Here is a 53,657-nt window from a genome sequence, read left to right on the forward strand (position 1 = left end):
CGCGCCGGCCGGTGACGGTGGGGGGCGCCGGCCTGCTGCGCCAGCCCGCCGCCGCCGCCGGCGCTGCGACCGCCATGGCGCCGGCCGCGGCCCCGGTGGCCCAGGAACAGGCCTATGTCGAGGAAATGCCGCAGCCGGTGGCGGTGCAGCCCGCCCCCGTGCCGCAGCCCGTGGCCTACCAGGCGCCGATGCAGCAGCCCTCGCTCCCGGAAGTCGCCCCCGCGCCCCAGGGGCAGGTGGCCGGCCAGGGTGCCGGCTGGCGTGGCCTGTTCCGCAACGCGACCGGCCTGATGCGCCGCAACGTGGAGGAGGCGCCCGCCCCTGCCGCCGCGCCGCGGATGGAGCCCGTCGCCAGCCAGCAGCCGAAGCCGCCGCAGCCGATGCGCCCCGCCGCACAGGCACAGCCGGATGAGATGGGCCTGGACATCCCGACCTTCCTGCGCCGGCAGAGCAACTAGTTCACGCCCTCAGACGCGTCACGCCGGAGGCGTGCTGCACGCACGACGCGCGCGCTCCGCGCGCTTGGCTTCGGATCGCTGAAGCGATCCGGTTCGGCGCTTCGCCTCGCATGCTCCGTTGTCGCGCCATGACCGGGCGCGTGCTCCGGTCCCGTCTGGCGCTCAGGCGAGGCGCGTGACGCGCGCCGGCAGGCCCTGCCGGACCGCCGAGCCGGCGATCGGGTCCAGCCAGACCGAGAAGCCCTGCCGCGTCGGATCGGGAATGCCGAGGTCGTTCAGGTTGAGCCCCGCGCCCAGCCCCTTCTTCTCGGCCTGCAGCACGCCGCCGATCTCGTGCCGCCGCGCGCCCAGCTCCCGGTGGCCGAAGCCATGCTCCACCGCCATCACGCCCCGCGCCACGCCGCGCCGGAGGATGGCCGTGCCCTCCGCCGCGCCGCCCGGTGTCGCGATGCGGATGCGATCGCCGCTCGAAATGCCCAGCCGCGCCGCATCCTCGGGATGGATCGCCACCGGGTTGCTCGGGCGGATGCCGCGCAGGCGGTCGGCGCCGATGGAGTAGCTGTTGTGCAGCACGGATTTCTGGCTCACCAGCAGCAGGGGCCACTCGGCCTCGCCATGCACGGCGCGCATCGGCGTGCCATCGGCGAAGGCGGGCGGCAGCCAATGCGGCGTGCCACGGAACAGCGCGCCCGTTACCGCGCTGCGCGAGGTGCCCAGCGTCTCGTTGTAGAGATGCAGCATGCGGATGGGCCGGCCCGCGAATTTCTCGCCCTCATAGGCCTGGGCGAGCGGCTGGGTGCGGCCGCCGCGCGTCAGCACCTGGGCCACCTTGCGCCATTCCTCGGGCTTGAGCGTGGCCTCCAGCACCGGGCGCACACGGTCGAGGCCGGTCAGCGCCATGTCGTCATCGGTGGCGTCCGGCACCGGGCGCTGGCCGGCGAAGGCGATGTTGGCACCGCCGCGCAGATACCAATCCTCGGCGCGTTGCAGCGGGTGGAGGGCGCCGTCCTTGTCCTTGATGGCGCGCGCGCCGAAGCCCGGCCATTGGCAGGCCTCGGCCAGGCCCAGGAAGAAGCTCTCCATGCCGATGGGCTCGCCCGTCTCGGTCTTAGCGAGGCGCGGCTCGACCACCGGCCAGCGCGCCGTGCTGGCCCGCTGCGGCACGCCGGCCCAGGGCGCGGCCCAGCCCCAGCTCTCATAGAGCAGGCTGTCGGGCACGATGTAGTCCGCATAGGCGGTGGTTTCGTTGATGAAGGGATCGATCGCCACGATCAGCGGCAGGCGCCTGGGGTCGCGCAGCGCCGCATCCACCTGCGCGCGCAGGCCGGGAATCCCGTAGATCGGGTTGGTGTTCCACAGGAACAGCGCCTTCAGCGGATAGGGATAGCCATCCAGCGCGCTGCCCAGCCATTCGGTGGCGAGCTGCGGCGCGTTCCAGTACCAGGGCTTCTGCGCCGGATAGGGATTCTGCCCCGCCTCCCGCTTGCGGCGGAACTCGGCCGAGCGCTCATAGGGCAGGTTGTTGCGGCCGAGCGCGAGGCCGCGCGGCGTCTGCTTGCCCTCGAAATTCGCGAGGTCATAGCGCGGGCCCGCCCCGTCATCGGCGAAGCCGCCGCCGCCCTGGAAGGTGCCGCCCTTCCAGTGGAGATTGCCGATCAGCGCATTGAGCGTGACGAGCGAGAAGGCATTGACGAAGCCATTGCCCGCCATGGTGCCGCCATGGCTGCTGACGGCCGCCTTGCGCCCATGCGCGGTGAATTCCCGCGCGAGGCCGGCGATGGTCTCGGCCGGCACGCCGCAGAGCTCCGACCAACCGGCCAGCTCGCGCGAGAAGGCCTCCTGCCGCAGCAATTCGGCCGCCGAGCAGACGCGGATGGCGCGGTTCCCCAGCGTCACGCGCTGGTCCACCAGCAGGCGCGCCGGGCCTTCCATCGCCTCGGCCACGGCGAATTGGCCATTGGCGGCGGAGATCACCAGGGCGCCGTCGCGCGGCCCGTGCCGGTCCCCCGTGTAGGGCAGGCCGAGATCGGAGGCGCGCAGCAGGAAGCCCTCGCGCGGGTGGCCCGGCTCGGTGATGACGAGGTGCGTGGCATTGGTGAAGGAGGGCTCGCCCGCCGCGCGCGCCGCCTTCTCGGACGGCAAGGCGAGATAGGCGGCGTTCCAGCGATCCTGCTCGATCATCCAGCGCGTCATGCCGAGCGCGAGTGCGGCGTCGGAGGCGGGGCGGATCGGGATCCAGCGGCCATGATCGCGCGCCGCCTGCGCGTCGGAATGACCGAGCACGGGGTCCACGACCACATAGTTCAGCCGCCCGCCGCCGCTGCGCCCGGCGGCGAGCTGCCAGCCCTGCCGCTTGAACGGGTTGCCCGCATTGGCGGGCGCCGTGCCGCAGAAGATCACGAACTCGATATTCGCCATATCGGGCTTGGCGTGCGGCATCTGGCGGAAATCGCCGAAGGCGGCACCGGAGCCCGAGCGGTAGGAACCGCCGCAATAGCCGCCATGGCCCACGAAGTTGATGGTGCCGAAGGCGCCCTGCATCACGCGCCGCGCGAAGGCCTCGCGCCCGTCATTCACCGAGGAGAGCAGCGCCACCTGGTTCACCTTCGGCCCATATTCAGGATTGGCCGGGTCGATCGGCGCCATGTCGCGCAGCGCCTTCAGGCCCGTCACCGCGCCCTCGCCGAAGAGGTTCCCGCCTTCGGCGATCTCGCGGATGAGCTGGGCGAAGGGGATGGGTTCCCATTTCCCGGCGCCGCGCGGGCCCACGCGCTTCAGCGGCTGGGTGACGCGGAAGGGGCTGTCCATCTGCGTCAGCACGGCCGAGCCGCGCCCGCAGGCGGTGGCGCGCCCGGCGAGCCCCTTTTCCTCGAAGCGGGAGAGCGCGGCGAAGCTCTCGCGCACGCTGGCCTCCTGCGGCAGCACCGGATCGGCCGAGAGCGGCGAATAGGGGTTGCCCGCCACGCGCAGCACGCGGCCCGTCTCGCTCTCCACACGGACGCGCACGCCGCAGAGCGTGGTGCAGCCGAGGCAGAGCGTGTAGCTGACCTTCTGGCCCTCGGCGGGCGCGACCTCGCCCGTCGCGGGGTCCACGCGGAATTCCGGCGGCAGCGAGGCGCCGTGGATGTTGGGCGCGGCATTCGCCGGGCGCGGGCGCAGGCTCTCGGCCACGCCCTCCACCACCTTGCGCGCCGTCTCCTCATAGCCGAGCGCGAAGGCGCCGAGGCCGGCCGCGGCGGCGCCGGCCTTCAGGATGTCACGACGATCGGTCATGCTCAGGCCCTCCCGGGCAGGGCGTCGCCGGCGGGGCGCGCGGCGGGCGCGGCGCTGGCCTGGTTCCAGGGCAGCAGCGCGGTGATGGCGATGGCGAGGAAGAGGCAGAGCCCGCCCGTGCCGAGAATGCCGAGCAGCCCATCATGGCCCATCGGCAGATGCGTGGCGTAGAGGCCGGCGCCGGTCTTGGGCACGGCCTGGCCGCCGATGAAGACGGTCCAGCGGAACATCCAGCAGGCATGCAGCGCGAGCAGCCCGGCGAGCCAGCCGGCGCGCGGCACCATGGCGAGGCCGATGGTGGCCGCGGCGGCAAGGCCGGCCCAGATGGCGGTGAGGCGCCAGGCCTCATGCCCCACCACGCTCTGCAGCGCGGCCGCATGCGTCGCATTCCAGGGGATCAGCCCGGCGGCGAGCCAGGCGGCGCCGACCAGGCCGGTGGCCAGCACCAGCACCACCAGGAGGCGCGTCATCAGGCTCGCCGCCGCGGGCTGGTGGCCGGTCAGCATGCGCTCCAGCACCAGCGCCAGGCCTGTCGCGCCGACCAGGCCGGTCAGCGCGAATTGCACCGGCAGGAAAGGCGTGTTCCAGAGCGGGCGGGCGCGCACCACCATCACCTCCATGCCGGTGTAGAGCAGCACGAGCAGCGCGAAGCCCAGGGTGACAAAGGCGGCGAGGCGCAGCAACGCGCCGGTCGGCAGCCTGAGCCGGGGGAACGCAACCAGGCGCCAGAGACCCCGGAGCAGCACGCCGCGCCCCGCCCCCTCCGCCAGCGCGGGCCGCAGCGCCGCCCAGGCATAGAGGAAGAGCCCGAGCAGGTAGCCCGGGATGAAGAAGGCGCCCCAGGCCATCCAGGAATTCAGGTTGGGATGGGCGTAGAAGCGCCAGAAACGGCCGGGCTGGTGCAGATCCGCCAGCAGGGCCACGGGGGCCGCGATGCCGCAGACCAGGGCGCCCACCAGCGCCACGCGGGCGATGCGCAGCCAGGTGGGGTTGGTGCCGAGCAGCCCCGGCAGGCTGAGCAGGAAGCAGCCGACCGAGAGCGCGATGAGGAAGAAGTATTGCACCGCCCAGGGAAGCCAGGCGGCCTCGCGCGTCACGTTGATGACCTCGATGACGGGGCTCATGAGCGGACCTCCGCGCCATGCTGGGGTTGCCCATGCTGGGGTTGCCACAGCGTGGGCTCGGCCTCGACGCGGCCGAGGAAAAGGTCATCGAGGCCGAGGTAGAAGACATGCGGCGCCGTGTGCATCTCGGGCTTCAGCACCTTGGCGGGCGTCTCGGCCAGGATGCGGCTCACGCTGCTCGCGGGGTCGTTCAGGTCGCCGAAGATGCGCGCGCCGCCGACGCAGGTCTCGACGCAGGCGGGCAGCAGCCCGGCATCCACGCGATGGGCGCAGAAGGTGCATTTGTCGGCCTTCTGCGTGGTGTGGTTGATGAAGCGCGCATCATAGGGGCAGGCCTGGACGCAATAGGCGCAGCCCACGCAGGCATCGGCGTTGACGACGACGATGCCATCCGGCCGTTGATAGGTGGCGCCGACGGGGCAGACCGGGATGCAGGGCGCATCGGCGCAGTGGTTGCAGAGGCGCGGCAGCATGGCCATGCCGACGCCGCCGCCCGCCTCGCGCACCTCATAGGTGGAGACGATGGTGCGGAAGCTGTCCTCCGGCACCGCGTTTTCCATGATGCAGGAGACGGTGCAGGCCTGGCAGCCGATGCATTTCGCCGCGTCCACCACCATGGCCCAGCGCGGGCCGGGCGGCGGCGTGGGGGGTGGTGCGGCCGTGGCCTCGGTGATGCCGACAAGGCCGGCCACCGCGTTGGAGAGTCCGGCGAAGATCGAGCGGCGGGAGGAGTCCATGGGCGGCGGCCTGGTCGTGGTGCGGCTGGCTTAGGCCCGCCCGCGCGCCGCCGCCTTGATGTGCCGCAAGCCTGGCCATTTCGCCTCAGCCGGGCGCGGACACCTTGTCCTTGTAGTTGCAATGCTGGGCGGCCACGCAGCGCCAGCATTCGGGCGCGCGCGCCTTGCAGATGTAGCGGCCGTGCAGGATCAGCCAGTGATGCGCGTCCCGCAGCAATTCGGGCGGGATGCGCTTCACCAGGCCATCCTCCACCGCGCGCGTGGTCTTGCCGGGTGCCAGGCCGGTGCGGTTGCCGAGGCGGAAGATATGCGTGTCCACCGCCATGGTCGCTTCGCCGAACATCACATTCAGCACGACATTGGCGGTCTTGCGGCCGACGCCGGGCAGCGCCTCCAGCGCGGCACGCTCGCGCGGGACCTCGCCGCCATGGCGCTCGACCAGCATGGCCGAGAGGGCGGCCACGTTCTTCGCCTTGGCCTGCCACAGGCCGATGCGGCGGATGAGCTGGCCGATGCCCTCGGCCCCCAGCGCCGCCATGGCAGCCGGCGTGGGCGCGGCGGCGAAGAGGCCGGGGGTGACCTTGTTCACCATCGCATCCGTGGTCTGCGCGGACATGACCACGGCCACCAGCAGCGAGAAGGCGTCGGTATAGAGCAGCTCGGTCTCGGGGGCCGGATTGTCCTGCGCGATGGCGCGGATGAAGAGGCCGGCCTGCTCGCGCGACATGAGGCGGGCACGGCGGGGGGCGGTGGCCGTGCCATGCGGGGCGGCGGGCTTTCTGGGGGTTCTCACGCGCGGATTCATCCTATCTGATGCAGGCATGCCAGAAACCCCGGTGATTTTCGAGGCCCGCTCCGCGCCGCTGAACAGCATGGGCGAGCAGGGATTCCGCATCGTGGCGGGCATCCTGCTGGCCGGCTTCACCTTCACCGGCACAGTCTTCACCATACTCGGCGCCTGGCCCGTGCTGGTCTTCGCCGGCGCGGAGACCTTCATCGTGATCGGCATGCTGGCGCTGTATCGCCGCCATGCGCGGCGCAGCGCCGAGATCATCACCCTTTCCTCCGGCGAGCTCATGATCCGCCGGCGCGAGGGGCGGCGCAGCGAGGAGGCGCGCTTCGACCCGTTCTGGGCCAGGCTCTCCTGGGAGGAATCGCGGCTCTTCATCGGCCATCGCGGCACGGCCATGGAGATCGGCCGCTTCCTGACCCTGGAGGAGCGCGAGGACCTGGCCCGCAGCCTCGGCGAGAGCCTGCGCCGCTACCGCGAGCCGGTCTTCGACAATCCTCAGCTGCGCTAGCTTGGCCGCAGCTGCGCTAGTCGCCTGCCGCTCGGCGCGGTAAACCGCGAGGCATGACGACTGTGCCCCCCCCTTTGGCCCGCCCCGTGATGCTGGTGATCCTCGATGGCTGGGGGCACCGCGAAGACCCCGCCGACAATGCCGTGGCCCAGGCCCGCACGCCGCGCTTCGACGCGCTCTGGGCGAGCTGCCCGCACGCCTTCCTGCGCACCTCCGGCCTCGATGTCGGCCTGCCCGACGGGCAGATGGGCAATAGCGAGGTGGGGCATCTGAATATCGGCGCCGGGCGTGTGGTGATGCAGGACCTGCCGCGCATCGACGCCACCATCACCGATGGCTCCATGGCCGCGATGCCCGCGCTGCGCGACTTCGTGGCAAAGATGAAGGCCTCCGGCGGCACGGCGCATCTGGTGGGGCTCGTTTCGCCCGGCGGCGTGCACAGCCACCAGCGCCACGCGGCGGCCCTCGCGAAAATCCTGATGGCCGAGGGCATCCCCGTGGTGATCCACGCGCTGACCGATGGCCGCGACACGCCGCCGCGCTCGGCGGGTGAGGCGCTGGCCAGCCTGCCGCCCGAGGCCCCGATCGGCACCGTCATCGGCCGCTACTGGGCGATGGACCGCGACAATCGCTGGGAGCGCGTGCGCAAGGCCTGGGCCGCCATGGTCCTGGCCCAGGGCGAGGCGACCGCGCCCGATGCGCAAGCCGCCGTGGCCCAGGCCCATGCGCAGGACGTGACCGACGAGTTCATCCCCGCGACCGTCCTGCCCGGCTATGCGGGGATGAAGGATGGCGACGGGCTTCTCAGCTTCAACTTCCGCTCCGACCGCGCGCGCGAGATCCTGACGGCGCTGCTCGATCCGGCCTTCGCCGGGTTCGCGCGCGAGCGCAGCCCGCGCTTCGCGGCCGCCCTCGGCATGGTGGAGTACGCCGCCGAGCTGAACCCCTTCATCGCGACTTTGTTCGCGCCGCAATCCATGTCGGACATCCTGGCCGAGGTGGTGAGTGCCGCCGGCCGCACCCAGCTGCACATGGCCGAGACGGAGAAGTATCCGCATGTCACCTATTTCCTGAATGGCGGCGAGGAGAAGGCCTATCCGGGCGAGACGCGGATCATGGTCCCCTCCCCCAAGGTCGCGACCTATGATTTGCAGCCCGAGATGAGCGCACCGGAACTGACGGAGCGCGCGGTGGCGGCGATCCGCGAAGGGAAGCAGGACCTGATCGTGCTGAACTTCGCCAATGCCGACATGGTGGGCCACACCGGCAGCCTGGAAGCGGCCACCAAGGCCGTGGAGGCGGTGGATGCCGGCCTCGGCGCCATCGCCGATGCGGTGCGGGACGCGGGCGGCGCGCTGCTGGTGACGGCCGATCACGGCAATGCGGAACTGATGCGCGACCCCGCGACGGGCGGGCCGCACACCGCGCACACCACCAACCCGGTGCCGGTCTTCCTCATGGGCGGGCCGGCGGGCGCGCGCCTGCGCGATGGGCGGCTCGCCGACCTCGCCCCCACCTTGCTGGCGCTGATGGGCCTGCCGCAACCCGCGGCGATGACCGGCCAGAACCTGATCGAAGGAACCTGAACATGGCGCTGCGCGTCGCGGTCCAGATGGACCCCATGGAGAGCATCGGCATTGACGGCGACAGCAGCTTCGCCCTGATGCTGGAAGCCCAGGCGCGCGGCCATGCGCTCTGGCATTACCATGTGAAGCATCTCTCGATGCAGGCCGGGCGCGTCATCGCGCATGGGCATCCCGTGACGGTGCGGCGCGAGAAGGGCAATCACTTCACCTTCGGCGCGCCGGTGGAGCTCGACCTCGCGCGCGATGTGGATGTGGTGCTGATGCGCCAGGACCCGCCCTTCGACATGGCCTACATCACCGCCACCCATCTGCTGGAGCATATCCACCCGAAGACGCTGGTGGTGAATGACCCGGCCAGCGTGCGCAACGCGCCGGAAAAGCTCTTCGTGCTGAACTTCCCGGAGCTGATGCCGGAGACGCTCGTCTCCTCCGACACGCGGGAGATCAACAAGTTCCGCATGAAGCATGGCGACATCATCGTGAAGCCGCTCTTCGGCAATGGCGGCGCGGGCGTCTTCCACCTGCAGCCCAATGACCCGAATCTGAACTCGCTGATCGAGATGTTCACCGAACGCTCGCGCGAGCCCTTGATGGTGCAGCAATACCTGCCGGCGGTGCGCCAGGGCGACAAGCGCATCATCCTGGTGGATGGCGAGGCGATGGGCGGCATCAACCGCGTGCCGGCGGCGGGCGAGGCGCGCAGCAACATGCATGTGGGCGGCCGCCCCGAGCCGACGAAGCTCACCGATCGCGAGAAGGAAATCTGCGCCATCATCGGGCCGGAGCTGAAGAAGCGCGGGCTGATCTTCGTGGGCATCGACGTGATCGGCGGCTACCTCACCGAGATCAACGTCACCTCGCCCACCGGGCTGCAGGAGCTGGCGCGCTTCGATGGCATCCATCTCGAACGCGCGATCTGGGATGTGATCGAGGAAAAGCGGCGCGGCTGAGATGCAGGCCGCCTCGCCCGCGCTGCGCCTCACGCTCAGCGTCGCCGAGGCGATGGCGCCGCCGCCGCCGGCATTCCCGGCCGAGACGCCGCTCGGCGCCGTCCTCGACGGGCTGCGCGCGGCGCGCGATTCCGCGGCGCTGGCCCTCGACGAAGCCGGGCGGCCCATCGGCATCCTGACCGAGCAGGACATCGCGCGCCGCGTCGCCTTCCGCCTGCCTGAGGGCGCGCCGCTCTCGGCGGCGATGTCGGCGCCGCTCATCACCTGCGCGCCCGATGCCGGGCTCTGGCGCGCGGTGGCGCTGCTGCGCGCGCATCGGCTGCGGCACCTGCCGGTGGTGGATGGGACAGGGCGCTGCATCGGCATGCTGCATCGCGCGGCGGTGCTGGCCGCCGTCTCGGGCCGCATGCTGCACCACCTGGATGCGCTGGCCGGCGATGACGCGGCGGTGAAGGCGGCGCAGGCGGGGCTCGCCACCGCGTTGCTGGATGAGGGCATCCCCGCCCCCGCCCTGGTGCGGCTCGTCAGCGGGATCAATCTCGAACTGCATCGCCGCGTGCTGGACCGCGCCCTGGCGGACGGCCCACCGCCGCCGCTCGGCTTCACCCTGCTCGTCATGGGCAGCGCCGGCCGGGGCGAGAGCCTGCTGCGCCCCGACCAGGATAACGGCCTGATCCTGGAGCCCTATCCCGACGCCGCGCATGCGGAGGTGGATGCCTGGTTCCGCCCGATGACCGAGCGCTTCAATGCCGGGCTGGAAGCGGCGGGCTTCCCGCTCTGCCCGGGCGGGATCATGGCGCGCAACCCGCTCTGGCGGAAAACGCGGGCGCAATGGGAGGCGCAATTCGCGCTCTGGGCGCGGCGGCGCAGCGGGGCCGCGCTGCTCTTCGCCGACATCGCCTTCGACTTTCGTGGCATCGCCAGGACCGGGCCGGTCGCGGGCGACCCCGCGGCCGAGCTGCGCGCCGCCATCGCGCCCATCCTGGCCGCGAACCCGGCGCTGCTCGGCGCGCTGGCCGCGCAGGACCAGCGGCTGCGCGTGGGCCTCACCCTCTGGGGCGGCTTCTCGGATGACGAGCCGGGCCCGGGGGCGCGCACCGACCTCAAGCTGCATGGGCTGATGCCGCTGGTGGCGGCGACGCGCCTGCTCGCCCTCCAGCACGGCGTGGCGGAGACGGGCACGCCGGAGCGGCTGGAGGCCCTCTCCGCGCGCGGCGTCATCCGGGAGGGCGAGGCGCTGGGCACCGCCTTCGCCCTGCTTCTCGAGGCGCTGCTGCGCCAGCAGCTGGCCGATCACGCGGCGGGGCTGCCGCCCGGCAATCTGGTGGATACGGCGGCGCTGCCGAAGGCGGACCGCGCCGCGCTGCGCGAGGCGCTGCGCGCGATCCGCCGCTTTGCGAAGGCGAGCTTCGCGGGCTTCACCGGGGAACTCTGGTAGCGCTCAGAAATGCACGGCCGAGGCCGCCATCTCCGCCTCCATGCGTGTGCGGCGCGCGAGGTCGGCCAGGTCCGCCACGCCGCGCGCGCCGGCGCGGGCCAGCAGCCGCACCCAGAGCGCGGCCGTGGCGCGCGCATCGCCCAGGGCTTCGTGCCGGCCCGCGATGACGATCCCCTCCCGCCCGCAGAGGCCGTCCAGCGAATGATCCGCCTCCTGCGGGTCGAGCCAGCGTGAGACGATGAGGCTGCACAGGAAGGGCTGGGCGAGCGCGGGCGCGCCGCGATGCTCCTCCATGAAGAGCAGGCTGCGGTCGAAGGCGGCGCTGTGCGCGACCAGCACGGCGCCCGCGGCGAAGTCGCGGAAGCGGGCGATGGCCTCGGGCGCGCGGGGGGCGCCGGCCAGCATCTCGCGCGTCAGGCCGTGATAGCGGGTGGATTCGGGCGGGATGTCGCGGCCAGGTTCCACCAGGGTCTGGAACTCGGCCACCGGGGCGGCGTCGCGCAGACGCACCGCGCCGATGGAGAGCAGCGCATCGCCCCGGCTCGGCTTCAAGCCGGTCGATTCCAGGTCGAAGACGACATAGGACTGGGCGGCGATGGGGCCGGGCGGCCAGGGGGCGTGGAAATGGGCGCGGGCCTGAAGAAAGGCCTGGCCGCCCGGGGTCAGGGCGCGCCGCAGCCAATCCCCGACACGGCGCGCCATGGCCTGGCTCTCAGCCCCGCCGGAACACGCTCTTCACGCGCTCGATCTGCCGGTCGCCCCATTCCATCGCCTTCACCTCCCGCGCCTCGATGCCCGGGATGAGGTGCGGCCAGCGGCGATCGATCACGCTGACGCCGCGATAGGCCCAGACATACTGGTCCCGCAGGATGAAGGTGCCGAGGCCCACGAAGATGAAGCCGGGCAGGATGGGCAGGATCAGACCGACCGGGCCGAGGCACAGGCAGCCGATTCCAATGGCCTTCCGGCGGCGTGAGGGGCGCAGTTCGATCATCGGAACGCAATTGGCATTGCTCATCCCGCCAGACAAGCGGAAATGACACGAAGGACAGGTTAACCCACCCTGGAATCGCCGATCAGCGGGCCGGATGGATCGGCACGAAGACCGGGCGCAGCAGCCAGCGGCGCGCGATGTCGAAATAGCCCGGGAAGACGAAATGCCCGTTATGCGCCAGCAGCTTTTCGCGGTTGCGGCGCCAGAAGCCCGGGATCTCGAACCAGGACATGGTGGGGTAGAGGTGATGCACGATGTGCAGGTTGTTCCAGAGGAAGAGCAGCCCGAAGATCCAGTTGCTCTCGACCGAGGCGGTGCGCTCGCCCGGGCGGTCGCCCCAGCGATGCTCGATGAAGGCGCGCAACAGGCCGAGTGAAATCCCCGGCAGCACCCAGAGCAGGTAGTAGTGCCAGACCGACATGTGCGCGACCTGCGTCACGAACCAGAGCACGGCGGCGAGGCCGACGAAGAAGCCGAGCCAAGCCGGAACGTCGGAGAAATCACCGCGCCTGAGCTTGCCGCTCTCGACGATCACAAGCTTGCGCAGCCTGAGGATGGGCCCGACGGTCAGCCGCCCCAGCAGCGTCTGGTTGAAGAGCAGCACGGCGCGGAAGGCGGGGGTATAGCCGCTCCAGTCCTCGCGCTTGTGATACTGCGTCTCCGTATCCTCGCCGGGATAGGTGAGCCAGGTGTTGCGGTGGTGCTTGCTGTGGCTGCGCTTGTAGAGCTCGAAGGGCCACCAGCCGCCGATGGGGGGCCAGACGATGGCGGTGCGCAGCCAGGGGGGCAGGCTGCGCCAGCCATGGATCGCCTCATGCTGCAGCGAGAAATGCCAGGCGAGGATATAGGCCGCCAGCAGCGCCTCGACCGGCCAGGGCACATATTCGTGGTAGATCAGCAGCGTCGCCCAGCTCGCATAGATGGCGATGGCGACCCCCCAGGTCGGCAGTTCCCAGCGGCGCCAGAAGGCGCGCGGTTCGGTGGCATCGGGCAGGGTCGCGGGCTTGGCCATGGGCGGAATGCTGCCATATCGCGCCGCAGTGCAGCAATCGCGTTGCGCGCCCGCTCCACCCTGCCTAGGCTTCGCCCATGCCCGCACCCCGCACCCTTGCCGAACTCGAAGCCGATGTGGCGCGGGATCTGGACCTCACCGGCCATCCCCGCGCCCCCTGGCTGGAGGCGAAGCGGGTGGAGGGCACGCCGGCGCTGGATGTGCTCATCATCGGCGGCGGGCAATGCGGCGTGGCCGTGGCGCATGCGCTGAAGCGCGACAAGGTGGACAATATCCTGGTGCTGGACCGCGCAGGTTTCGGCGAGGAAGGCCCCTGGACCACCTATGGCCGCATGCGCACGCTGCGCAGCCTCAAGGACATGACGGGCCCGGACCTGCGCCTGCCCAGCCTCACCTACCAGGCCTGGCACGAGGCGAATTTCGGCACGGCCGATTGGGAAGCGATGCGCTTCATCCCGAAGGAATTGTGGAACGACTATCTGCTCTGGTTCCGGCGCGTGACCGGCGTGCCGGTCCGGAACGGCGTGGAGGCCGGGCTGATCTCTCCCGCCATGACGGAGGACGGGCTGCCCGCCTTCCGCGTCGAGACCAGCGAGGGTCCCATGCATGCGCGCAAGGTCGTGCTGGCGACGGGGCAGGAGGGAATCGGCGGCTGGTGGATGCCGGAGCACATCGCCGCCCTGCCCCGCCAGTTCCGCGCGCACACCAATGAGATGATCGATTTCGCCGCGCTGCGCGGCAAGGTGGTGGCGGTGCTCGGCGCCGGCGCCTCGGCCTTCGACAATGCGGCCGTCGCGCTCGAGCATGGGGCGGCGGAGGTGCATATCTTCTGCCGCCGGGCGGAGCTGATGGTGGTGCAGCCCTATCGCTGGCTCACCTTCGCGGGCTTCCTGCGCCACATGGGCGAGATGACCGATGAATGGCGCTGGCGCTTCATGTCCCATGTGCTGGGCATGCGCGAGGGCTTCGCGCAGGATCACTATGACCGCGTGAACCGCTTCGCGAATTTCCGCCTGCACACCGGTGCCGAATGGCAGGCGGCGCGTGTCGAAGGCGGCCGTGTGGTGCTGACCACGCCGCAGGGCGAGTTCACCGCGGATTACTGCATCACCGGGACGGGCGTGCGCATGGATGCGGGCCTGCGCCCCGAACTGGCCCTCTGCGCCGGGAACATCGCCACCTGGGGGGACCGCTACACGCCCCCGCCGCATGAGGCCAATGCGCGCCTTGCCCTCTATCCCTACCTGAACGCCGACAGCGCCTTCACCGAGAAGCGGCCGGGCGAGACGCCCTGGATTTCGGGCATCCACCTCTTCGGCATCGGCACGACGATGAGCTTCGGCCCGGCGGGCAGCTCGATCAACGCCATGGCCATCTCGGCGCCGCGCGTGGCCGCCGGCATCACGCGCAACCTCTTCGCCGAGGACATGCCGCGCCTTTACGCCGAGCTCTGCGCCTATGATGAGAAGCAGGTGCATGTGGACGCGGCCCGCCTGGCCGCGGAGTAGGCGCGCTGGCCCCCGACAACCGCAAAGGCCTGCTGCTGATGGTGGCGGCCATGTTCGTCTTCGGCTGCCAGGACGCGATCTCGCGCTACCTGGCCGAAGTCTATTCGGTGCTGGGCATCCTGCTCATCCGCTACTGGTTCTTCGCGGGCTTCGTGGTGCTGCGGGCGGTGCGGGCACCTGGCGGCCTGCCGCGCGTCATCCAGAGCCGGCGGCCCTTCGTGCAATGCCTGCGCGGCGTGATGCTGGTGGTGCAGGTCTGGATGATCGTGAACGCCTTCAAGCTGCTGGGCCTCGTTGAGACGCACGCCATCTTCGCCTGCTATCCGCTGATCATCACGGCCCTCGCGGGGCCGGTGCTGGGCGAACGCGTTTCGCTCATGCGCTGGCTGACGATCCTGGCGGGCGCGCTCGGCGTGCTGCTCATCCTCCGGCCGGGCCCGGGCATGTTCACGCCGGCCGCTTTGCTGGTGCTGGTGGCAGCGCTGAACTTCGCGGCCTATGGGCTGATCACGCGGCTCGTCGCGCGGGATGACCCGCCGGATACCAGCTTCTTCTACACGGGCCTCGCGGGGGCTGCGGCCATCACGCTGCTGACGCCCTGGATCTGGACGCCCATCGCCTTCGCCGATTGGGGTTGGATGGGGCTGCTCTGCGTCTCGGGCACGCTCGGCCATTACTTCCTGATCCGCGCGCTGGACCTGGCGGAGGCGAGCCGGCTGCAGCCGCTGGCCTATCTGCAGCTGGTCTTCGCGGCAGCCCTGGGCGTGCTGGTCTTCGCCGAGCCGCTGCCCTGGACCACGATCCTGGGCGGCGCGATGGTGGTCACCGCCGGGCTCGTGAACCTGCGGCTGACGCGGCTCGGGCGTTAGCCCTTCAGCAGCGCCGCGAGTTCCGGCGTCAGCCCGATGCTGTTCCGCCCGCGCGGGGCTGCGAAGCTGCCGGCACGCGGCTTGGGCAGCTTCAGCGTGACCAGCATCTCGGCGAGCTTCACGCCGCAGGCCATGCCATCCAGCAGCGGCACCGCCGCCTCCGCCTGCATCCGTGCCGCATAGCCGGCGAGTGCCGCACCGCCCAGGATCACGCTTTCCGCGCCTTCCGAGACGGCGCGCGCGATGCCCGCCATCACCTTGCGCTGCACGCCCTCTGGGTCACGCACGCTTTCCTGCGGCGTGGCGTCCACGCCCACCAGCGCGGCGCAGCGCGCGGCGAGGCCATGCTGCGCAATGCGCTCGCGATAGGTGTCCACGCCGCCAAAGGTGACCAGGCCGAAGCGCCCGCCGACCAGGCAGGCGGTGAAGCAGGCGGCTTCTGTCATGCCCACCACCGGGCAGGGCATGAGCTGGCGCGCCGCCTCCAGCGCCGTGTCATGGCTGACGGCCAGCACCACGCCATCCACGCTGCCCGCATGCTCGGCGAGCAGCGCCAGCAGCGCATGGCCCGCGATGATGTTCTCGGCGCGGCTGCTGATCACCTCGGGGCCGAAGCGCGGGGTTGCCGCGATGATCTCGGTGCCCGGGCTTGCGGCACCGCGCGCGGCGTCCGCGCACATCTGCGTGATGGCCTCGGTGGTGTTGGCATTGGCGACGAGCAGACGCATCCTTCATTCCTTCGCGGCGATCCCGCCATGCGACACGAAAAGAGGATTCCATGGAAGCCAAGCTCGACCTGCCCTTCGACAATGAAGCCATGCTCGCGGGGCTGAAAACCTGGGTCGAATGCGAAAGCCCGACGCATGACGCGGCCGCCGTGAACCGCATGATGGCGCTCGCCGCGCGGCACCTCGCGCTGATGGGCGCCACGGTCGAGACGATTCCCGGCCGCATGGGCTTCGGCGATTGCGTCCGCGCGCGCTTCCCGCATGCGAATGCTTCGTCCGCGCGCTCTCCGCACGCCGAGCCCGGCATCCTCGTGCTCGCGCATCTGGATACGGTGCATCCCGTCGGCACGCTGGCGGGCGGCCTGCCCTTCCGCCGCGAGGGCGACAAGGCCTATGGCCCCGGCATCCAGGACATGAAGGGCGGCACCTATCTCGCCATCGAGGCGATCCGCCAGCTCGCCATCGCCGGCATCGCCACCTCCAAGCCCGTGACCGTGCTGCTGACGCCCGATGAGGAAGTGGGCAGCCCCTCGACGCGGGACCTGATCGAAGCCGAGGCGGCGCGCCATTCCGTGGTGCTGGTGCCCGAGCCCGCGCGGCCCGATGGCGGCGTCGTCACCGGCCGCTATGCCATCGCGCGCTTCAACCTGCGCACCACGGGCCGCCCCTCCCATGCCGGCGCGCGCCTCGGCGAGGGGCGCAGCGCCATCCGCGAGATGTGCAAGCAGATCATCGCCATCGAGGAGATGACGACCGAGGCCTGCACCTTCTCCGTCGGCGTCATCCATGCCGGGCAGTGGGTGAATTGCGTGGCGACCTATTGCGACGCCGAGGCACTCTCCATGGCCAAGCGGCAGGAGGACCTGGATGCGGCGGTGGAACTGATGCTCAAGCGCAAGCCGACGGGCAATGACGTCTCGCTGGAGGTCACGCGCGGCGTGACGCGCCCGGTCTGGGAGCCGGATGCCAAGGTCATGGCGCTGCATGCCAAGGCCGAGGCCATCGCCAAGCGCCTGGGCTTCGCCCTGCCGCATCAATCCTCGGGCGGCGGTTCGGACGGCAATTTCACCGGCGCCATGGGCATCCCGACGCTGGACGGCCTCGGCATCATCGGCGCCCAGGCGCATACGCTGGAGGAGCATGTGATCGTCAGCAGCATGGCACCGCGGGCGAAGCTCTTTGCCGGGCTGCTGCAGAGCGTCTAGATCGGCGTTGCCTATCTTGAAGATCGGTTTTTCGGCCTCACGCCTATTGAGGCCATGGCGGTAATTCTTCTTTCACCGGCGGGGGACATCCTCCCGCCACCGAGAAAGAAGGACCACCGCCATGCGCCGCTTCGCCACCATCGCCGCCGCCGCCCTGATGATCGCCGGCTTCGCGGGTGCCGCCTCGGCGCAGGGGATCTCCTCCAACGGCGTGGTGTACGGCCAGTCCTGGAACCTGCCGCAGGACTTCTCCAGCCTGGAGCGCATGACCGCCGCCCAGGGCTCGGGCTCCGCCGCCGACCGTGCCGCCCGCGCCGCCCGCCAGGCCCAGTTCAACCGCCACTTCCCCGGCACCCCGATCCGCCGCTGATCGCTGAAACGGGGGCGACGCGGGCGCGGCGCCTGCGTTACCCTGGCCCGGAGGAGGAGACCCCGCCGCATGAGACCGCCCGCCGTCACCGCCATCCTGCTGCTCGCGCCCCTTCTGTTCACACCCGCGGCGACCCCGTTGGCCCAGGGGGTTTCGTCCAACGGGGTGGTTTTCGGGGATGGCCGTGACCCCAGCCAGGATTTCATCCGCCCCGGCGAAACGCCGGCCAGGCCCAGCGCCGGCACCACCGCCGCGGAGCGCGCCCGCCGGGCGGAACGGCAGCGGCAGATCAACCAGAATTTCTCGGGCACGGGGCGGCCGGTCGCCGCACCGCCCACACCGCCGGCACCGGCGCGGACCAGCGCAGCCCCGGTGGCACCGCCTGCCGCCCCCGCGCCGGTCGTGCCCGCCCAAAGTGCGGCGGCGCGGCCGCCGGTCGCCGCGGGCCCGGCCGAAACGCGCGCGGGCACGGCGGCGCCGCCGCCCGGCACGCGGGCCGCGCCCGTCGTGATCCAGCCAGGTCAGTCCACCGGGGCGGCCAGGGGCACGCCGGCCTCGCGGTAGAAGCGCAGCGCGCCGGGGTGGAAGGGCAGCACGCGGTTGTGCACCGCATTCGCCGCCCGCGTCGTCGCCGCGACGGCCCCGATGTCGCGCGCCGGGTCGGCCACCGTCAGCACCATCCGCGTGATGGCATAGGCCGTGGCCTCGCTCAGCGCGCGATTGGCCACGATGAAGTTCCAGGCGGCGAAGCTCTCGATCGGCGCCGTCTGGCCGGGATAGGTGCCGGGCGGCAGGGTGGTGGGCGCCAGCATGGGCAGGCGCTGGGTGACGCGCGCCACCACCTCCGCACCGGGGCCGAAGACCACGCCGGGCGCGCGCGCCAGCGCCGCCAGGATGGAGGGGATGGGCACGATGGCGCCCTGCCAGAGCGCATCCATGCGGCCGGCGAGCAGCCCCTCGGTCATCTCGGCGGGGCTGCCGCTGACGATCTGGATGCGGATGCCCGCGGCTTCCGCCGCCGCCTGGAGGAAGGTCTCGGCCGGGCCGCGCGCGGGGCCGGCGCCGACGCGCCTGCCGTCGAGCTGCTGGAAGCGCGTGAGGCCGCTGGTGGCCAGCGCCGCCACCTGGAAGCTCGTCTCATACATGGGCCAGAGGGCGCGCACGCGGGTGTGCCGCCGCCCGCCGGCCGCCGGCGTGCCCTGCACCGCATCCCAGGCGGAGCCCAGGAAGGCGGTGCCCAGCGCGTTCGGATTATCCTCGACGGCGGTGAGGTTCTGCAGCGAGCCGGTGCTGGCGGCGACCGTCGCGGTCACGCCGTTGCGCCCGAGCAGGGCCGCGATCGCCTCGCCATAGGTCACGAAGGGGCTGCCCTGCCCCGCCGTGTGGATGACCAGCGGGGGTGCGGCGTTCTGCGCCGAGGCGCCGCCCGCGAGAGCGAAGGCGGCGGGGGAGGCGAGCAGGGAGCGGCGCATCATCCAGGTTGATCCTCGGTCATTTCGGGGCGATGAAAGCATGATCCAGCCCATTGGAACCACTGGGCAAGACAGCGTTTCTTGAACATTTCCGGACGCCAAGGACACGATGCCTCAGATCGCCGCCGCCCGCCTCTGGTTCGAAGGCAACAGCTTCGCGCCCGAGCCCACGCCCCTCTCGGCCTTCCAGGGCCGCGAATGGCTCGCCGGGCCGGAGGCGCTCTCCCGCTACGCCGGCACGGCCACGGAACTGGGCGCGCTCGCCGCCTTCGTGGCCGAAAGGCCCGACTGGCAGCTCGCCATGCTGCGCTGCGCCGCCGCCCAGCCCGGCGGGCCGATGAGCGACCTCGCTTTCGAGGCCTGGATGAGCGAGGTGGAGGAAGGGCTCTCGCACGGCGCCTGGGACGGCGTCTATCTCTCGCTCCATGGGGCCTGCGTGACGGAGAGCGACCCGGAGGCGGACCTCACCATCATCCGCCGCGTGCGCGCGCTGATCGGGCCGCGCGTGAAGCTGGTCGCGAGCTTCGACTTCCACGGCAATGTCTCGCCGCAGATGGTGGGGCTGCTGGACGGCGCCTCGGTCTATCGGACCTATCCGCATGTGGACATGGCGGAGACGGCGCTGCGCGCGCTGCGCCTGCTGGAGCGGGCGTTGCAGGGCCACACGAATCACGGCGCGCTGATGAAGCTGCCGGCGGTGCTGCACAGCTTTCACATGCGCGACGCAGAGGGGCCGATGGCCGAGGTCTGGGCCGAGGCGCGGGCGGCGGAGCAGGCGCCCATCCTGGATGCCTCGCTCTTCGGCGGCTTCGCCTGGGGGGACAGCCCGCATGCCGGGCCATCCGCCATGGTCTGGGCGGAGGAGCATGGCGCGGCGCGCGCCTTGGCGAAGCGGCTGGTGGCGGAGATCGCGGCGCGGCGTGCGCGCTTCGCGGTGAGCCTGCCTTCGCCCGAGGAGGCGCTGCAGACCGCGCTGGCCGCGCCGCCCGGCCTCGTCGCGCTGCTCGATCCGGCGGACAACCCGCTCTCGGGCGGTGTCGCGGATACGCCCGGCCTGCTGCGGGTGCTGATGGAGGCAAAGCCCGAGGTGGAGACGCTCTTCTGCTTCCTGCATGACCCGCAGGGCGTGGCGGCGGCGCGCGCCGCGGGCATCGGCGGCGCCTTCGCGCGCGAACTGGGCGGGCGCACCACCGCGCAATTCGGCCCGCCCGTGCCGTTTGCGGGCGTGGTGGAGGCGCTGACCCATGGCCGCTTCCTCAACACCGGGCCCATGGAGCATGGCGCGCCGGTGGATCTTGGCCCCACCGCCATGCTGCGGGCGGGCAAGCTGCGCGTCATCCTGACCAGCCGGAAGGAGGCGGCGGTGGACCCGGCCTTCTTCGCGCTGCATGGGGTGGATCTGGGCGGCGTGCGGCTCCTGGTGAACAAGGCCAAGAACCATTTCCGCGCGGCCTTCGCGGCCCGCTGCAGCGCGATCGTGGAATGCGACGTGCCTGGGCCGGCGGCGCTCGATCTCGCTGCCCTGCCCTTCCGGCATGTGCCGCCCGGCTGGCGCCAGGGCTGAGGCGGCTCAGCCCTCGCTTTCGAGCCTGCGCTTGCGCAGCCTGAGCCAGACGATGGCGGCGACCAGCGGCACCAGCACCGCGATGATGGTCTCGACCTTGGTGCCGTAGCTCTCCCAGGGCAGCGGCTTCAGCAGATAGCCCACCACCGTCAGCAGGTAATAGGTGATGCCGGCGACGGAGAGGCCCTCCACCGTCTGCTGCAGGCGAAGCTGGGCGCGGCCGGTGCCGGCGAGGGTGGCGAGCTGCTGCTCGGCCTGGGCCTCCTGCGTCACGGCGACGCGGGCGCGCAGCAGATCCACCAGGCGCGCGGTGCGGACCGAGAGGGCGGAGATGCGCGCGCCGGTGGCGGAGACGGTCGCCATGGCGGGCTCCATCCGGCGGTCGAGGAAGCGGGTCAGCGTGGGCAGGCCGACCAGCGGCGCCTCGCCGAGTTCCGAGAGGCGGCGCAGCACCAGGCGGTGATAGGCGGCGCTGGCCGAGAAGCGCTCGGCCGTGGCGGCATTGGCGCGCTCGATCTCGCCGCCGATCTGGGTCAGCTCCTCGAGTGCCTCGCGCTCGGAATCCAGGGTTTCGAGCGAGGCGAGGCGCTCGGAGAGGCGGGTCAGCTGCTCGGAGGCGGAGGCGAGGCCGGGGCCCACGGCACGCGCCGCCGGCAGGGCCAGCAGGGCCAGCGCGCGATAGGTCTCGATCTCCCACAGCGTCTGGGCGAGGCGGCCGGCCACCATGGGCGAAGGGTGCTCGGCCACCAGGATATGCGTGGCGCCGTCGGCATGCAGGCGGAAGTCGGTGAAGACCATGGCCTCGCCGCCCGCGACGGCCGCACCCGAGAGGCTGTCGCCCACGAAGCCGCACAGCTCGGGCGCGGTGTCCACCAGGGTGATGTGCATGGCCGCGATGGCCTGGCCCGGCAGGGTCGCGAGCCATTCGGGCGGGAGCGCGGCCAGTGCGGGGTTCTCGAAGGGTCGGGCGGGGTCCGCGCCATCGGCCACGAAGTTCCAGCCGGTGAATTCCGTGTGCCGCTCGAAGCGCAGGCGGAAGGCGCCGAAATCGGCCAGGAACCAGGGGGCGCCCGGGGCCGGCGGCTGCACGCCATGGCGGGCGCAGAGGGCGGCCAGGTGCGCCTCCTCCGCCGCGCGGTCGGGGGCCAGCATGGCAAGGCGGGAGAGCCGCGCCGGACCCTGGATCGGGATGGCCGGGCGGGCGTGCAACTCGCCGACGAGGGATTCGCGGGCGGGATGGGTGGGGAAATTCATGCCGCCCCTACCTAGGGTGTGGCGGGGCCCGGTGTAACCCTCGTCAGCCCAGGAAACTCGTGCCAATCATGCGGGCATGGAGATCCGGAACATCACGGCAGCCGACATGCCGGCCCTGCTCGCCCTCAACAACGCCGAGGCGGAGCGGGTGAACGCGCTGACCGAGTCGGCGCTGGCCGGCCTGCTGAGCTTCGCCTTCGCCGCGCGGATGACGGTGGACGGCCAGGCCTTCCTCATCGCCTTCGACCATGCGACGCCGCCGCAGGGGCCGAACCATGCCTGGTTCACCGCGCGGGAGAGCTATTTCGCCTATATCGACCGCGTGGTGGTGGCACCCGCGGCGCGCGGCAAGGGCGTGGCACGCGCGCTGTATGACGACCTCGCGAAGATCGCCAAGGCCGAGATGACCAACCTGCTGGTCTGCGAGGTGAATCTCGACCCGCCCAATCCGGAGAGCCTGGCCTTCCATGAGAGGCTCGGCTTCACCGCCTGCGGCGAGGCGGTGGACCGGCGGAACGGCAAGCGCGTGCAATACATGCGCAAGCCGATCTGAGCCGAGCCCGGTCGCCCTTGGCGCAGCCGAGGGCGTGAATCGGCCTCGCGACTCCAAGCCCGATCGCCCTTGGCGCAGCCGAAGGCGTGAATCGGCCGCGCAGCAACGCGCCTCAGCAGATCAGCCGGTCGATCAGCGCCTCAGGCTCTTCGGCGCCGGGGATGGCGCGGTCGAGCATGAGGTGGGCGAGGCCATGCACCATGCCCCAGCTTCGGATCGCTGCATCGCGGTCGCCGGTATTGGCCTGCAGCGCGCCGAAGGCCCCCTTGGACGCGGCCAGCAGCGCGGGGTGATCGCCGGCGCGGGCCAGCAGCGGGCCGAACATCAGCCGGAACCGGCCGGGGCGGGCGAGCGCGAAGCGCAGATAGGCGCGGCCGCGTGCCACATAGGGTGAGACATCGCCGGCGGCGACGGCGGCCTGCATGGCGGCGCCGAAGGCCTCGAAACCCCGCAGCGCGAGGGCCGCCAGCAGCGCCTCCTTGTCGGCGAAGTGGCGATAGGCGGCGGTGGGCGAAACGCCCGCCATCCGCGCGGCTTCCCGCAGGCTGACGGCGCCGTCCCCCCCCTGGTCGAGCAGCGCATCGGCGGCGTCGAGCAGTGCGGCGCGCAGATCGCCATGGTGATAGGGCTTTTCTGATGTTGACATCGTTCACATTGGCCTTATGTTGACGATGCTAACATGACAAAGGCTCCCGTGCCATGCTCTTCCTTCATCTGGGTTTCTCCCTTCTCGCCCTGGTGGCCATCCTCGCCATCATGCTGCTGCCCAAGGGCCGGATGGCCCATCGCTGGCTCGGCCGGATCGCGGCCGGGGCGCTGGTGCTGAGCGCCCTCTCCTCCTTCGGCATCCAGGCGCGCGGGCATCTCTCCTGGCTGCACATCCTCTCGGTGGTGACGCTGGTGAACGTCGCCTGGGCGGTCTGGGCCATCCGGCACGGGCGGGTCAGCAGCCACAAGCGCGCGATGATGGGCAGCGCCGGCGCGCTCTTCATCGCCGGGCTCTTCGCCACCTTCGCGCCGGGGCGCTATCTCTATGGCGTGTTCTTCGGCTGAGCCTTGAGCGCGGCGATCTCGGCCCTGAGCGCGCGCACCTCCTGCACCAGCGCACGCAGATCGGCGCGGTCGGCGCTCTTCTCGGCCGCTTCGGCCGCGGCAGCCCCGGCGCCGCGGTCATCCCGCAGCGTCTGGATGCTCTCGACGATGACGCCGATGAAGAGGTTCAGCACGACGAAGGTGGAGACCACGATGAAGGGCAGGAAGAAGACCAGCGCCCAGGGCTTCGCCTCCATCGCCGGCTTCACGATATTGGCCCAGTCATCCAGCGTCATGAGCTGGAACAGGGTGAAGAGGCTGGCGCCGAGCGTGCCGAACTCCTCCTCCATCACGCCGCCGAAGAGCTTCGTCGCCATCACCGCGAAGACGTAAAAGAGCAGCGCCATGAGCAGGACGATGCTGCCCATGCCCGGCAGGGCGCCCAGCATCGCCTCCACCACGTTGCGCAGGCTCGGCACCACCGAGATCAACCGGAGCACACGCAGGACGCGCAGCGCCCGCAGCACGGCGAGCGGCCCGCTGGCCGGCATCCAGGCGATGGCGACGACGATGAAGTCGAAGATGCCCCAGGGGTCGCGGAAGAAGCGGCCGCGGAAGGCGTAGATGCGCAGCGCCAGCTCGGCCGTGAAAAGCCAGAGCAGGACGGCGTCCAGCGCGTAGAGCAGGCTGCCATAGCCCTCCATCACGCTCTCGCTGGTCTCGAGGCCGAGCGTCACCGCGTTCAGCAGGATCAGCCCGATCACCACCCGCTGGAAGAGCGGGGCGAGGACCAGCCGCGCCACGCGGGCGCGCAGGTCATCCCCGGCGTCGAGGGCGGTCAGGGCTTCCTGCATGTCCGAATCTCCATGTGCCGCGCCTGCAATGGCGGCGCGCGCGCCGGGGATCAAGCCCCTCCGGTATGGAGATCCCGGGTCAGAACGGCAGCGCCGGGTAACCGAAGAGCCAGGGATGCGCCACCAGCAGCCCGATCCAGGCGAGGCCGCCGATGATCCAGACCAGGCGCGGGATCTCCTCCAGCACCAGCCTGTTCCGCCCCACCAGGATGGCCAGGAAGGGCAGCTTGGAGGTGACGGGCGCGAGGCGCGCCCACATCTCGGGGTCCCGCGCCGCCAGCTTGCGATCAATCGAGGGCATGCCGACCAGCGCGGTCACCAGGAAGGCGCCGAAGAAGAGCACGCCCGAGAGGCTGCCCTTGGCGATCAGGTGCAAGGCCGCCCAGCCCGCGAAGGACCAGAGCATGGGGTGGCGGGTGATGCGCTGGATGCCGCGCGGCCCCTCCTCGCCCAGCTTGCCGGCGACGGCGGTGGGGTTGGGGGTCGCGACCGAGGCGACGAAGAGCAGCAGGACGGGCAGCATCAGCAGCGCCATGATCCAGCGCCAGGCGTCGGGCACGCGCCAGAGAGGCACATAGGGCGCCGCCTGCCAGGCCATGACGAGCAGCGTGATGCTCACCACCGAGAGGATCGAATAGGCGATGCGGAACCCCGCCTCGCCCAGCGATTGCGCGAGGCGCGCGCGCACCGTGGTGCCCGCGATGCCGACATGCACGCCGACCCAGAGGAGCGCCGCAGCGAGAAGAAGGAGCATCATGGCGGCGAGCATAGCGGGGCCGGCCCGGGCCCCGCCATGCGGAAATCGCCTCAGCCGTCCGAGAGGGCCGCGATGTCGGCGCGGACCATCTCGGCCACCATCGCCTGCAAGCTGGTTTCGGGCCGCCAGCCCAGCACCCGCGCCGCCTTGGCGGCATCGCCCACCAGCAGGTCCACCTCGGCCGGGCGGAAGAAGGCGGGGTCCACGCGCACCAGCACACGGCCGGAGGCACGGCAGCGCCCCACCTCCTCGACGCCCTGGCCCTGCCACTCCAGTTCCACGCCGATCTCGCGGAAGGCCAGCGTCGCGAAGTCGCGCACGCGGTGCGTCTGGCCGGTGGCGAGCACATAGTCATCGGCCACGGGCTGCTGGGCGATGCGCCACATGCCCTCGACATAGTCGCGCGCATGGCCCCAGTCGCGCTGCGCCTCGAGATTGCCGAGCGCCACGTCGCGCTGGCGGCCGAGATGGATGGCGGCCACGGCGCGGGTGATCTTCCGGCTGACGAAGCCCTCGCCGCGGCGGGGGCTCTCATGGTTGAAGAGGATGCCGTTGGAGGCGTGCATCCCGTAGCTCTCGCGGTAGTTCACCGTGATCCAGAAGCCGTAGAGCTTCGCGACCCCGTAGGGCGAGCGCGGGTGGAAGGGCGTCAGCTCGTTCTGCGGCACGGCGCGCACCTTGCCGTAGAGCTCGCTGGTCGAGGCCTGGTAGAAGCGCGTGGTCTTCTCCAGGCCGACGAGGCGGATCGCCTCCAGCAGGCGCAGCGTGCCCAGGCCATCCGCATCCGCCGTGTATTCCGGCACCTCGAAGCTGACGGCGACGTCGCTCTGGGCGGCGAGGTTGTAGAGCTCGTCCGGCTGGCAGTCATGGACGACGCGGATCAGGTTGCCGCCATCCGTCAGATCCCCCTCATGCAGGATGAGGCGGCCCTCATTCGCGGGCGTGATGAGGTGCGCGATGCGGGCCCGGGCGGCGGCCCCGCTCCGGCGCAGCAGGCCATGCACCGTGTAGCCTTTGTCCAGCAGGAGTTCGGCGAGGTAGGAGCCATCCTGTCCGGTGATGCCGGTGATGAGAGCCGAGGGCATGCGTCGCCTTGTTCCGGTGTGCGCGCCAGCCATACCGCAAGCGGGGCCGCGCACCAATCGCGCCGGGTGCATCAAGACAAAGCCGGCCCATAAAAAACGCCGGGGGTTGCCCCCCGGCGCCCGTCATCCCGAAGCGGGGATGTGAGGTCAGTGCTTGGCCGAGCCGTCCGCGTTCTCGGCGAAGATGTCCCGCTTGTAGGTCTCGGGCACCATGAAGATGCCGATGACGACCGTCGCGAGCGCGATCACGATCGGGTACCAGAGACCGGCATAGACGTCGCCGGTCTGGGCGATGATCGCAAACGCCGTGGCGGGCATCAGGCCACCGAACCAGCCATTGCCGATGTGATACGGCAGCGACATGGAGGTGTAGCGGATGCGGGTGGGGAAGAGTTCCACCAGCGCCGCCGCGATCGGGCCGTAGACCATGGTCACGTAGATCACCAGAAGGGTGAGCATCAGGATCAGAACGGCCGGCTGCTCGCGGAAGACGTCGAAGGGACCGGACATCTTCACGACGGAGGGATTGGCCGCCGTCGGATAGTTCACCGCATTGAGCGCTGCCGTCAGCTGCGCCTGGAATTGCGGGTTGATGCGCGTCTGGCCGCCCTCCGTGACGGTGGCATTCACCACCGGCTGGTTGGCGATCTGCACCGTCACCGCCTGCTGGCCCGGGGTGTTCTGGACGCGGTAGTTGACCGAGGCGCGGGCGAGCGCGGCCTTGGTCACGTCGCAGGGCTGGGTGAAGCGGGCCGTGCCCGTCGGGTTGAACTGGAAGGAACAGGCGGAGGTATCGGCCGAGACGACGACCGGGATGCTGGCATGGGCGGCCGAGAGGGCGGGGTTCGCCTCATGGCTGATCAGCTTGAACATCGGGAAGTAGGTCACGGCGGCGATGAGGCAGCCGCCCAGGATGATGGGCTTGCGGCCGATCTTGTCCGAGAGCCAGCCGAAGAAGACGAAGCCGCCCGAGCCCAGCACGAGCGACCAGGCGATCAGCATGTTCGTCGTGAAGCCGTCCACCTTCAGCACGGAGCCGATGAAGAACAGCGCGTAGAACTGGCCGGTGTACCAGACCACGGCCTGGCCCATGACGAGGCCGAGCAGGGCGAAGAGCGCGATCTTGGCGTTCTTCCACTGGCCGAAAGCCTCACCCAGCGGCGCCTTGGAGACCTTGCCCTCGTCCTTCATCTTCTGGAAGGCCGGGCTTTCCTGCATCTGCATGCGGATCCAGACCGAGATGGCCAGAAGGGCCAGCGAGAGCAGGAAGGGCACGCGCCAGCCCCATTCGGCGAAGGCGGCCTCGCCCAGGATGGAGCGTGTGCCCAGGATCACGAGCAGCGAGAGGAAGAGGCCCGCGGTCGCCGTGATCTGGATGAAGCTGGTGTAGAAGCCGCGCCGCCCGTTGGGGGCGTGCTCGGCCACGTAGGTCGCGGCACCGCCATATTCGCCACCCAGCGCCAGGCCCTGGAGCATGCGCAGGATGATGAGGCCGATCGGCGCCAGGATGCCGATCTGGTCCGAGGTGGGCATGATGCCGACGATGAAGGTCGAGGCACCCATGATCACGATCGTGACGAGGAAGGTGTATTTGCGGCCGACAAGGTCCCCCAGGCGGCCGAAGACCAGCGCGCCGAAGGGGCGGACGAGGAAGCCGGCGGCGAAGGCCAGCAGCGCGAAGACGTTGCGCGTCGTCTCGTCATACATGGAGAAGAACTTCAAGCCGATGACGGCGGCGAGCGAACCGTAAAGGTAGAAGTCATACCACTCGAACACGGTGCCGAGGGAGGAGGCCAGGATGACCTTCTTCTCCTCGGGCGTCATCGGCTGTGGACCCGATGCCGCGACTGCTGCTGATGCCATTCCCAACCCTTTCTTTTTTTCAGACGACAGCGTCCATGCGAACACGGGCTGGTGGCGCGCGGCGACCAGCGAGGCAGTGTCAGCAAAAAGACAGGATGGTTGTGGCTGAGACCTTGCGCTGGATCAAATTAAGCGTGCGTGCCGAAAGTGTAATTCATTGCATTGCTGCGCCGCAAAAATTACCGTGATTTCAGGAGATTGCGGGCTGTCTGCGCGGCATCGAAACGACGCTCGAACTCCTGTTGCGTGCTCACGATCTGGAAGCGCAGCGCGCCCTTGATCGCGAGGCTTTCGCCCTGCCGCTGCTCGGCATGGATGGGCAGGGTGGCGAAGAGGACCGGCTCGGCCAGCAGCGGCAGGCGGTGCGCAGGCAGGGCGGGTTCGGCCTGCAGCTTGGCCAGGTGGTGCGGCAGCGTGTCGCGCGCAGCCTCGGCACTCGGCGCCTCCTCCGCCGGCGGCGGCTCGGAGACCAGGGCGGCGGCGTGCAGCGGCGCCAGGGCGGCGGCAAGCTGGCCCTCGCGGCCCGGGGCATGCGGGCGCAGATGCGCCTCGATGAGCGCCGTGACATCGGTCAGCGCCGAGAAGAAGACCTGCCAGCGGCAATGCTGGAGTGCCGCCTGGAAATCCGGGTCGGCGAAGAGCTGTTTTTCGCTGCGGCCGGCCTTCACGCGGCAGTAGTCCAGCACCGTCTTCTGCGCGACATAGGCGGCCTGGCCATGCAGGAAGTGGCCGAGGGCCTCGGGCGAGGCCTCGGGGCGGCGGCGGAAAAAATCGAGAAGGGCCAAGGGCTGCACTCCGACTGGCCGGGGGTATGGCGCGAAAGCCACGGCCTTTCCATGGGATTAAACATTAACCATTCTTAACTCATCAGCCCTCTACCGTTTCGATAGATGACAAATTGGAGGGCGTGGGTCGGAAACCCGCGCCGGGAGGAGAGAGAGCATGCCCTTAGTTGAGTCCGGTCCCGAGCCGGAATCCGCAACCACCGCGGCCGTGGACCCGGCCACCGCGCAAGCCTATTGGAAGAAGACCTCCGCCCTCATGTGGACGGTCCTCGCCATCTGGTTCGCGGCTGGCTTCGGCGTGCATTTCTTCGCGCAGACGCTGAACCCCATCCATATCTTCGGCTTCCCGCTCGGCTTCTACATGGCCGCGCAGGGCAGCCTCATCGTCTTCGTCGTCGGCCTCTTCTGGTTCGCCAAGCGCCAGAACGAGATCGACGAGGAGTTCGGCGTGCAGGAGGACGCGTAAATGGCCGACGCCACCGGGGCGAAGGACCCCTTCATCTCCAATCTGAACAAGATCTATGTCGGCTACACGGGCGGCTTCGCCTTCTTCGTGGTGCTGCTGGGCATTCTTGAGCAGATGGGCGTGCCCGATCGCGTGATCGGCTACCTCTTCGTGTTCCTGACGATCGGCGTCTATGCCTATATCGGCATCATCAGCCGCACGCAGGTCGCTTCCGAATACTATGTGGCCGGGCGCCGCGTGCCCGCCATCTATAACGGCATGGCCACCGGCTCCGACTGGATGTCGGCGGCGAGCTTCATCGGCATGGCGGGCAGCCTCTATGCGCTCGGCTATGGCGGCCTCGCCTTCATCCTGGGCTGGACCGGCGGCTACATGCTCGTCGCGATCCTGCTGGCGCCCTACCTGCGCAAGTTCGGCCAGTACACCGTGCCGGACTTCCTGGGCGCCCGCTTCGGCGGCAACTGGGCGCGCTCCATCGGCGTCGTCGTCCTGATCACCGCCTCCTTCGTCTATGTCGTGGCGCAGATCGTGGGTGTCGGCATCATCACCCAGCGCTTCCTGGACGTCTCCTTCACGGTCGCCGTCTTCCTGGGCCTCGCCGGCATCCTGGTCTGCTCCATGCTGGGCGGCATGCGTGCGGTGACCTGGACGCAGGTGGCCCAGTACATCATCCTCATCATCGCCTACCTGATCCCGGCGATCCTGATGTCGGTGAAGATCTCGGGCGTGCCCATCCCGCAGCTGATGTACGGCCTCGCGCTGGAGCGCATCGAGGTGCTGGAGCAGGGCTTCCGCGCGGCCGGCATGACGCCGCCGCCGGGTGTGACCGGCTGGCACACCGCGCCCTTCATCGGGCCCAACGGCCAGTTCTCCATGAACGCGGCGGTCAACTTCTTCGCGCTGATCTTCTGCCTCATGGTCGGCACCGCGGCCCTGCCGCACGTGCTGATGCGCTACTTCACGACGCCGTCGGTGCGTGAAGCGCGTGCGTCCGTCGCCTGGTCGCTGTTCTTCATCTTCCTGCTGTACTTCACGGCGCCGGCCTATGCGGCCTTCGGCAAGCTGGAAATCTACCAGACCGTGATCGGCCAGCCGATCGCGAACCTGCCGGAGTGGATCAAGAACTGGCAGATCATCTCGCCCTACGGCACGCCCTGGATCAACATCGTGGACGTGAACCGCGACGGCATCGTGCAGTGGGGCGATTTCCGCATCCACCCCGACGTCGTCGTGCTCGCGACCCCCGAGATCGCGGGCCTGCCCTACGTCATCGCGGGCCTGGTGGCGGCCGGTGGCCTCGCCGCCGCGCTCTCCACCGCGGATGGCCTGCTGCTGGCGCTGGCCAACGCGCTCAGCCATGACGTGTACTACAAGATGATCAACCGCGATGCGCCGACGGCGAAGCGCCTGATCATCTCGCGCGTGCTGCTCCTGATCGTGGCGGTCGCCGCGGCCTGGACGGCGGGCTCCATGGGCGCCGACATCCTGTTCCTCGTCGCCTGGGCCTTCTCCATCGCCGCCGCCGGCCTCTTCGGCGCGCTGGTGATGGGCGTCTGGTACAAGAAGACCACCAATGCCGGCGCCTGCTGGGGCATGGCCGTGGGTTACCTCGTGACCTTCTTCTACCTGATCTGGTCCGAGTTCTTCGGCCTCAGCTTCATGCAGACCTTCGGCACGAAGGAGGCGATCCTGCGCGCCGCCACCGCGACCGCGGCGCTGCCGCAGGCCTCGGCCGAGCTGAAGGCCTATGCGGCCGGGCTCGTGGCGAATGCCTCCGCGATCCAGGACGGCTCGCTGGCCTGGTTCGGCTCGCTCTGGGCCGGCTCGGGCCTGCCGACGGACCATGTGGTGCTGCGTGGCCGCGTGGTCGGGCGCCTCTGGGGCCTGAACAACATCTCGGGCGGCGTGTTCGGCGTGCCGCTCTCCTTCCTGACCATCTACCTGGTCTCGAAGTTCACCACCGCCCCGTCTCAGGCGATGCAGAACTTCGTGGAGGATATCCGCATCCCGCGTGGCGGCGTTCGCCTCGCCGACCGTCGCGAGGCGGTGGAGTAAACAGAACCCGCGCTTTCGGGTAACAGGGGCGGCCACGGCAGCGTGGCCGCCCCATCTTTTTTTGAGAGCACCCAGCAGCAGGGCCCATGGATCAGCCGCATTTCGTCTTCGGGCACCTGCCCTTCTGGCTCATCACCTATACGCTGGCGCTGACGGCCTGGGCCTGCCTCGGCCGCTTCATGATGAGCTTCTTCCTGCCGCCCGAGAGCCCCAACTATATCTGGCGCGGCTTCCGCGCCCTCAGCGACTGGGCGGTCTGGTGCGCCGCACGGCTGGTGCCGAGCTATGTCGCCGGGCGCTACCTGCCGCTGGTCGCCATGTGCTGGCTCTTCGGGCTGCGCATGGTCTTCGGCATCTTCATGATTTCCGCCGGCTGGGCCCCGCGCCTTGCCCCGGCCGCGACGGGGGGCTGAGCGATGACACCGCAGGGCCTCTTCGTCACCATCGTCTCGGTCTGCCTGATCAACGGCTTCATCTCGCCCATGCTGGCCGTCGCCTGGCATCTCCATCCGGTCTGGATGCCGGAGATGCTGCCCGCGACGCGCGAGACCATCTTCTATGGCGCGAGCCTGATGGTCTCGACCGGCACGCTGCTGCTCTCGGCCGTGCCGGGCGCCATCGCGGAGCGGCTGGGCCTCTCGCTCACCAACGCCATGTGGGTCTGGCTGGGCAGCGCGGTGCTGCTCGTGATGTTCGGCTTGCGCTGACCGCAACCGCTGCGTGTAGGATGGCGCTCTCCCTGCCCGGAGAGCCGCATGGATCGCCTGGACGCCTATACCGACATCTCCATCCGCCGCGCCTGCGCCTTCGTCGGCCTGGGCGCGGTGACCGTCATGCTCTCCCTCTCCTTCGACCCGGTGCTGGCCTTCCGCACGGGCGCGGAGATCGCGGCGGTGCTGGCGGTGGGCCTGGCTTACGCTGCCTGGCGCGCGCCGCGCCGCAACATCCGCCACACCGAGGTCTATGCCATGCTGCGCGGGGCGGGCGTGCCGGCGAACTGGCTGAGCGCCGAGGTGAACCGGGTGCAGATCGTCTCCGTCCTGCGCGCGCGCCTCGCCTGGCATGCCGAGCGGGTGGCGGTGACGGCCGTCGCCCTCTGGGCGCTGGCGCTGATGTTCTGGCTGTTGCGCCCCGGCTGATCCGCCCCTGTTCCCCACCCCTGTTCCCCGCCCTTGGGGCATGGCAAGAACCGGGCATGACGCAGATCGGCATTGCCGGCATCGCCGGCCGCATGGGCAAGCTCCTGGCCGAGGAGGTGGCGGCCGCGGGCTGCACCCTCACCGGCGGCACCGGGCGGGCGGATGACCCGCGCGCGCTCTTCGAGCGGAGCGAGGTGGTGATCGATTTCACCCACGCGCATGCCGCGCCGCGCCACGCGGCGCTGGCGGCCGAGCTGGGGCGCGGGCTGGTGCTCGGCTCCTCCGGCCTTTCGGCGGAGGAGGAGGCGGCGGTGGCCGAGGCCGCCAAGCGCGCGCCCATCGTCTATGCGGCGAATTTCGCGACCGGCGTGAACCTCGTTCTCGCCATGGCGGAGAAGCTGGCCGCCGCCCTGCCCGGCAGCCAATACGATGCCGAGATCGTGGAGATGCATCACCGGCAGAAGGTGGATGCGCCCTCGGGCACCGCCATCGCGCTCGGCCGGGCCGTGGCCCGCGGGCGCGGCACCACGCTGGAGGAAGCAGGCCGCGAGTCGGGGCGCGATGGGCATACCGGTGCGCGCGGCACCGGCACCATCGGCTTCGCGGCGCTGCGCGGCGGGCAGGTGGTGGGCGAGCACACGCTGCTCTTCGCGGCGGGGTCCGAGCATATCGCGCTGACCCATCGCAGCTTCGACCGCCGCGCCTATGCGACGGGCGCGGTGCGTGCCGCGCAATGGCTGAAGGGCAAGCCGCCCGGCCTCTATTCGATGAATGACGTGCTCGGCCTCGGGTGAGCCGCTTCGTCTTCCCGTTGGCCGAAGCCATGGCGGCGCCGCCCGAACCCGGGCGGATCTCGGCGCGCATCTTCGGCCAGGGCAGCCTGGAGCTGCGCTGGTATGCGCCGCGGGGCGAGGACCCCCAGGGGCCGCATGAGCAGGATGAGGTCTATGTCGTCGTCACCGGCAGCGGCTGGTTCCGCCGCGGCGAGGAGCGGCTGCCCTTCGGGCCGGGGGATGCGATCTTCGTCCCCGCCCGCATGCCCCATCGCTTCGAGGATTTTTCGCCCGATCTCGGCGTCTGGGTGATGTTCTACGGGCCGCAGGGCGGCGAGTGAGGCTCAGGGCCGGACGATGCGCGGCGGGTGGTTGCCGAGCGTCGCCCAGTCTGGCCAGCCGATGAAGCGCTCCACCAGCACCAGCGCGACGCAGAAGACCAGCACCGCCACCAGGATCCGCACATGCTGGCGCGAGGGCGGGTGGCGGAACCATTGGGCGAGGCGGATGCCCCAGCGGATCATCGGGTCCATGACAGAGCCTCGCCGAGGGCTGATACCGACACCCACGGAGGACGACTCCTGGGGTGAGAGGGGCCTCCGGCGGCTGGGGCCGAAAGGCCCCAGACCCCAAATCTTGCTTCGATCTCCATCAAGCCATTGTATTCATCAAATGAATGGAATGGGGTCTGGGGCCTCGGCCCCAGCCGCCGGAGGCCCTTTTTTCCCTTTCGTATCAAGGCGAGCTGATCGGTCGAGGTCAGCGAAATCTGGTATGATTCACGCCCCTGGTGTGCCACCCAAGACGATCAGGCGCTATCGCGCCTCCCCCGGCGTGATCCCGAAGGCGGCGCGGAAGGCCGCGCCGAAGGCGGGCGCGCTGGCATAGCCGACACTGGCCGCTGCCTGGGCGGGCGTCGCCCCCTGGGCCAGCAGGGCGGCGGCCTCGGTCAGGCGGAGCGCCTGGCGCCAGCGGGCGAAGCCCATGCCCGTCTCGGCCTGGAAGAGGCGGGCCAGGGTGCGGGCGCTGGCGCCGCAGCGCGCCGCCCATTCCTCCAGGCTCAGGTCGCTGGCCGGGCTCGCCGCAAGCGCCTCGGCCAGGCGGCGCAGCCGCGCGTCGCGCAGCGCCGGCACGCCGAAGGGCAGGCGCGGGGCACGCGCCACCTCCTCCGCGATCAAGGCCGCCAGGTGCCCGCCGCGCCCGGCCTCGTCCCATTCCAGGGGTTCGGCGCAGGCGGCCAGGATCAGTTCGCGCAGCAGGGAAGAGACGCCGAGCACGGCGGGTGCGGCCTCCCCCACCCGCGCCGCATCGGCGCGGAAGAACAGGGCGCGCATGGCCACGCGGCCCTCGGTGCGGACCTCATGCTCCATCGCCGCCGGCACCCAGAGCGCGCGGCCGGGGGGGACGACGAAGCCGGCGCCGGGGGTGGCCACCCGCATCACCCCCTGCGTCGCGTAGAGCAGCTGCGCGCGGGCATGGGCGTGCCAGCCCGTCGCCTCCCCCTCCGCATAGTCGCGCGCGAAGGCGGCGAGCGGGCGGTCCACCTTCTCATGGGCGATCGTGCGCAGGTTTTGGCCGATCAGCGACATAGGTCGTCCTGACGTTGCTGGAGAGACAGGCTAGCCTCCCAGGACTGGAAAGGAAACGCCATGACTCCCGCCACGCGGCAGATCTGCTTCATCAACGCGGCCCACACCTTCACGCATTATGGACTGCTGGTGCTGGCCACCGCCGTGCTCGCCATGGTGCAGCAGGAGGAGGTGTTCGGGGCCGATTACGGGCCGATCCTGGCCCTCGGCACAGCCATGTTCGTGCTCTACGGGCTGGGCGCCCTGCCCATGGGCTGGCTGGCCGACCGCTTCGGCCGCAAGGCGATGATGTCGGCCTTCTTCCTGGGCTCGGGCGGCGGCATGGCGTTGGCGGGCTTCGTGGCGGGGCCCTGGGGGCTGGCCGTGGCGCTCGCCATGATGGGGGCGTTTTCCGCCATCTATCACCCGATCGGCACCGCCATCATCGCCGAAGCGGGCGGGGACCGGGTGGGCCGCGCCATGGGCATCAACGGCGTCTTCGGCAATCTCGGCGTGGCGCTGGCGCCGGTGGTCACCGCCTTCCTCGCCGCGCAATTCGGCTGGCGCTATGCCTTCGTCATCCCGGGCCTGGTCTGCATGGGCATCGGCCTGCTCTACCTGCGCGAGCCGCCCTTCGATGCGCGGAAGGCCGGCGTGCAGACGCGGCCCTTCCCCGTCATCCCGGCCGCCATCGTCCGCCGCGCCGTGATCTCGCTGCTGATGATCGCGACCGTCTCGGGTCTCGTCTTCAACGCCTATACGTTGCTGCTGCCCAAGCTGATGCAGGAGCGGCTGGCGAACAACCCGGATCTGCTGCCGGTGGTGGGGCTGCTCGCCTTCCTCGCCACGATCTGCGGCGGTGTCACGCAATACACCGTGGGGCAGATGATCGACCGCAAGACGCTGAAGAGCGTCTTCATGCCGCTCGCCATCGTGCAGGTGCCGGGGCTGCTGGCGCTCTCCTTCCTCGATGGCTGGGCGGTGCTGCCGATCTCGGCGATGGTCGCCGCCGCCATCTTCGGCCAGGTGACGGTGAACGAGACGATGACGGCGCGCTATGTGGCACCGGAACTGCGCGCGAAGCTCTATTCCATCCGCTTCACCGTGGGCTTCCTCGGCGCCGCGCTCGCCTCACCGCTGGTGGGTTTCCTGCATGAGGCGACGGGCGACATGGCCCTGGCCATGGTGGTGCTGGCGGGCGTCGCTTCCGTCACGCTCGGCTGCGCGCTCTGGTTCCCGAACCGGCCGGAGGAGCTGAAGCCCGAGATGTGGAGCCGCGCCGCGGCGCCCGCGCCGGCCGAGTGATCCGTCAGGCGCGCGCCGTCACATAGGCGCGGCGCGAGGGGTATTCGACCTCCGGGTAGGGCTCCCGCACCAGGGATTCCGTCACGGTGAAGCCCGCTTCCCGGAGCGCCTCCTCCAGCGCGCCCTCGGCGAAGAGGCGGAAGCCGAGGCGGACCGGCACGCCCCACATCGCCTCCGGCCGCAGCACGCCCTCGCCCAGATGCACCGCGGCGCGGAACTCGCCGCCGGGGAGGAGGGCGTGGCGGCAGGCACGGAGCGCGGGGGCGAGTTCCGGCGCCTCCAGATGGATCAGCGCATACATGGCGATGGCGCCGGCGAAGCGGCCGGGTCGGGCGCCCAGCGCGCGCAGGTCGCCCACCTCCCAGGCCAGGGTCGGGTGGGCGGCGCGGGCTTCGGCGATCATGCCGGGCGAGATGTCCAGGCCCAGCGTCTGCGCGCCCGCGGCGGCCAGGAAGGCCGCGACATGGCCCGGGCCGCAGCCGAGATCGGCCACCAGCCCGCGCCCTGCCATGTTGCGCGCGAAGTCCTGGAGCCAGGCGCGGTCCATCGGCTTGTGCGCGAGTTCGCCGGCGACGTGGCGGGCATATTCGGCGGCCAGGGCATCATAGTCGCGGGCGGTGGGGTCCATGGCGGCAGCATGGCACGGTGCGGCGCGCTTGACCCGCGCCGCCTTGCGGCACCAAGGAAGGGAGCGCATGACCCTCCCCTCGCCCCAGCAGCTTCGCTACCTCGCCGCACTCGCCGAGCATGGGCATTTCGGCCGCGCGGCGCAGGCCTGCGCCGTCACGCAATCCACGCTCTCCGCCGGCATCCTGGCGCTGGAGCGGCAGCTCGACGCCACGCTGATCGAGCGAGGGGCGACCAAGCGGCCGGTCTTCACCCCGCTGGGGCTGGAGGTGCTGGAGCAGGCGCGCGCCGCACTCGCCGCGCTGGAGGCGGTGAGCGAGACGGTGGCGACGGCGCGCGACCCGCTCTCCGGCACGCTGCGGCTGGGGCTGATCCCGACCATCGCGCCCTTCCTGCTGCCGCGGCTGATGCCGGCGCTGCGGAGCACCTTTCCGCGCCTGCAGCTCATCCTGCGCGAGGAGATGACCGAGCGCCTGATGGCTCAGCTCACGGAGGCGCGGCTGGATCTGCTGCTGCTGGCGCTGCCCTGCGACTGCGCGGGGGCGGAGATCGAGCCCATCGCGACCGACCCCTTCCTGCTCGCCCTGCCGCCGGGGCATCGGCTGGCGGGGCTGGCCGAGGTGCCGCTCGGCGCGCTTTCGGGCGAGCGTGTGCTGCTGATGGAGGATGGGCATTGCCTGCGGGCCCAGGCGCAGGAGGCCTGCGGGCTGCCGCGCGGCATGTCCTCCAGCGGTTTCGCCGCCACCTCGCTGCACACGCTGGTGCATATGGTGGCCGGTGGCTTCGGGGTCACGGTGCTGCCGCGCCTCGCGGTGGAAGGCGGCGTGCTGGGGGGCACGGATCTTGTGGTGCGGCCCATGCTGGCGGATATGCCGGGGCAGGCCGTGCCGGCGCGGACGCTGGCGCTGGCCTGGCGTCCCCGCAGCCCGCGCGCGGCGGAATTCCGCGCCCTCGCGCAGGCCATCGCGGCCGGATTGGAGTGAGAGATGGATCTGGGACGCATCTTCGGCGCGGTGCTGGGCGGGGCGGCGCAGCCCCCGCGACGGCGCAGCGGCAGCAGCCCCGCCCGGCAGAGTGGCGGCACCGGCCCCTTCGGCATGACCCAGGCGGAGACGCGGCAGGTGGGGCGGGCGCTGGGCGCGCTCGCCACCATCGCGGCCGAGGCGCTGTCGAAGTCGAGCCAGCCCGCGCCGGCGCCCGCTCCGCAGAAGGCCCCGCCGCCAGCCAAGGCGCCAGGCGCCTCGCCGCCGCCGGCACGCCGGCTGCCCGAGGTGGCACCCAAGGCGCCGCCCCCCGCCCCCACGGCCTCGGCCGAGCATGCCGAGGCGCGGCTGCTGCTGCGCGCCATGATCGCCGCCGCCCGCGCCGATGGCGTGGTGGACCGCGCCGAGCGGACCGCCATCGCCGCCCAGCTCGATGCCGCCGGGCTGAGTGCGGCCGAGCGCGACCAGGTGCTGGCCGATTTCGACCATCCGGCGACGGTCGAGGAGTTGTCCAATGCGGCGCGGGACCCCATTCTGCGCGCGCAACTTTACGCGGCGGCCTTCGCCGCGGCGGGCGAGGTCAGCGCGCTGGAACGCGCCTGGCTCGACCGCCTGGGCGAGGCGCTGAAGCTGCAACCCGCGGCCCGTCGGGCCATCGAGGACAGATTGGGGAAATGACCATGTTCACGCTCACCCCGGCCCAGGCCCGGATTCGCGACGCGGCCCGCGAGCTGGCGCAGGAAGCCTTCGCGCAATCCGCCGAGACCGACCGCAGCACGCAATATCCCTGGCCGATGGTCGAGAAGATGACCCAGGCCGGCTTCATGGGCATGACCGTGCCGCGCGAATGGGGCGGCCAGGGCGCCTCCTACCTCGATGCCGTGCTGGTGGTGGAGGAGATGGCCAAGGGCTGCGCCGTCTGTGGCCGCATCGCGGTCGAGGCCAATATGGGCGCGATCGGCGCCATCATGGCCTATGGCACGCCGGCCCAGAAGCGCATCGCGGCCGATCTCGTGCTGGCCGGCGACAAGCCCGCCATCTGCATCACCGAGCCCGAGGCGGGTTCCGCCGCCTCGGAGATGACCACGACCGCCGTGAAGCGCGGCGACCGCTGGATCATCAACGGGGTGAAGCACTGGATCACGGGCGGTGGCGTCTCGAAGCTGCACCTGATCTTCGCGCGCGCCATCGAGAATGGCGTGGAGCAGGGCATCGGCGGCTTCCTGGTGGTGCGCAACGGCGCGAATGATCCGGCGAACCTCGTCGTGCACAAGCGCATCCCCTCCATGGGGCTGTGCGGCATGCCGGAGGCGGAGCTGCATTTCCGCGACCTGGAAGTGGCGGACGACATGGTCCTGCGCGCGCCGGGCGGCTTCAAGCGCGGCTTCGGCAAGCTGATGGACGCGTATAACGGCCAGCGCGTGGGGGCGGCGACGGCCGCGCTCGGCATCGCGGCCGGCGCCTATGACCGCGCGCTGGAATTCGTGCAGCAGCGGCGCCAGTTCGGCCGGCCCATCGCGGAGTTCCAGGGGCTGGGCTGGATGCTGGCGGACATGTCCATCAAGCTCGAAGCGAGCCGGGCGCTGATCTGGCAGGCGGCCGCTTCGGCCGGGCCCAACGGCTTCCCGGACCGGCTGATGGCGGCCCGCGCCAAGGTGCTGGCGGCTGACAGCGCCGTGGAGGTGACCAACATGGCGCTGCAGCTCTGGGGGGCGGCGGGCTACTCGCGGGACAACCCGATGGAGCGCGCGGTGCGCGATGCGCGGATGTTCCCCATCGCCGGCGGCACGGCGCAGATCCTGCGCAACCAGGTGGCGGAGCAGCTGCTCGGCCGCAAGCTGCCGCAGACGCGCGACGGCCTGCTGAAGATCGCGATGGAGGAAGCGGCGAAGGTCGCCGCCGAATGAGGCCCGCGCTCGATCAGCAGGTCACCTTCCTCTACGCCGAGAACCCCGAGGAATGCTGGCGCTTCTACGAGGAGGTGCTGGAACTGCCCCTGGTGCAGGACCAGGGCAGCGTGCGGATCTATGGCATTGACGGCACGCGCGCCTTCGTCGGCGTCTGCCGGGCGCGGGCGCCGCGCGCCTCGGAGAATCCGCGCGTGGTGGGCGGCGTGGTCTTCACGCTGGTGACGCAGGATGTGGAGGGCTGGCACGCCTTCCTGACCGCCAAGGGCGTGACCCTGCCGATGGCGCCCACCTATTCCGAGGCCTACCGGATCACGCATTTCTTCTTCCATGATCCGGCCGGCTACACGATCGAGGTGCAGCGCTTCGAGCGGCCGGACTGGCCGGCGGTCGGGTAAGGGACGGCCCGCAGGGCCGAAAGCGCGAATGCGCGTCGCCGCTGATGCGGCGAAGCCAAGCCGCGCGGGCGCGCGGCGCCCGGCGTATGAGGGGCGCGAAGCTTCAGCCGGGGGAGAGGCGCCGCAGCAGGGTGATGAGCAGGGTGCGCTCGCCCTCGGAGAGGCCGGCCATGAGCGCGTCATTGGCGCGCACACCCGCCTGGCGGCCTTCGCGCACCACCGTCTCGCCCTCGGGGGTGATGGTCAGAACGCGGAGGCGCCGGTCCATCGGGTCGCTCGCCGTGCGCATGAAGCCGCGGGCGATCAGGCGGCGGACCACGCCCTGGATGGTGGCGGAATCCATGCCAGCGAGGCGCCCGAGATGGTTCTGCGTGGCACGGCCCATCTGCGAGAGGCGCACCAGCGTCGCGAATTGGGGGCCGGTCAGGCCGAGGCCCTGCGCACGTTCCTGGAACATGGCCTGGTAGCGCTGATGCGCGAGGCGCAGCAGATGCCCGGCCGAGGCGTCGAGGGAATATTCGGGCGCCGGGCGAACATCCGGGCGCGCACGTTGCGGCCGGCGCTCGGCAAGGCTCACGGGTTCAAGGATTTCGCTCATCGGACCCCGGCGTTTGGTCGTTCTGGTTGCGATGTCCTTGGGCAAGAGTCAAGGAGCAAGGGCGAACAACTCCGCCATTGCACAACCCTTTCCCATTGTTTAAGGCGGCGGCACGGGACCGCAGAAGCGGTGCCACGCATGGGAGCGAAATGATGACCGAATCCGAAAATGCCGGCCGTCGCGGCCTGTTGAAGGCCTCCGCCGTCGCCGCCGTGGGCGCCGCCGTGCTGGCCACGCCGCAGGTCAGCCGCGCGCAGACCGTCACGCTGCGCTTCCAGTCCACCTGGCCGCAGCGCGACATCTTCCACGAGTTCGCCGGCGACTATGTCAGCCGCGTCAACGCCATGGGCGGCGGGCGCCTGCGCCTCGAGCTGCTGGCCGCGGGTGCCGTGGTCGGCGCCTTCCAGCTGCTGGATGCCGTGCATGCCGGCACCTTGGATGGCGGCCATGGCGTCTCGGCCTATTGGTTCGGCCGCAACCGCGCCTTCTCGCTCTTCGGCACCACGCCGCCCTGGTTCGGCGATGCCAACCAGCTGCTGGGCTGGTTCTATTATGGCGGCGGCGAGGCCCTGTACCGCGAGCTGATGCACGACACGCTGCGCATGAACGCGGTCGGCTTCATGTCCGGCCCGATGCCGACGCAGCCGCTGGGCTGGTTCCGCAACCCGATCGAGCGCGCCGAGCAGATCCGCGGCCTGCGCTACCGCACCGTGGGCCTCGCCACCGACCTCTTCCAGGAGATGGGCGCGGCCGTGGTGGCGCTGCCGGGCGGCGAGATCGTCCCCGCGCTGGAGCGCGGCGTGATCGACGCGGCGGAGTTCAACAACCCCTCCTCCGACCGCGTCCTCGGCTTCCCGGATGTGGCGAAGAACTACTACATCCAGTCCTACCACCAGGCGGTGGAGTGCTTCGAGATCCTGTTCAACCGCCAGCGCTTCGAGGCGCTCCCGGCCGAGAACCAGGCCCTGCTGCGCCACTGCGCCGAAGCCGCCTCGGCCGACATGTCCTGGAAGCTGCAGGACCGCTACTCGCGTGACCTGCTGGCCATGTCGCAGACCCAGGGCGTCAATGTCCGCCCGACCCCGCGCCCCATCCTGGACGCCCAGCTCCAGGCCTGGAACCGCGTGATCGAGCGCCAGGAGGCCGACAACAGCAACCCGGCCGCCGGCCCCTTCTTCAAGAAGGTCTGCGACAGCCAGCGTGACTGGTGCCGCCGCGTCGGCAACTTCATGCTGCGCTACCAGGTGAGCCCGGTGGTCTCCTACAACCACTTCTTCGCCCGCGGCTGAGCGGACGGAGCGCCACGTCCCGGCCCGGTGAGCAACCCTCACCGGGCCGGTTTCGTATCAGGGACACTGAACATGACCGACAGTTTAGTGACAGGGGGCCTCGCCGGCCTCGTCGTCGTCGCCCTCATCATCGGCATCGCGTTTTCCACCAATGAATTGGTGAGCCGCGCGCTGCTGGCAGTGGACCGGTTCTCGACCCTGATCGGCCAGACCTTCTCCTGGACCATCATCCTGCTGACGCTGGCCATCACCTATGAGGTGATCGCGCGGCGCTTCTTCTCGGCGCCCACGAACTGGGGCTACGACGTGCAGTACATGCTCTACGGCACGCTGTTCATGTTCGCGGGCGCCTATGCGCTCAGCCGCGGCGGGCATGTGCGCGGCGACTTCCTGTACCGGATGATGCCCGCGCGGCGGCAGGCGATGCTCGACCTGCTGCTCTACATCCTGTTCTTCTTCCCCGCGATCTTCGCCTTCATGGTGGCGGGCTGGCACTTCTTCGAGCTGAGCTGGCTGCAGAACGAGCGCAGCATGTTCTCGCCCTCCGGCCCCATCATCTGGCCCTTCAAGGGCATCATCCCCGTCGTCGGCTTCATCATGCTGCTGCAGGGCCTGGTGGAAGTCGTGCGCTGCGTGCGCTGCATCCGCTCGGGCGAATGGCCGCAGCGCCTCTCCGACGTGGAGGAGCTGGACCAGATCATCCTCGCCAAGGCGGCCGAGAAGTCGCCCGAGGAACTCGCCCGCGAACTCGCGGAAAACGCCGACGCGGCGCTGGCCGCCAAGGGACGGTAAGCACCATGATCTCCGATGCCGGCCTGGGCCTCACGCAGCTCCTGCTCTTCCTCTTCTTCATCCTGCTGGGCTTTCCCATCGCCTTCACGCTGATGGCGATGGGCCTGTTCTTCGGCTATCTCGGCATGGGCGAGCGCGTCTTCGACCTGCTGATCCAGCGCACCTATGCCGTGATGAGCAGCGACGTGCTGATCTCCGTCCCGCTCTTCGTGCTGATGGGCTACATCATCGAGCGCGCGAACATCCTGGACCGGCTGTTCCGTGCGCTGCAGATGGCCTCGGGCAACATCCCCGGCTCGCTCGCGGTCGCGACACTCGCCACCTGCGCGCTGTTCGCGACCGCCACCGGCATCGTGGGCGCGGTGGTGACGCTGATGGGCCTGCTGGCCTTTCCGGCCATGCTGCGCGCGGGCTATGACGTGAAGCTCGCCGCCGGTGTCGTCTGCGCGGGCGGCTGCCTCGGCATCCTCATCCCGCCCTCCATCATGCTGATCCTCTATGGCGCCACGGCCGGTGTCTCGGTCGTGCAGCTCTACGCCGCGGCCTTCATTCCCGGCATCACGCTGGCCGGCCTCTATGTCGCCTATGCGATCGGCATCGCCATCGTGAAGCCCGAGGTCGCGCCGCGCCTCCCGCCGGATGCCGTGCAGGTGCCCTTCGGCAAGCTGGTCTGGGCGCTGCTGACCAGCTTCTTCCCGCTGGCGCTGCTCATCGCCATGGTGCTGGGCGCGATCCTGATGGGCCTGGCCACGCCGTCGGAAGCGGCGGCCATGGGCTCGCTCGGCTCCATCATCCTCGCCGTCGCCTATCGCTCCTTCAACTTCCAGAAGCTGAAGGAAAGCGTGTTCCTGACGGCGCGCACGAGTGCGATGGTCTGCTGGCTCTTCGTCGGCTCCTACATCTTCTCCTCGGTCTTCGGCTATCTCGGCGGCCAGGGTGTGGTGGAGGAGTTCGTGAAGAGCCTGCCGCTCAACACCTTCACCTTCATGCTGCTGGCGCAAGCCATCATCTTCATCCTCGGCTGGCCGCTGGAATGGACCGAGATCATCGTGATCTTCGTGCCGATCTTCCTGCCGCTCTTGGATGATTTCGGCGTGGACCCGCTCTTCTTCGGCATCCTGATCGCGCTGAACCTGCAGACGAGCTTCCTCTCGCCGCCGGTCGCCATGGCCGCCTTCTACCTGAAGGGTGTCGCGCCGAAGCACGTGAAGATCGAGGACATCTTCAAGGGCTGCATGCCCTTCATCTACATCGTCGTCTTCACGATGCTGATGGTCTACGTCTTCCCGGGCTTGGTCACCTGGCTGCCGGAGCAGCTCTATGGCGGTGACGCCGGCCCGCCTGCCGTCTCCATGGAATCGCCGCCCGAGGGCGGCTTCCAGGAGGAGGAGATGCCCGAGCTCCCGCCGCTGCGATGAGTGCCAAGGAAGCGGCGCAGTTCCTGGCCGAGGCCTGGGAGACGGGGCATTCGCTCGCCCCCTTCCCCGATGACCTGCTGCCCGCCGATGTGCCGGCGGGCGAGGCGATCGCCGCCGAGCTGGTGGAGGCGCTGGGCCTGCCGGTCTGCGGCGTGCGGCTTGCTCCCGGCCCGGATGGGCTGACCATGCTCTCCGCGCCGCTGCTGGCGCCGCGCATGCTGCGTGTGGGCACGCCGGTGGCACTCTCCGCCCTGCGCAGCCCGCGCATCTCGGTGGGCGTGATGGGCGTGCTGGGCGAGGCCTTCGAGGGCGGCGAGCCGGTCTTCTCCGCCTTCCATCCGGTGCTCGACATCGCGGCCACGCGCTACACCTCGGGTGCGGCGGATGCGGCGCATCAGGTGGCCGACATGGGCGGCCTCGGCTTCGTGCTGGTGGGCAAGCGCTGGATCGGCGCCCTGCCGGAGGATGGCGAGGCGCGGATCGGCCTGACCGGCGCGCGGCCCCGCCCGCTGCGCGCGCCGCTCGCCAACCTCATGCGCCAGGCAGGCGAGGAAGCGCTGCGCTGGGGCGGGCTGCCGGAAGGGGCCGCGCTGGTCGTGGCCGGGCTCGCCACCGGGTCGCCGCCCGTCGCGGGGCAGAAATGGGCGGGCGCTGTCTCGCCCGTCGGCCGCATTTCCGCGGTGCTCGGATGAATGGCGGAAGGGTTGCGTTAGTATTTCAGGCGTAACTTTCGCGCTCCGCAAGGCCGGAGAACGACGTGACGATCCAGACGAGCTGCCGGGGATGCCGTGACGGTGCGGGCTTCGGCCAGGTCATCACCATGGCCTTCCAGCCCATCCTGAACATCCGCACCGGACAGGTCTTCGCGCAGGAGGCCCTGGTGCGCGGGGCGGATGGGGCGGGCGCGGCGGAGGTCCTCTCCCATGTGACGGACCAGAACCGCTACGCCTTCGACCAGCTCTGCCGCACCACGGCGATCGAGCTCGCGGCCGGGCTCGGCCTGGCGGAGAGCGGGGCCGCGCTCTCCGTGAACTTCCTGCCCAATGCGGTCTATGAGCCCAAGGCCTGCATCCGCCTGACGCTGGCCACCGCGCTGCGGCACGGCCTGCCGCTCCATCAGATCATCTTCGAATTCACCGAATCCGAGAGCCTGGACACGGCGCATCTGCTGAACATCCTGCGCGCCTATAAGGCGATGGGGTTCAGGACGGCGATTGATGATTTCGGCGCCGGCTATGCCGGGCTCAGCCTGCTGTCCAAGTTCCAGCCGGACATCGTGAAGATCGACATGGAGCTGGTGCGCGGCCTCGACACCGACCGCGCCAAGCGGATCATCCTGCGCGGCACGCTGCGCATCCTGGCCGAGCTGGGCATCGCGACCGTCTGCGAAGGCGTGGAGACGCCGGCCGAATACGGGGTGCTGCGCGACATGGGAGTGGAGCTGATGCAGGGCTACCTGATCGGCCGGCCGGCGCTGCAGGCGCTGAACCACCCGCCCGTTCCACCGCCCACCCTTCCCTGGCCCGCGCGTGGCGGTGGGCGGAGCCAGCCCGCGCCACGCATGGCGCATGGCGCCCCGGATCGCTGAGGCCCCAGGGAAGCTCCCTCGGATGCCCCCTTAGGCCGCGCGCCGGAACGCTGCCAGGCCGCCGCTGCGCAGCAGGTTCGAGGGGAGCTGGTGGCCGACGATGCGCTCGGCCAGCTTCGCGGCCTCGATCAGGGCGTCGAGGTCGATGCCCGTGGAAACGCCCATTTCCTCGCAGAGGAAGACCAGCTCCTCGGTCGCGATATTGCCGGGGGCACCCGGATGGCCCGCGAAGGGGCAGCCGCCCAGCCCCGCCACGGCCGCGTCGAAGGCCGAGACACCGAGGCGCAGGCCGGCCGCCGCACAGGCGATGCCAAGGCCGCGCGTGTCATGCAGGTGCAGCGAGACCTTGGGGCCGGGGAATTTTTCCCGCACGGCGCCGACCAGGCGCTCGACCAGCACAGGATTGGCCCAGCCCATGCTGTCCGCCAGGGAGATCTTCTGCACCTCGCAGCCGGTCTCCTCGGCGATGCGCATGGCATCGGTCAGCGCGGCCATGGCCTGGGCGGTGGAGACGGCGCCCGAGAAATTGCAGCCGAAGGCGGCCTGGAGCGAGACGCGGGTGATGGGCACGCCGGCCGCCTGGTGCGTCGCCACATGCTGGCGCTGGGCGACGAGCTGCTCGGCATGGCTGCGGTTGAGGTTCTTCCGCGTGAAGGCCTCCGAGCCGGTGACGGTGATCGAGCCCTCGATGGTCAGCCGGTCGGCGAAACCCTGGACGCGCTCCAGCCCCTTCGCGTTGAACCAGAGTGCGATGTACTCGACGCCCGCGCGCGGCGTGAAGCCGGCCACGACCTGCTCCGCATCCGCCCAGCCCGGGACGATCTTGGGGCTGACAAAGCTCGCGACCTGCACCCGCGCGACGCCGGTGGCCGAGAGCGCGTCGATCAGCGCGATCTTGTCGGCCGTGGGAATGGGGCCGGGTTCGATCTGGAAGCCTTCGCGCGGGCCTTCCTCGGTGATCTCGACGCGCGCGGGCAGGTCGCTCATCGCTCAGCGCACCGCATAGACGTCATAGCGCGGGCCCGAGGGCGGGCGCTGGCCGGTGCCGACGGCGAGCGTGCGGTTCATCCAGGCGAGGTCGGCGGCACCCGTCTGGAAGCGCATGGTGGTGCGGAAATAATACTCGGAAGGGTCCACCGTCTCGCCGGCGGCGAGGCGGGCCAGCACCTCGGGCTTGCCGGTGCGGATGCCGGAATACTGGACATAGACGAGGCTGCCGGAGGCGGCCTTGATGGTGAGGCGGACGTCGATATGGGCGGTTCCGTCAGCCTCGACGCGCAGCCAATCGGCCGCGGTGCCGCCCAGGATCTCGCCCTGCAGCGCGGGGCCGGAGACGGTGCCGCCGGTGACGGCGACGACGCGGAGGTCATGCCCGTCCGCGCCCTTGCCCACCATCTGGGGGGCGCCCACGGTGAGGTCCATCGAGAAGAGATATTCGGTGACGAGCGGCAGCGGCATGGGGCGTCCTCCTTCGGGTTTCGGGCAGCATGCCCGGACGGGACCGTTCCGCAAGAGGCTTGCGGCGCGCGGAATGATGGCCCAATTTCACCTGAGGATTTTTCTCATTTCTCTCAGAGACCGATCATGAACGCCATGGACCCGCACAGCGCGACGCGCGCGCGCATCGCCGATGCGGCGGAGGCGCTGTTCCGCCAGATCGGCTACCAGAAGACCTCGGTGGCGGACATCGCCAAGGCCTGCGCCATGTCACCGGCCAATGTGTATCGCTTCTTCCCCTCGAAGAGCGCGATCAACGAGGCGATCACGCAGCGGCTGCTGGACACGATCGGGGGCGAGCTGGAGGCGATCGCGGCCGGCGGCGGCAGCGCGGGGGAGCGGTTGCGCGCCACCGCCCGGCACCTCTATCGGCGCGACGTGGAGCTGTTCTTCGCCGAGAAGCGCATGCACGACATGGTGGGTGCCGCCATGACCGAGCATTGGGGCGTGATCGAGGGCTTCATCGCGCGGATCCTGGCCCTCTGGGAGGGGTTGCTGCGCGAGGGGATGGCGGCGGGCGAGTTCCGCGACCTTGACCCGGCGGTGACGGCGCTGGCGTTCAAGCACTGCCTGCTGCTCTGGACCCATCCCATCCTGCTGGCCGATTGCCTGGGCCGGGGCGACACGCCGGATGAGCTGGCGGGCCACCAGGAGGCGGCGCTGGATCTGCTGCTGGCGGGGATCGCGAGCAATTGATCGCTGACGATTATTGATTTTCGTCAGTGAATAGTCATTATGGCTCCGATCACGGAGCCATGCCATGCGTCCCTCGCCCCTTCTCCTGCTGCTGCTGACCGCCTGCCTGCCCGAGGCGAAGACCGCCGCCCCCGCCCCCGAAGAGCCGCCCCGCCCCGTCCAGGTCGCGGAAATCCGCCATCTCCCGGCCGATGCGGGGCCGAGCTTCACCGGCGTGGTGCGCGCCCGGCGCGAGGCGGATGTGGCGCTGCGGGCCGGCGGGCGGATCGCCGAGCGGCTCGTGGACCTGGGCGCCGAGGTCAGCGCGGGCCAGGTGCTGTTCCGGCTCGACCCGCGGGACCTGGAGCTGGCCTTGCGCGCGGCCGAGGCCGACGTGCTCTCGGCCGAGGCGACGGCGGCGCAGGCGGTGAATGACGCGGCGCGCTCCCGCGCGCTGGTCGCCGCCGGGCATGTCGCCGCCGCCTTCCACGAACAGCGCGAGGCGACGGCGCGGGCCGCGACGCAGCGCCTCGCCGCCGCGCGCGCCCAGCGCGACCTCGCCCGCAACCGGCTCGATTATGCCGAACTCCGCGCCCCGGCCGCGGGCCGCGTGACGGCCATCCTGGCCGAGGCCGGGCAGGTGGTGGCGGAGGGCGCCCCCGTGCTGCGCCTGGCCGACCCCTCGGAGCGGGAGGTGCTGGTGCAGCTGCCCGAGACCGCCATCGGCGCGATGGTGGCGACCGCGCGCTTCTGGGCGCGGCCCGAGGTGGCGCTGCCCGTGCGCCTGCGCGAGGTGGCGGCGCAGGCGGACCCCAATATGCGCACCTATGCCGCGCGCTTCGCCTTGCCCGACGCGCCGGACTGGGCGCGGCTCGGCATGACGGCGACCATCCAGATCGCGGCCGAGCAGGCGGCGCCCAGCGCGCGCATCCCGCTCTCCGCTTTGCATGATCGCGGCCAGGGGCCGATGGTCTGGCGCCTCGCCGGCGGGGGCTCGATCGAGGCGGCGCCAGTGACGGTGCTCGGCCTTTCCGAGAGCATGGCGACCATCCGCACGCAGCTGCCCGAGGGCACGCGCATCGTCGCCATGGGCGCGCAGCTGCTGGCGCCGGACAGCCGCGTGCGGCCGGTGGAGCAGCGCCTGGCGGGGGCGATGCGGTGATGGGCCGGTTCAATCCCTCGGAGGGGGCGATCCGCCAGGGGCAGCTCACCCTCTTCGCCATGATCCTGCTGCTGCTGGCCGGGGCCTGGGCGTGGAACAAGCTGGGCCGCGCCGAGGACCCGGCGTTCACGGTGAAGGTGATGATCGTCTCCGCCGCCTGGCCGGGTGCGACCGCCGAGGAGATGCAGAACCAGGTGGCGGACCGGATCGAGGCGAAGCTCTCCGAGCTGCCCTGGCTCGATGTGCTGCAGACCTTCTCCCGCCCTGGCGTGTCCACCATCACGGTGACGCTGCGCGACGACACGCCGCCCGCCGCCGTGCCCGGCCTCTGGTACCAGGTGCGCAAGCGCGTGGGCGACATGCGGCAGAACCTGCCCGCGGGCGTGCAGGGGCCTTTCTTCGACGACGAGTATTCCGACGTGTTCTCCGCCGTGCTCGCGCTGCGCGGTGCGGACAATGCCGAGCTGGTGCGCCAGGCCGAGCGCCTGCGCGACAGGCTGCGCCGCCTGCCCGGCATCGAGAAGGTGACGCTCTTCGGCGAGCAGCCGCAGCGCATCCAGGTCGAGATCAGCCACGCCCGGCTGGCGACCTTGGGCATCACGCCGCAATCCGTGCTGGACGCACTCGCCCGGCACAATCCGGTCACACCCGCGGGCACGGTGGAGACCGGCAGCACGCGGGTGAACCTGCGCCTGCCCGAGGGGCTGGACGGCGTGGACAGCATCGCGGCGCTGCCGCTTTCGGCCGAGGGGCGCACCATCCGGCTGGGCGATGTGGCGCGCATCACGCGCGGCCTGGCGGACCCGCCGGAGCGCGCCATCCGGCATCTGGGCGAGCCGGCGGTGCTGATCGGCCTCACCAAGCAGCCGGGGCAGGATGTGCTGCGCCTGGGCGCCACGCTGAATGCGGAGCTGGCCCGCATCCGCACGGAATTGCCGCTCGGCCTGCATCTCGATGCGGTGACCGACCAGCCGCAGATCGTGCGCGAGAGCGTGGATGAGTTCCTGGTGAAGCTGGCGGCGGCCCTCGGCGTGGTGCTGCTCGTCTCCTTCCTCTCGCTGGGGTTTCGCGCGGGCATCATCGTGGCGCTGGCCGTGCCGCTCACGCTCAGCTTCGTGTTTCTCTTCATGGTCTGGCGCGGGACAGAGCTGGAGCGCATCTCGCTCGGCGCGCTGATCCTCGCCTTGGGCCTGCTGGTGGATGACGCGATTGTGGCGATCGAGGCCATGGCGGTGAAGCTGGAGCAGGGCTGGGAGCGCACACGGGCCGCGGGCTTCGCCTGGACCAGCACGGCGGGGCCGATGCTGACCGGCACGCTCGTCACCGTGGCGGGCTTCATCCCGGTGGGGTTCGCGGCTTCCACTTCGGGCGAATATGCGGGCGGCATCTTCTGGGTGGTGGGCGCCGCGCTGGTGGCGAGCTGGCTGGTCGCCGTCACCTTCACGCCCTGGCTCGGGGCCAAGTTGCTGAAGCCCGCGAAGCACAGCCACGGGCATGATGCACATGACACGCGGATGTATCGCGCGCTGCGCCGCGCCGTCGAATGGTGCGTGGATCATCGCGTGACACTGCTGGTGGTGATGCTGGTGGTCATGGCCGGCGGCATGCTGGGCATGGCGAAGACGAAGAAGCAGTTCTTCCCGGCCTCGCAACGCCTCGAATTGCTGGTGGACATCAACCTCCGCCAGGGGGCGAGCTATGCCGCGACGGAGGAGGTGGCGAGGCGCATCGAGGCGGTGCTGCAGGGTGATTTCGACGTCTCGCATTTCACCACCTATCTGGGCGCCGGCGCACCGCGCTTCTTCCTGGCGCTGAACCCCGACCTGCCGAACGAGGCCTTCGCGAAGATCGTGATCGAAAGCCGCGACGTTCCGGCGCGCGAGGCGCTGCGCGAGCGGCTGATCGCGATGGAGGAGGCGGGCGCCTTCCCCGAGGCGCGGGTGCGCGTCTCACGCCTCGACTTCGGCCCGCCCGTGCCCTTTCCCGTGCAGTTCCGCCTCGTCGGACCCGATCCGATGGAGCTGCGGCGGCTCGCCGACCAGGCGGTGCCGCTGCTGCGGAGTGTCAACGGCACGCGCAATGTGCAGACCGACTGGAGCGAGCTGGCCCCGGCCCTGCGCCTGGAACTCGACCGCGAGCGGATCGCGCAGATCGGGCTGTCGCCGCAGGCCGTCGCGACCTCCATGGGCACGCTGCTCTCGGGTGTCACCGCGACCACCATCCGCGAGGGCACGCGCGGCGTGGAGGTGCGGCTGCGCGCCGTGCCGGAGGAACGCGCCGCACTCGACCGGCTGGGCGATCTCTCGCTCGCCACGCCGGGCGGGCCGGTGCCGCTGAGCCAGGTGGCGCGCCTCGTGCCGGTGATGGAGGAGCCCATCCTCTGGCGCCGCAACCGCGAGCCCTTCATCACGCTGCGCTCCGACATCCGGCCGGGGCTGCAGGCGCCGGATGTGACGGCGGCGGCGATGCCGGTGCTGGCGCCCTTCATCGCCAGCCTGCCGCCCGGCTACCGGCTGGAGGTGGGCGGGGCGACGGAGCAGTCGGGCAAGGCCAATGCCAGCCTGTTTGCGCTGTTTCCGGTCATGGTCGCGGTGATGATGGCGCTGCTGATGCTGCAATTGCGGCATCTGGGGCGGATGGGGCTGGTGATGGCGACCGCCCCGCTCGGCATCCCTGGCGCGGCGGCGGCGCTGCTGCTGATGGATGCGCCCTTCGGCTTCGTGGCGCTGCTGGGCGTGATCGCGCTGGCGGGCATGATCATGCGCAACACGCTGATCCTGGTGGACCAGGTGCAGCAGGATCTGGAAGCGGGGATCGAGCTGCGGGAGGCGATCATCGGCAGCACGGTGCGCCGCGCGCGGCCGGTGATCCTGACCGCGCTGGCCGCCATCCTCGCCTTCATCCCGCTCACGCAATCGGTCTTCTGGGGGCCGATGGCGATCGCGATGATCGGCGGGCTGAGTGTGGCCACCCTTGCCACGCTGCTGCTGGTGCCGGCGCTGCATGCCCTCGCCCTGCCCTGGCGGAAGCGGCCGGCCGCGACACCCGCGCCGCTGAAGCCCGAGCCGGTGCCCGCGGAATGAGCGCGGCGGGCGTCCTTGCGCCGGGCGGCTGGTGGCCCATACTGCCGGCCATCGCCCGTCATCCGGCCCGCCTTCACGCTCCGGAGTTGAACATGATCCCGTCCATCGCCATCCGCCCGCTGGAGGCCAGCTTCGGCGCGGAGCTCTCTGGCCTTCGCATCGCGGGCGACGTGGCGGAGGCCGATTTCCAGGCCTTCCTCGACGCCTTCCACCGCCACCACGTCCTGCTGATCCGCGACGTGCCGAACGACCCGGCCGCGCAGGTGGAATTCAGCCGGCGGATGGGGAAGCTGGAGCACCACGCCGCCGCCTCCGCCGTGCATCCGCAATTCCCGGAGGTGTTCTGCGTCGGGAACTACGCCGCCGATGGCATCACCGCCAATTTCGCGCGCGGCGTGGAGCAGTGGCACGCCGACAGCAGCTTCCGCGAGGTGCCCAGCGCCGCCTCGCTCTTCTACGGCGCCATCTGCCCGCCCGAGGGGGGCGAGACCTGGTTCCTCGACGCGGTCGCCGCCTATGAGACCCTGCCGGAGACGATGAAGGCGCGGATCGAGGGGCTGCGCGGCGTGCATTGCCTCTACACGCTGAGTGAGTGGAACCGCCGCCACACGCCGGGCCGTCCGCCGATGGACGAGGCGAAGCGCCGCGCCTTCCCGCCGGTGGCGCATCCGCTGGTGCGCACCCATCCGGTGAGCGGTGTGCAATCGCTCTTTCTCTGCCCAGCCGTGATCAGCCACATCGAGGGGATGGGCGTGGAAGAAAGTGCCGCGCTGATCGAGGAATTGATGGATCACGCGACGCAGGAGCGCTTCGTCTATCGCCACCGCTGGCGTGAGGGCGATCTCGTGATCTGGGACAATCGCTGCACGCTGCACACGGCGAGCCTCTTTGACCACGAGAAATATCTGCGGCTGATGTTCCGCACGACGGTGGCGGGCACCGCCTAGAGCAGATCGCGTTCAGATGGAAACATCTGAACGCGTGAAGATGCTCTGAAAACAACAGCCTAGAGCCTGCGAAGTGAGCGCAAGCGAACGCAGCATGCTCTAGCGCACGACCAGCTCGTAGAGCCCGGCCACCACCTGGATGAAGATGAAGGCCGCGACGGCGATCTCCAGCAGCAGGGAGCGCTGGCCCTGGATGAGCGAGAGCAGCGTCTGCATGATCTCGCCCACCATCACCAGCTTGCGCTCCAGCGCCTCGCAGCGCTCGGGCAGCTCGAACTCGTCGCTCAGGCGCTGGTGCAGGCGCTCCAGCTCCGGATGCTCCCAGAGGAGATCGGGCTTGTCGGCGGCCTGGATGCGGGCATTGGCGCGGCCGCGCGCCGAGAGTGCCGCGCCGATCGCGCGCATCAGCCCGCGCGAGAGGAAACCCAGCCGCCCCACCTCGCGCAGGCGGGTCACCACCGGCTCCATCCCGTCCAGCGTGCGGGCCAGGGCCATTTCCTGATGGCTGAGGGCGGCGCTCTTCGCCAGCGCATCGGCCAGCAAACCAAGGCGCGGCAGGCCGAGATCCATGAGGCGGATCTCGCCCGTCTCGCTCACCTCATCCCGCTCGGCGCC

General features: G+C 70.5%; 57 protein-coding genes and 1 pseudogene (1 of these 58 running past the window's edge). 35 read left to right on the forward strand and 23 right to left on the reverse strand.

Annotation, left to right across the window (positions count from 1 at the left end):
- Nucleotides 1-458 (forward strand): annotated as a pseudogene (locus tag KTR66_RS15775) (hypothetical protein); the annotation flags it as partial.
- 162 nt (nt 459-620) lie between these two features.
- On the opposite strand, the gene KTR66_RS15780 reads toward KTR66_RS15775, so the two are convergent.
- The 4 genes from KTR66_RS15780 to nth form a co-directional block, all read right to left on the reverse strand.
- Nucleotides 621-3,731, reverse strand: coding sequence for a molybdopterin dinucleotide binding domain-containing protein (locus tag KTR66_RS15780; protein WP_213614104.1), 3,111 nt, complete (start codon nt 3,729-3,731; stop codon nt 621-623).
- Nucleotides 3,732-3,733: 2 nt separating this feature from the next.
- The gene (nrfD, locus tag KTR66_RS15785; protein ID WP_213614106.1) at nt 3,734-4,855 is read right to left on the reverse strand and encodes an NrfD/PsrC family molybdoenzyme membrane anchor subunit; all 1,122 of its coding nucleotides are present in this window, start codon (nt 4,853-4,855) and stop codon (nt 3,734-3,736) included.
- Complete coding sequence (gene dsrO / locus KTR66_RS15790) at nt 4,852-5,592, reverse strand: sulfate reduction electron transfer complex DsrMKJOP subunit DsrO (RefSeq protein WP_213614108.1); 741 nt, start codon at nt 5,590-5,592, stop codon at nt 4,852-4,854. Before dsrO ends, nrfD begins: the two co-directional genes overlap by 4 nt.
- An 85-nt stretch (nt 5,593-5,677) precedes the next feature.
- Nucleotides 5,678-6,319, reverse strand: a complete 642-nt coding sequence (gene nth / locus KTR66_RS15795; protein ID WP_213614363.1) for an endonuclease III — start codon at nt 6,317-6,319, stop codon at nt 5,678-5,680.
- Between the two features lie 94 nt (nt 6,320-6,413).
- On the opposite strand from nth, the gene KTR66_RS15800 reads away from it, so the two are divergent.
- From KTR66_RS15800 to KTR66_RS15815, 4 genes are read left to right on the forward strand one after another with little or no spacing between them, the layout of a single operon-like run.
- The gene (locus KTR66_RS15800) at nt 6,414-6,893 is read left to right on the forward strand and encodes a DUF2244 domain-containing protein (RefSeq protein ID WP_213614110.1); all 480 of its coding nucleotides are present in this window, start codon (nt 6,414-6,416) and stop codon (nt 6,891-6,893) included.
- A 53-nt stretch (nt 6,894-6,946) separates the two neighbouring features.
- Complete coding sequence (gene gpmI / locus KTR66_RS15805) at nt 6,947-8,479, forward strand: 2,3-bisphosphoglycerate-independent phosphoglycerate mutase (protein WP_213614112.1); 1,533 nt, start codon at nt 6,947-6,949, stop codon at nt 8,477-8,479.
- Between the two features lie 2 nt (nt 8,480-8,481).
- Entirely contained in the window at nt 8,482-9,429 is a 948-nt protein-coding gene (gene gshB, locus KTR66_RS15810; protein ID WP_213614114.1) for a glutathione synthase, read from the forward strand.
- A 1-nt stretch (nt 9,430) separates the two neighbouring features.
- Entirely contained in the window at nt 9,431-10,867 is a 1,437-nt protein-coding gene (locus KTR66_RS15815; RefSeq protein WP_213614116.1) for a DUF294 nucleotidyltransferase-like domain-containing protein, read from the forward strand.
- A gap of 3 nt (nt 10,868-10,870) precedes the next feature.
- On the opposite strand, the gene KTR66_RS15820 is transcribed toward KTR66_RS15815, so the two are convergent.
- The 3 genes from KTR66_RS15820 to KTR66_RS15830 all read right to left on the reverse strand — a co-directional run bounded on the left by KTR66_RS15820 (nt 10,871) and on the right by KTR66_RS15830 (nt 12,873).
- Nucleotides 10,871-11,569: a PolC-type DNA polymerase III gene (locus tag KTR66_RS15820; RefSeq protein ID WP_213614118.1), complete on the reverse strand. Its 699-nt coding sequence runs from the start codon at nt 11,567-11,569 to the stop codon at nt 10,871-10,873.
- Nucleotides 11,570-11,579: 10 nt separating this feature from the next.
- A complete protein-coding gene (locus tag KTR66_RS15825) occupies nt 11,580-11,861 on the reverse strand; it encodes a hypothetical protein (RefSeq protein WP_213614120.1) in 282 nt (93 codons plus the stop codon).
- An 82-nt stretch (nt 11,862-11,943) separates the two neighbouring features.
- The gene (locus tag KTR66_RS15830; protein ID WP_213614122.1) at nt 11,944-12,873 is read right to left on the reverse strand and encodes a fatty acid desaturase; all 930 of its coding nucleotides are present in this window, start codon (nt 12,871-12,873) and stop codon (nt 11,944-11,946) included.
- Between the two features lie 77 nt (nt 12,874-12,950).
- On the opposite strand from KTR66_RS15830, the gene KTR66_RS15835 reads away from it, so the two are divergent.
- Together KTR66_RS15835 and KTR66_RS15840 are read left to right on the forward strand one after the other, a co-directional pair.
- Complete coding sequence (locus KTR66_RS15835; protein ID WP_213614124.1) at nt 12,951-14,381, forward strand: NAD(P)-binding domain-containing protein; 1,431 nt, start codon at nt 12,951-12,953, stop codon at nt 14,379-14,381.
- Nucleotides 14,382-14,416: 35 nt separating this feature from the next.
- Nucleotides 14,417-15,250: a DMT family transporter gene (locus KTR66_RS15840; RefSeq protein WP_256437604.1), complete on the forward strand. Its 834-nt coding sequence runs from the start codon at nt 14,417-14,419 to the stop codon at nt 15,248-15,250.
- Here the strand turns inward: KTR66_RS15840 and KTR66_RS15845 are convergent.
- On the reverse strand, nt 15,247-15,978 hold the full coding sequence (locus KTR66_RS15845) for an aspartate/glutamate racemase family protein (RefSeq protein ID WP_213614128.1): 732 nt from the start codon (nt 15,976-15,978) through the stop codon (nt 15,247-15,249). The genes KTR66_RS15840 and KTR66_RS15845 overlap by 4 nt on opposite strands.
- A 50-nt stretch (nt 15,979-16,028) precedes the next feature.
- On the opposite strand from KTR66_RS15845, the gene KTR66_RS15850 reads away from it, so the two are divergent.
- From KTR66_RS15850 to KTR66_RS15860, 3 genes are all read left to right on the forward strand, one after another.
- Entirely contained in the window at nt 16,029-17,183 is a 1,155-nt protein-coding gene (locus KTR66_RS15850) for a M20/M25/M40 family metallo-hydrolase (RefSeq protein ID WP_213614130.1), read from the forward strand.
- Nucleotides 17,184-17,304: 121 nt separating this feature from the next.
- On the forward strand, nt 17,305-17,553 hold the full coding sequence (locus tag KTR66_RS15855) for a hypothetical protein (protein WP_213614132.1): 249 nt from the start codon (nt 17,305-17,307) through the stop codon (nt 17,551-17,553).
- 69 nt (nt 17,554-17,622) lie between these two features.
- Nucleotides 17,623-18,117 (forward strand): hypothetical protein, encoded by a 495-nt coding sequence (locus tag KTR66_RS15860; RefSeq protein WP_213614134.1) that lies wholly within the window; start codon nt 17,623-17,625, stop codon nt 18,115-18,117.
- Here the strand turns inward: KTR66_RS15860 and KTR66_RS15865 are convergent.
- The gene (locus KTR66_RS15865) at nt 18,075-19,028 is read right to left on the reverse strand and encodes a TAXI family TRAP transporter solute-binding subunit (RefSeq protein ID WP_213614136.1); all 954 of its coding nucleotides are present in this window, start codon (nt 19,026-19,028) and stop codon (nt 18,075-18,077) included. The two genes, KTR66_RS15860 and KTR66_RS15865, sit on opposite strands and share 43 nt — an antisense overlap.
- Before the next feature lie 106 nt (nt 19,029-19,134).
- On the opposite strand from KTR66_RS15865, the gene KTR66_RS15870 reads away from it, so the two are divergent.
- Entirely contained in the window at nt 19,135-20,589 is a 1,455-nt protein-coding gene (locus tag KTR66_RS15870; protein ID WP_213614138.1) for a M81 family metallopeptidase, read from the forward strand.
- A gap of 6 nt (nt 20,590-20,595) precedes the next feature.
- Here the strand turns inward: KTR66_RS15870 and KTR66_RS15875 are convergent, their stop codons facing one another.
- Entirely contained in the window at nt 20,596-21,843 is a 1,248-nt protein-coding gene (locus tag KTR66_RS15875) for a DUF3422 family protein (RefSeq protein ID WP_213614140.1), read from the reverse strand.
- A 76-nt stretch (nt 21,844-21,919) separates the two neighbouring features.
- Between KTR66_RS15875 and KTR66_RS15880 the strand changes: the two genes are divergently transcribed.
- Entirely contained in the window at nt 21,920-22,396 is a 477-nt protein-coding gene (locus KTR66_RS15880) for a GNAT family N-acetyltransferase (protein ID WP_213614142.1), read from the forward strand.
- A gap of 112 nt (nt 22,397-22,508) precedes the next feature.
- On the opposite strand, the gene KTR66_RS15885 is transcribed toward KTR66_RS15880, so the two are convergent.
- The gene (locus KTR66_RS15885; RefSeq protein ID WP_213614144.1) at nt 22,509-23,042 is read right to left on the reverse strand and encodes a TetR/AcrR family transcriptional regulator; all 534 of its coding nucleotides are present in this window, start codon (nt 23,040-23,042) and stop codon (nt 22,509-22,511) included.
- 53 nt (nt 23,043-23,095) lie between these two features.
- Between KTR66_RS15885 and KTR66_RS15890 the strand changes: the two genes are divergently transcribed.
- Nucleotides 23,096-23,449, forward strand: a complete 354-nt coding sequence (locus tag KTR66_RS15890) for a DUF2306 domain-containing protein (protein ID WP_213614146.1) — start codon at nt 23,096-23,098, stop codon at nt 23,447-23,449.
- On the opposite strand, the gene KTR66_RS15895 is transcribed toward KTR66_RS15890, so the two are convergent.
- From KTR66_RS15895 to KTR66_RS15910, 4 genes are all read right to left on the reverse strand, one after another.
- Nucleotides 23,428-24,282 (reverse strand): ion transporter, encoded by an 855-nt coding sequence (locus KTR66_RS15895; protein WP_213614149.1) that lies wholly within the window; start codon nt 24,280-24,282, stop codon nt 23,428-23,430. The two genes, KTR66_RS15890 and KTR66_RS15895, sit on opposite strands and share 22 nt — an antisense overlap.
- A 79-nt stretch (nt 24,283-24,361) precedes the next feature.
- Nucleotides 24,362-25,039: an NnrU family protein gene (locus KTR66_RS15900; RefSeq protein ID WP_213614151.1), complete on the reverse strand. Its 678-nt coding sequence runs from the start codon at nt 25,037-25,039 to the stop codon at nt 24,362-24,364.
- A 50-nt stretch (nt 25,040-25,089) separates the two neighbouring features.
- Entirely contained in the window at nt 25,090-26,124 is a 1,035-nt protein-coding gene (gene gmd, locus KTR66_RS15905; RefSeq protein WP_213614153.1) for a GDP-mannose 4,6-dehydratase, read from the reverse strand.
- A 147-nt stretch (nt 26,125-26,271) separates the two neighbouring features.
- Nucleotides 26,272-27,987, reverse strand: coding sequence for an MFS transporter (locus KTR66_RS15910; protein ID WP_213614155.1), 1,716 nt, complete (start codon nt 27,985-27,987; stop codon nt 26,272-26,274).
- Between KTR66_RS15910 and KTR66_RS15915 the strand changes: the two genes are divergently transcribed.
- Nucleotides 27,923-28,096, forward strand: a complete 174-nt coding sequence (locus KTR66_RS15915; RefSeq protein WP_213614391.1) for a hypothetical protein — start codon at nt 27,923-27,925, stop codon at nt 28,094-28,096. The genes KTR66_RS15910 and KTR66_RS15915 overlap by 65 nt on opposite strands.
- 70 nt (nt 28,097-28,166) lie before the next feature.
- Here KTR66_RS15915 and KTR66_RS15920 read toward each other — a convergent pair whose 3' ends face one another.
- Nucleotides 28,167-28,772: a hypothetical protein gene (locus tag KTR66_RS15920; protein WP_213614157.1), complete on the reverse strand. Its 606-nt coding sequence runs from the start codon at nt 28,770-28,772 to the stop codon at nt 28,167-28,169.
- A gap of 157 nt (nt 28,773-28,929) precedes the next feature.
- On the opposite strand from KTR66_RS15920, the gene KTR66_RS15925 reads away from it, so the two are divergent.
- From KTR66_RS15925 to KTR66_RS15955, 7 genes are all read left to right on the forward strand, one after another.
- Nucleotides 28,930-29,238 carry a DUF4212 domain-containing protein gene (locus KTR66_RS15925; protein WP_213614159.1) on the forward strand — a complete coding sequence of 103 codons (309 nt, stop codon included), beginning with the start codon at nt 28,930-28,932 and terminating at the stop codon, nt 29,236-29,238.
- The gene (locus KTR66_RS15930) at nt 29,239-31,293 is read left to right on the forward strand and encodes a sodium:solute symporter family protein (protein WP_213614161.1); all 2,055 of its coding nucleotides are present in this window, start codon (nt 29,239-29,241) and stop codon (nt 31,291-31,293) included.
- Between the two features lie 86 nt (nt 31,294-31,379).
- Entirely contained in the window at nt 31,380-31,706 is a 327-nt protein-coding gene (locus tag KTR66_RS15935) for a hypothetical protein (protein ID WP_213614163.1), read from the forward strand.
- 3 nt (nt 31,707-31,709) lie between these two features.
- A complete protein-coding gene (locus KTR66_RS15940) occupies nt 31,710-32,000 on the forward strand; it encodes a hypothetical protein (protein WP_213614165.1) in 291 nt (96 codons plus the stop codon).
- Nucleotides 32,001-32,048: 48 nt separating this feature from the next.
- Nucleotides 32,049-32,432 (forward strand): hypothetical protein, encoded by a 384-nt coding sequence (locus KTR66_RS15945; protein WP_213614167.1) that lies wholly within the window; start codon nt 32,049-32,051, stop codon nt 32,430-32,432.
- A 56-nt stretch (nt 32,433-32,488) separates the two neighbouring features.
- Nucleotides 32,489-33,226 (forward strand): 4-hydroxy-tetrahydrodipicolinate reductase, encoded by a 738-nt coding sequence (gene dapB / locus KTR66_RS15950; RefSeq protein WP_213614169.1) that lies wholly within the window; start codon nt 32,489-32,491, stop codon nt 33,224-33,226.
- Nucleotides 33,223-33,546: a cupin domain-containing protein gene (locus KTR66_RS15955; RefSeq protein ID WP_213614171.1), complete on the forward strand. Its 324-nt coding sequence runs from the start codon at nt 33,223-33,225 to the stop codon at nt 33,544-33,546. Before dapB ends, KTR66_RS15955 begins: the two co-directional genes overlap by 4 nt.
- Nucleotides 33,547-33,549: 3 nt before the next feature.
- On the opposite strand, the gene KTR66_RS15960 is transcribed toward KTR66_RS15955, so the two are convergent.
- Both KTR66_RS15960 and KTR66_RS15965 read right to left on the reverse strand, forming a co-directional pair.
- A complete protein-coding gene (locus KTR66_RS15960) occupies nt 33,550-33,738 on the reverse strand; it encodes a hypothetical protein (RefSeq protein WP_213614173.1) in 189 nt (62 codons plus the stop codon).
- Between the two features lie 282 nt (nt 33,739-34,020).
- Nucleotides 34,021-34,794: a helix-turn-helix transcriptional regulator gene (locus KTR66_RS15965; protein ID WP_213614175.1), complete on the reverse strand. Its 774-nt coding sequence runs from the start codon at nt 34,792-34,794 to the stop codon at nt 34,021-34,023.
- Between the two features lie 60 nt (nt 34,795-34,854).
- Here KTR66_RS15965 and KTR66_RS15970 point away from each other — a divergent pair, with 60 nt between their 5' ends.
- Nucleotides 34,855-36,078 carry an MFS transporter gene (locus KTR66_RS15970; protein ID WP_213614177.1) on the forward strand — a complete coding sequence of 408 codons (1,224 nt, stop codon included), beginning with the start codon at nt 34,855-34,857 and terminating at the stop codon, nt 36,076-36,078.
- Between the two features lie 4 nt (nt 36,079-36,082).
- Here the strand turns inward: KTR66_RS15970 and KTR66_RS15975 are convergent, their stop codons facing one another.
- Nucleotides 36,083-36,706 carry a class I SAM-dependent methyltransferase gene (locus tag KTR66_RS15975; protein ID WP_213614179.1) on the reverse strand — a complete coding sequence of 208 codons (624 nt, stop codon included), beginning with the start codon at nt 36,704-36,706 and terminating at the stop codon, nt 36,083-36,085.
- Between the two features lie 67 nt (nt 36,707-36,773).
- Between KTR66_RS15975 and KTR66_RS15980 the strand changes: the two genes are divergently transcribed.
- Genes KTR66_RS15980 through KTR66_RS15995 form a run of 4 tightly spaced genes read left to right on the forward strand, consistent with a single transcriptional unit; the run spans nt 36,774 to nt 39,993 of the window.
- On the forward strand, nt 36,774-37,688 hold the full coding sequence (locus tag KTR66_RS15980; RefSeq protein ID WP_213614181.1) for a hydrogen peroxide-inducible genes activator: 915 nt from the start codon (nt 36,774-36,776) through the stop codon (nt 37,686-37,688).
- 3 nt (nt 37,689-37,691) lie between these two features.
- Nucleotides 37,692-38,366, forward strand: a complete 675-nt coding sequence (locus KTR66_RS15985) for a DUF533 domain-containing protein (RefSeq protein ID WP_213614183.1) — start codon at nt 37,692-37,694, stop codon at nt 38,364-38,366.
- A 2-nt stretch (nt 38,367-38,368) separates the two neighbouring features.
- Nucleotides 38,369-39,595, forward strand: a complete 1,227-nt coding sequence (gene acdA, locus KTR66_RS15990; protein ID WP_213614185.1) for a 3-sulfinopropanoyl-CoA desulfinase — start codon at nt 38,369-38,371, stop codon at nt 39,593-39,595.
- On the forward strand, nt 39,592-39,993 hold the full coding sequence (locus KTR66_RS15995) for a VOC family protein (RefSeq protein ID WP_213614187.1): 402 nt from the start codon (nt 39,592-39,594) through the stop codon (nt 39,991-39,993). Before acdA ends, KTR66_RS15995 begins: the two co-directional genes overlap by 4 nt.
- A gap of 103 nt (nt 39,994-40,096) precedes the next feature.
- On the opposite strand, the gene KTR66_RS16000 is transcribed toward KTR66_RS15995, so the two are convergent.
- Entirely contained in the window at nt 40,097-40,591 is a 495-nt protein-coding gene (locus tag KTR66_RS16000) for a MarR family winged helix-turn-helix transcriptional regulator (protein ID WP_213614189.1), read from the reverse strand.
- 152 nt (nt 40,592-40,743) lie between these two features.
- Here KTR66_RS16000 and KTR66_RS16005 point away from each other — a divergent pair, with 152 nt between their 5' ends.
- From KTR66_RS16005 to KTR66_RS16025, 5 genes are all read left to right on the forward strand, one after another.
- Complete coding sequence (locus KTR66_RS16005; RefSeq protein ID WP_213614191.1) at nt 40,744-41,880, forward strand: TRAP transporter substrate-binding protein; 1,137 nt, start codon at nt 40,744-40,746, stop codon at nt 41,878-41,880.
- A gap of 72 nt (nt 41,881-41,952) precedes the next feature.
- Complete coding sequence (locus KTR66_RS16010) at nt 41,953-42,672, forward strand: TRAP transporter small permease subunit (protein WP_249732184.1); 720 nt, start codon at nt 41,953-41,955, stop codon at nt 42,670-42,672.
- Between the two features lie 5 nt (nt 42,673-42,677).
- Nucleotides 42,678-44,090, forward strand: a complete 1,413-nt coding sequence (locus tag KTR66_RS16015) for a TRAP transporter large permease subunit (protein WP_249732185.1) — start codon at nt 42,678-42,680, stop codon at nt 44,088-44,090.
- Nucleotides 44,087-44,782: a hypothetical protein gene (locus tag KTR66_RS16020; RefSeq protein ID WP_213614192.1), complete on the forward strand. Its 696-nt coding sequence runs from the start codon at nt 44,087-44,089 to the stop codon at nt 44,780-44,782. Before KTR66_RS16015 ends, KTR66_RS16020 begins: the two co-directional genes overlap by 4 nt.
- Before the next feature lie 65 nt (nt 44,783-44,847).
- On the forward strand, nt 44,848-45,678 hold the full coding sequence (locus KTR66_RS16025; RefSeq protein ID WP_371819145.1) for an EAL domain-containing protein: 831 nt from the start codon (nt 44,848-44,850) through the stop codon (nt 45,676-45,678).
- Nucleotides 45,679-45,708: 30 nt separating this feature from the next.
- On the opposite strand, the gene KTR66_RS16030 is transcribed toward KTR66_RS16025, so the two are convergent.
- Nucleotides 45,709-46,665, reverse strand: coding sequence for a hydroxymethylglutaryl-CoA lyase (locus KTR66_RS16030; protein WP_213614193.1), 957 nt, complete (start codon nt 46,663-46,665; stop codon nt 45,709-45,711).
- Nucleotides 46,666-46,668: 3 nt separating this feature from the next.
- On the reverse strand, nt 46,669-47,136 hold the full coding sequence (locus tag KTR66_RS16035; RefSeq protein ID WP_213614194.1) for a DUF3237 domain-containing protein: 468 nt from the start codon (nt 47,134-47,136) through the stop codon (nt 46,669-46,671).
- A 126-nt stretch (nt 47,137-47,262) separates the two neighbouring features.
- On the opposite strand from KTR66_RS16035, the gene KTR66_RS16040 reads away from it, so the two are divergent.
- The 4 genes from KTR66_RS16040 to KTR66_RS16055 all read left to right on the forward strand — a co-directional run bounded on the left by KTR66_RS16040 (nt 47,263) and on the right by KTR66_RS16055 (nt 53,042).
- The gene (locus tag KTR66_RS16040) at nt 47,263-47,871 is read left to right on the forward strand and encodes a TetR family transcriptional regulator (RefSeq protein WP_213614195.1); all 609 of its coding nucleotides are present in this window, start codon (nt 47,263-47,265) and stop codon (nt 47,869-47,871) included.
- 64 nt (nt 47,872-47,935) lie between these two features.
- Complete coding sequence (locus KTR66_RS16045; protein ID WP_213614197.1) at nt 47,936-49,012, forward strand: efflux RND transporter periplasmic adaptor subunit; 1,077 nt, start codon at nt 47,936-47,938, stop codon at nt 49,010-49,012.
- Entirely contained in the window at nt 49,012-52,095 is a 3,084-nt protein-coding gene (locus KTR66_RS16050; protein WP_249732186.1) for an efflux RND transporter permease subunit, read from the forward strand. The genes KTR66_RS16045 and KTR66_RS16050 overlap by 1 nt, the downstream gene beginning before the upstream one ends.
- A 92-nt stretch (nt 52,096-52,187) precedes the next feature.
- Nucleotides 52,188-53,042 (forward strand): TauD/TfdA family dioxygenase, encoded by an 855-nt coding sequence (locus KTR66_RS16055; RefSeq protein ID WP_249732187.1) that lies wholly within the window; start codon nt 52,188-52,190, stop codon nt 53,040-53,042.
- Nucleotides 53,043-53,141: 99 nt separating this feature from the next.
- Here KTR66_RS16055 and KTR66_RS16060 read toward each other — a convergent pair whose 3' ends face one another.
- Nucleotides 53,142-53,657 carry the 3' portion of an RMD1 family protein gene (locus KTR66_RS16060; protein ID WP_213614373.1) on the reverse strand. 297 nt of this gene lie beyond the right edge of the window, so 516 of the gene's 813 nt are visible here — the last part of the coding sequence; the start codon falls outside the window, past its right edge — the gene reads right to left on this strand; the stop codon is at nt 53,142-53,144.

The organism is Roseococcus sp. SDR (assembly GCF_019083995.1).
In the GTDB taxonomy this organism is placed as follows: domain Bacteria; phylum Pseudomonadota; class Alphaproteobacteria; order Acetobacterales; family Acetobacteraceae; genus Roseococcus.

Bases quoted from the DNA above. Each gene is read 5' to 3' on its own strand.
- KTR66_RS16030 (WP_213614193.1), bottom strand. From the start codon at position 46,665: ATGAGCGACCTGCCCGCGCGCGTCGAGATCACCGAGGAAGGCCCGCGC.
- KTR66_RS15915 (WP_213614391.1), top strand. From the start codon at position 27,923: ATGACCTTCTTCTCCTCGGGCGTCATCGGCTGTGGACCCGATGCCGCG.
- KTR66_RS16035 (WP_213614194.1), bottom strand. From the start codon at position 47,136: ATGCCGCTGCCGCTCGTCACCGAATATCTCTTCTCGATGGACCTCACC.
- KTR66_RS15930 (WP_213614161.1), top strand. From the start codon at position 29,239: ATGGCCGACGCCACCGGGGCGAAGGACCCCTTCATCTCCAATCTGAAC.
- dapB (WP_213614169.1), top strand. From the start codon at position 32,489: ATGACGCAGATCGGCATTGCCGGCATCGCCGGCCGCATGGGCAAGCTC.
- KTR66_RS15870 (WP_213614138.1), top strand. From the start codon at position 19,135: ATGCCTCAGATCGCCGCCGCCCGCCTCTGGTTCGAAGGCAACAGCTTC.
- KTR66_RS16005 (WP_213614191.1), top strand. From the start codon at position 40,744: ATGACCGAATCCGAAAATGCCGGCCGTCGCGGCCTGTTGAAGGCCTCC.
- KTR66_RS15835 (WP_213614124.1), top strand. From the start codon at position 12,951: ATGCCCGCACCCCGCACCCTTGCCGAACTCGAAGCCGATGTGGCGCGG.
- KTR66_RS16045 (WP_213614197.1), top strand. From the start codon at position 47,936: ATGCGTCCCTCGCCCCTTCTCCTGCTGCTGCTGACCGCCTGCCTGCCC.
- KTR66_RS16040 (WP_213614195.1), top strand. From the start codon at position 47,263: ATGAACGCCATGGACCCGCACAGCGCGACGCGCGCGCGCATCGCCGAT.
- KTR66_RS16050 (WP_249732186.1), top strand. From the start codon at position 49,012: ATGGGCCGGTTCAATCCCTCGGAGGGGGCGATCCGCCAGGGGCAGCTC.
- acdA (WP_213614185.1), top strand. From the start codon at position 38,369: ATGTTCACGCTCACCCCGGCCCAGGCCCGGATTCGCGACGCGGCCCGC.
- KTR66_RS15825 (WP_213614120.1), bottom strand. From the start codon at position 11,861: ATGATCGAACTGCGCCCCTCACGCCGCCGGAAGGCCATTGGAATCGGC.
- gshB (WP_213614114.1), top strand. From the start codon at position 8,482: ATGGCGCTGCGCGTCGCGGTCCAGATGGACCCCATGGAGAGCATCGGC.
- KTR66_RS15925 (WP_213614159.1), top strand. From the start codon at position 28,930: ATGCCCTTAGTTGAGTCCGGTCCCGAGCCGGAATCCGCAACCACCGCG.
- KTR66_RS15945 (WP_213614167.1), top strand. From the start codon at position 32,049: ATGGATCGCCTGGACGCCTATACCGACATCTCCATCCGCCGCGCCTGC.
- KTR66_RS15830 (WP_213614122.1), bottom strand. From the start codon at position 12,873: ATGGCCAAGCCCGCGACCCTGCCCGATGCCACCGAACCGCGCGCCTTC.
- KTR66_RS15975 (WP_213614179.1), bottom strand. From the start codon at position 36,706: ATGGACCCCACCGCCCGCGACTATGATGCCCTGGCCGCCGAATATGCC.
- KTR66_RS15850 (WP_213614130.1), top strand. From the start codon at position 16,029: ATGGAAGCCAAGCTCGACCTGCCCTTCGACAATGAAGCCATGCTCGCG.
- nth (WP_213614363.1), bottom strand. From the start codon at position 6,319: ATGTCGCGCGAGCAGGCCGGCCTCTTCATCCGCGCCATCGCGCAGGAC.
- KTR66_RS15865 (WP_213614136.1), bottom strand. From the start codon at position 19,028: ATGATGCGCCGCTCCCTGCTCGCCTCCCCCGCCGCCTTCGCTCTCGCG.
- KTR66_RS15860 (WP_213614134.1), top strand. From the start codon at position 17,623: ATGAGACCGCCCGCCGTCACCGCCATCCTGCTGCTCGCGCCCCTTCTG.
- KTR66_RS16020 (WP_213614192.1), top strand. From the start codon at position 44,087: ATGAGTGCCAAGGAAGCGGCGCAGTTCCTGGCCGAGGCCTGGGAGACG.
- KTR66_RS16000 (WP_213614189.1), bottom strand. From the start codon at position 40,591: ATGAGCGAAATCCTTGAACCCGTGAGCCTTGCCGAGCGCCGGCCGCAA.
- KTR66_RS15875 (WP_213614140.1), bottom strand. From the start codon at position 21,843: ATGAATTTCCCCACCCATCCCGCCCGCGAATCCCTCGTCGGCGAGTTG.
- KTR66_RS15885 (WP_213614144.1), bottom strand. From the start codon at position 23,042: ATGTCAACATCAGAAAAGCCCTATCACCATGGCGATCTGCGCGCCGCA.
- KTR66_RS15855 (WP_213614132.1), top strand. From the start codon at position 17,305: ATGCGCCGCTTCGCCACCATCGCCGCCGCCGCCCTGATGATCGCCGGC.
- KTR66_RS15960 (WP_213614173.1), bottom strand. From the start codon at position 33,738: ATGGACCCGATGATCCGCTGGGGCATCCGCCTCGCCCAATGGTTCCGC.
- KTR66_RS15895 (WP_213614149.1), bottom strand. From the start codon at position 24,282: ATGCAGGAAGCCCTGACCGCCCTCGACGCCGGGGATGACCTGCGCGCC.
- KTR66_RS15800 (WP_213614110.1), top strand. From the start codon at position 6,414: ATGCCAGAAACCCCGGTGATTTTCGAGGCCCGCTCCGCGCCGCTGAAC.
- KTR66_RS15910 (WP_213614155.1), bottom strand. From the start codon at position 27,987: ATGGCATCAGCAGCAGTCGCGGCATCGGGTCCACAGCCGATGACGCCC.
- KTR66_RS15995 (WP_213614187.1), top strand. From the start codon at position 39,592: ATGAGGCCCGCGCTCGATCAGCAGGTCACCTTCCTCTACGCCGAGAAC.
- KTR66_RS15880 (WP_213614142.1), top strand. From the start codon at position 21,920: ATGGAGATCCGGAACATCACGGCAGCCGACATGCCGGCCCTGCTCGCC.
- KTR66_RS15900 (WP_213614151.1), bottom strand. From the start codon at position 25,039: ATGATGCTCCTTCTTCTCGCTGCGGCGCTCCTCTGGGTCGGCGTGCAT.
- KTR66_RS16055 (WP_249732187.1), top strand. From the start codon at position 52,188: ATGATCCCGTCCATCGCCATCCGCCCGCTGGAGGCCAGCTTCGGCGCG.
- KTR66_RS15780 (WP_213614104.1), bottom strand. From the start codon at position 3,731: ATGACCGATCGTCGTGACATCCTGAAGGCCGGCGCCGCCGCGGCCGGC.
- gmd (WP_213614153.1), bottom strand. From the start codon at position 26,124: ATGCCCTCGGCTCTCATCACCGGCATCACCGGACAGGATGGCTCCTAC.
- KTR66_RS15820 (WP_213614118.1), bottom strand. From the start codon at position 11,569: ATGGCGCGCCGTGTCGGGGATTGGCTGCGGCGCGCCCTGACCCCGGGC.
- KTR66_RS15890 (WP_213614146.1), top strand. From the start codon at position 23,096: ATGCTCTTCCTTCATCTGGGTTTCTCCCTTCTCGCCCTGGTGGCCATC.
- KTR66_RS15985 (WP_213614183.1), top strand. From the start codon at position 37,692: ATGGATCTGGGACGCATCTTCGGCGCGGTGCTGGGCGGGGCGGCGCAG.
- KTR66_RS16010 (WP_249732184.1), top strand. From the start codon at position 41,953: ATGACCGACAGTTTAGTGACAGGGGGCCTCGCCGGCCTCGTCGTCGTC.
- KTR66_RS16015 (WP_249732185.1), top strand. From the start codon at position 42,678: ATGATCTCCGATGCCGGCCTGGGCCTCACGCAGCTCCTGCTCTTCCTC.
- gpmI (WP_213614112.1), top strand. From the start codon at position 6,947: ATGACGACTGTGCCCCCCCCTTTGGCCCGCCCCGTGATGCTGGTGATC.
- KTR66_RS15965 (WP_213614175.1), bottom strand. From the start codon at position 34,794: ATGTCGCTGATCGGCCAAAACCTGCGCACGATCGCCCATGAGAAGGTG.
- KTR66_RS15845 (WP_213614128.1), bottom strand. From the start codon at position 15,978: ATGCGTCTGCTCGTCGCCAATGCCAACACCACCGAGGCCATCACGCAG.
- KTR66_RS15940 (WP_213614165.1), top strand. From the start codon at position 31,710: ATGACACCGCAGGGCCTCTTCGTCACCATCGTCTCGGTCTGCCTGATC.
- KTR66_RS15935 (WP_213614163.1), top strand. From the start codon at position 31,380: ATGGATCAGCCGCATTTCGTCTTCGGGCACCTGCCCTTCTGGCTCATC.
- nrfD (WP_213614106.1), bottom strand. From the start codon at position 4,855: ATGAGCCCCGTCATCGAGGTCATCAACGTGACGCGCGAGGCCGCCTGG.
- KTR66_RS15980 (WP_213614181.1), top strand. From the start codon at position 36,774: ATGACCCTCCCCTCGCCCCAGCAGCTTCGCTACCTCGCCGCACTCGCC.
- dsrO (WP_213614108.1), bottom strand. From the start codon at position 5,592: ATGGACTCCTCCCGCCGCTCGATCTTCGCCGGACTCTCCAACGCGGTG.
- KTR66_RS15815 (WP_213614116.1), top strand. From the start codon at position 9,431: ATGCAGGCCGCCTCGCCCGCGCTGCGCCTCACGCTCAGCGTCGCCGAG.
- KTR66_RS15970 (WP_213614177.1), top strand. From the start codon at position 34,855: ATGACTCCCGCCACGCGGCAGATCTGCTTCATCAACGCGGCCCACACC.